This is a genomic window from Ciceribacter sp. L1K22, assembly GCF_017599385.1.
Classification (GTDB): domain Bacteria; phylum Pseudomonadota; class Alphaproteobacteria; order Rhizobiales; family Rhizobiaceae; genus Allorhizobium.
Window position 1 is genome coordinate 1 of sequence record NZ_JAGFPK010000009.1, and the last position, 41,241, is coordinate 41,241.

General features: G+C 63.4%; 25 protein-coding genes and 1 pseudogene. 18 read left to right on the forward strand and 8 right to left on the reverse strand.

Going from position 1 to position 41,241, the window contains the following annotated elements; translation table 11 throughout:
• Both J5J09_RS22415 and J5J09_RS22420 read left to right on the forward strand, forming a co-directional pair.
• Positions 1–542 (forward strand): annotated as a pseudogene (locus J5J09_RS22415) (protease); the annotation flags it as partial.
• 217 nt (positions 543–759) lie between these two features.
• Positions 760–2,988 (forward strand): calcium-binding protein, encoded by a 2,229-nt coding sequence (locus J5J09_RS22420; RefSeq protein ID WP_208554487.1) that lies wholly within the window; start codon positions 760–762, stop codon positions 2,986–2,988.
• A gap of 16 nt (positions 2,989–3,004) precedes the next feature.
• Here J5J09_RS22420 and J5J09_RS22425 read toward each other — a convergent pair whose 3' ends face one another.
• Complete coding sequence (locus J5J09_RS22425; protein ID WP_208554488.1) at positions 3,005–4,024, reverse strand: helix-turn-helix domain-containing protein; 1,020 nt, start codon at positions 4,022–4,024, stop codon at positions 3,005–3,007.
• Between the two features lie 307 nt (positions 4,025–4,331).
• Here J5J09_RS22425 and J5J09_RS22430 point away from each other — a divergent pair, with 307 nt between their 5' ends.
• The 6 genes from J5J09_RS22430 to J5J09_RS22455 all read left to right on the forward strand — a co-directional run bounded on the left by J5J09_RS22430 (position 4,332) and on the right by J5J09_RS22455 (position 17,366).
• Complete coding sequence (locus J5J09_RS22430) at positions 4,332–6,476, forward strand: calcium-binding protein (protein WP_208554489.1); 2,145 nt, start codon at positions 4,332–4,334, stop codon at positions 6,474–6,476.
• Between the two features lie 30 nt (positions 6,477–6,506).
• Positions 6,507–8,090 (forward strand): calcium-binding protein, encoded by a 1,584-nt coding sequence (locus J5J09_RS22435; protein WP_208554490.1) that lies wholly within the window; start codon positions 6,507–6,509, stop codon positions 8,088–8,090.
• A gap of 112 nt (positions 8,091–8,202) precedes the next feature.
• A complete protein-coding gene (locus tag J5J09_RS22440; protein WP_246746070.1) occupies positions 8,203–10,167 on the forward strand; it encodes a calcium-binding protein in 1,965 nt (654 codons plus the stop codon).
• Positions 10,168–10,253: 86 nt separating this feature from the next.
• Entirely contained in the window at positions 10,254–12,038 is a 1,785-nt protein-coding gene (locus J5J09_RS22445; protein WP_208554492.1) for a calcium-binding protein, read from the forward strand.
• Positions 12,039–12,092: 54 nt separating this feature from the next.
• A complete protein-coding gene (locus tag J5J09_RS22450; protein ID WP_208554493.1) occupies positions 12,093–14,702 on the forward strand; it encodes a calcium-binding protein in 2,610 nt (869 codons plus the stop codon).
• 54 nt (positions 14,703–14,756) lie between these two features.
• Positions 14,757–17,366, forward strand: coding sequence for a calcium-binding protein (locus tag J5J09_RS22455; protein ID WP_208554494.1), 2,610 nt, complete (start codon positions 14,757–14,759; stop codon positions 17,364–17,366).
• A gap of 12 nt (positions 17,367–17,378) precedes the next feature.
• Here J5J09_RS22455 and J5J09_RS22460 read toward each other — a convergent pair whose 3' ends face one another.
• Together J5J09_RS22460 and J5J09_RS22465 are read right to left on the reverse strand one after the other, a co-directional pair.
• Positions 17,379–18,269 (reverse strand): bile acid:sodium symporter family protein, encoded by an 891-nt coding sequence (locus tag J5J09_RS22460; RefSeq protein WP_208554495.1) that lies wholly within the window; start codon positions 18,267–18,269, stop codon positions 17,379–17,381.
• An 81-nt stretch (positions 18,270–18,350) separates the two neighbouring features.
• The gene (locus J5J09_RS22465) at positions 18,351–19,394 is read right to left on the reverse strand and encodes a helix-turn-helix domain-containing protein (RefSeq protein ID WP_208554496.1); all 1,044 of its coding nucleotides are present in this window, start codon (positions 19,392–19,394) and stop codon (positions 18,351–18,353) included.
• 559 nt (positions 19,395–19,953) lie between these two features.
• Here J5J09_RS22465 and J5J09_RS22470 point away from each other — a divergent pair.
• The 8 genes from J5J09_RS22470 to J5J09_RS22505 all read left to right on the forward strand — a co-directional run bounded on the left by J5J09_RS22470 (position 19,954) and on the right by J5J09_RS22505 (position 33,389).
• Entirely contained in the window at positions 19,954–22,446 is a 2,493-nt protein-coding gene (locus J5J09_RS22470) for a calcium-binding protein (protein WP_208554497.1), read from the forward strand.
• Between the two features lie 142 nt (positions 22,447–22,588).
• Entirely contained in the window at positions 22,589–24,871 is a 2,283-nt protein-coding gene (locus tag J5J09_RS22475) for a calcium-binding protein (protein ID WP_208554498.1), read from the forward strand.
• Between the two features lie 193 nt (positions 24,872–25,064).
• Positions 25,065–26,189: a helix-turn-helix transcriptional regulator gene (locus J5J09_RS23050; protein WP_208554499.1), complete on the forward strand. Its 1,125-nt coding sequence runs from the start codon at positions 25,065–25,067 to the stop codon at positions 26,187–26,189.
• Positions 26,190–26,302: 113 nt separating this feature from the next.
• A complete protein-coding gene (locus J5J09_RS22485; protein WP_208554500.1) occupies positions 26,303–28,267 on the forward strand; it encodes a type I secretion C-terminal target domain-containing protein in 1,965 nt (654 codons plus the stop codon).
• A gap of 129 nt (positions 28,268–28,396) precedes the next feature.
• Entirely contained in the window at positions 28,397–28,630 is a 234-nt protein-coding gene (locus J5J09_RS22490) for a DUF2171 domain-containing protein (RefSeq protein ID WP_208554501.1), read from the forward strand.
• A 146-nt stretch (positions 28,631–28,776) separates the two neighbouring features.
• The gene (locus J5J09_RS22495) at positions 28,777–30,180 is read left to right on the forward strand and encodes a calcium-binding protein (protein WP_208554502.1); all 1,404 of its coding nucleotides are present in this window, start codon (positions 28,777–28,779) and stop codon (positions 30,178–30,180) included.
• Between the two features lie 139 nt (positions 30,181–30,319).
• Positions 30,320–31,729, forward strand: a complete 1,410-nt coding sequence (locus tag J5J09_RS22500) for a calcium-binding protein (RefSeq protein WP_208554503.1) — start codon at positions 30,320–30,322, stop codon at positions 31,727–31,729.
• A 166-nt stretch (positions 31,730–31,895) separates the two neighbouring features.
• A complete protein-coding gene (locus J5J09_RS22505) occupies positions 31,896–33,389 on the forward strand; it encodes a calcium-binding protein (protein ID WP_208554504.1) in 1,494 nt (497 codons plus the stop codon).
• Positions 33,390–33,463: 74 nt separating this feature from the next.
• Here the strand turns inward: J5J09_RS22505 and J5J09_RS22510 are convergent, their stop codons facing one another.
• Entirely contained in the window at positions 33,464–33,979 is a 516-nt protein-coding gene (locus J5J09_RS22510) for a chemotaxis protein CheW (RefSeq protein WP_348646510.1), read from the reverse strand.
• A gap of 643 nt (positions 33,980–34,622) precedes the next feature.
• On the opposite strand from J5J09_RS22510, the gene J5J09_RS22515 reads away from it, so the two are divergent.
• On the forward strand, positions 34,623–36,977 hold the full coding sequence (locus J5J09_RS22515) for a calcium-binding protein (RefSeq protein ID WP_208554506.1): 2,355 nt from the start codon (positions 34,623–34,625) through the stop codon (positions 36,975–36,977).
• A gap of 64 nt (positions 36,978–37,041) precedes the next feature.
• Here J5J09_RS22515 and J5J09_RS22520 read toward each other — a convergent pair whose 3' ends face one another.
• From J5J09_RS22520 to J5J09_RS22535, 4 genes are all read right to left on the reverse strand, one after another.
• Entirely contained in the window at positions 37,042–38,061 is a 1,020-nt protein-coding gene (locus J5J09_RS22520) for an LLM class flavin-dependent oxidoreductase (protein ID WP_208554507.1), read from the reverse strand.
• Between the two features lie 107 nt (positions 38,062–38,168).
• Positions 38,169–39,305: an AI-2E family transporter gene (locus tag J5J09_RS22525; RefSeq protein WP_208554508.1), complete on the reverse strand. Its 1,137-nt coding sequence runs from the start codon at positions 39,303–39,305 to the stop codon at positions 38,169–38,171.
• A 97-nt stretch (positions 39,306–39,402) separates the two neighbouring features.
• A complete protein-coding gene (locus J5J09_RS22530) occupies positions 39,403–39,876 on the reverse strand; it encodes a DUF892 family protein (protein ID WP_208554509.1) in 474 nt (157 codons plus the stop codon).
• 97 nt (positions 39,877–39,973) lie between these two features.
• On the reverse strand, positions 39,974–40,516 hold the full coding sequence (locus J5J09_RS22535; protein WP_208554510.1) for a dihydrofolate reductase family protein: 543 nt from the start codon (positions 40,514–40,516) through the stop codon (positions 39,974–39,976).
• Between the two features lie 46 nt (positions 40,517–40,562).
• Here J5J09_RS22535 and J5J09_RS22540 point away from each other — a divergent pair, with 46 nt between their 5' ends.
• Positions 40,563–41,111: a TetR/AcrR family transcriptional regulator gene (locus J5J09_RS22540; protein ID WP_208554511.1), complete on the forward strand. Its 549-nt coding sequence runs from the start codon at positions 40,563–40,565 to the stop codon at positions 41,109–41,111.
• Positions 41,112–41,241 lie beyond the last annotated feature (130 nt).

Here is a 41,241-nt window from a genome sequence, read left to right on the forward strand (position 1 = left end):
CCTCGATCAGCCACACGCTGGCCGCCAATGTCGAGAACCTCATCCTTTCCGGCGCAGGCAACCTCAACGGCAACGGCAACACGCTCGCCAACGCGCTCACCGGCAACGCCGGCAACAACATCCTCAAAGGTCTGGCCGGAAACGACACCCTGCGCGGCGAGGGCGGCAACGACCAGCTCACCGGCGGGGCAGGGGCCGACAAGCTCTACGGTGGATCTGGCGCCGACCGCTTCATCTTCACTACGCTTTCCGACAGCACGGTCGCGTCTTCCGGCCGCGACATGATCTACGACTTCACCCGGTCGCAGGCCGACAAGATCGACCTCTCCGCTATCGACGCATCGACGAAATCCTCCGGAAACCAGGCCTTCACCTTCATCGGCGAGAAGACCGCCTTCACCGGCAAGGCGGGCGAACTCCGCTACATCAACTCCGGCGGCGACACTTACGTCTACGGCGACGTCAACGGCGACAAGGTCTCGGACTTCGCCATCCGCGTCGACGCCACGATCGATTTCGTGAAGGGCGACTTCATCCTCTGAGGCCGAAGGTTGTGCCGCGTCCCACCCATGCCGACGCCGGCCGAAGAATTCGGCGCTGCCACGATCAAAAATGGACGGCGACTCCCCTTTGCCGTCCCGCTAGCCTCCGCGCCAACGACAGGCCGCATCCGGGTCGTATGAGGACGCTCCTTTCCTGACATGTCCCATCCGGTCCGCCCGCCTGTCTTTCACAAAAAGCCCAGGAGGGGGAAGGATCATGACGGCAGGAGCGACCGGCGGCAGCGAGACCATCGTCAACACGACGACTGAATACGGTCAACACAGCAGCGTGATCACCATGCTCGCCGATGGCGGTTGGGTGGTGACATGGCAGGGGTCGCCTCAGAATATCAGCGGGACCAAGATCTTTTTGCAGCGTTTCGGTGCCGATGGCGCCGCGATCGGCGGGGAGGTGCAGGTCAACACCACTCTGGCGCTCTATGAGCAGGCTCCTAAGGTCACGGCCTTGGCCGAAGGCGGCTGGGTCATCGCATGGGAACACTATGACCACGAGGCCGGCGACAGCGACGTCTACCAGCAGCGTTTCGACGCGAATGGCATGGCGTTGGGCGGCGAGGTCCGCATCAATACGTCGGCTGATGGCTTTCAGGGCATTGTGTCTCTCACAGGGCTTGCGGACGGTGGCTGGATCGCGACTTGGAGTTCCGATCATGAAGGCGATGCTAATGTCTACCAGCGGCGTTTCGCCTCGGATGGTATGGCTAGCGCTATGGAAATACGTGTTGGTGGCACGAACACGGGACAGCAATACAACTCGGTGGTCGCCGCCCTGTCCGATGGAGGTTGGGTCGTAGCGTGGACCCTCCAGAACAGCGAGAGCGGCAACTATGGTATTCGTCAGTTGCGCTTTGCGGCAGATGGGACGGCGATGGGCGAAACAGAAACTATCGGCACGGATAGAGCCGGCGTTGATCCAACAGCTGCCATTGCTGGTCTGTCCGATGGCGGTTGGGTGGTAACATGGCACTCCTCCGATGATCCCTATCAAAACGAGGTCTACCAGCAACGCTTTAACGCCGATGGCAGTGCCGCCAGCGCCGAGCAACGCGTCAACACGACCACCTCAGGCGATCAGTCGTTTCCGGCGTTAACGGCGCTTGCGGACGGGGGGTGGGTGATTGTCTGGGGTTCCAGCCATAGCGGCAGCCGAAACATCTACCAGCAGCGATACGACGCCGCTGGTAATATGGTGGGAACCGAAAGCAGGTTGAATGTCGAAGGCTCTGGCGGCGGGCCGCAAGTCGCATCACTGCCCGACGGCGGCTGGGTCGTGACATGGACGACGTCGGATGGGAGCGATTCCGACATCGCCCAACGCGTCTTCGCCACCGACATCGACGGCACGGCGCGGGCCGACACGCTGGAAGGCACGGCCTTCGACGAGACTATCCGCGGCTACGGCGGCAACGACATACTCGAGGGCCAAGGCGGCAACGACATCATGCTCGGCGGCTTCGGCAACGATACCTACATCGTCGACTCGGCCGGCGACCAGGTGCAGGAAATGGCCGCCCAGGGCACGGATACCGTACGTGCTTCGATCTCCTACACCCTCGGCGGCTCGGTGGAAAACCTCGTGCTGACAGGAAGCGGAAACCTCACCGGCACCGGCAACAGCCTCGCCAACGTCATCACGGGCAACAGTGGCAACAATACCCTGAGCGGCCTTGCCGGCAACGACCGGCTCGATGGCGGTGCGGGCAATGACACGCTCGACGGCGGCGCCGGCAACGATACGCTCATCGGCGGGTCCGGCAACGATACGCTGAACGGCGGCTCGGGCGCCGACCGCATGGAAGGCGGTTCGGGCAACGATACCTACTACGTCGACAATTCCGGCGACGTTGTCGTAGAGGCGGCGAATGCCGGCACCGACACGGTCCGCTCCTCGATCAGCCACACGCTGGCCGCCAATGTCGAGAACCTCATCCTTTCCGGCTCAGGCAACCTCAACGGCAACGGCAACACGCTCGCCAACGCGCTCACCGGCAACTCCGGCAACAACATCCTCAAAGGTCTCGTCGGCGACGATACCCTGCGTGGCGAGGCCGGCAACGACCAGCTCACCGGCGGTTCTGGCGCCGACAAGCTCTACGGTGGATCGGGCGCCGACCGCTTCATCTTCACCGCGACCTCTGACTCCACCGTCTCCTCCACCAGCCGCGACATGATCTACGACTTCTCCCGCAGCCAGGGCGACAAGATCGACCTCTCGGCCATCGACGCCAGCACCAAAAGCTCCGGCAACCAGGCTTTCTCCTTCGTCGGCGAGAAGGCCTATTCCGGCAAGGCTGGCGAGCTCCGCTACGTCAACTCCGGCGGCGATACCTACGTCTACGCCGACGTCAACGGCGACAAGGCTTCCGACTTCGCCATCCGCATCGACGCAAACATCGACCTCGTGAAGGGCGATTTCATCCTCTGAGGCATGCGCACGCCGCTCAGCTCAGCCGCTCTTCCCAGGCGCGGAAGAGGTTGGCGTTTTCCGTGTCGACGACCGGCCCCGCCGGCATGTCCATGGCGCGGGTCCGGCGCGGCGCGAAGCCGAACTGGCGGCGGAAGGCGCGGCTGAAATGGGCGGCGCTGACGAAGCCGTAGGCGCGTGCCACCTCGCCGACCGAGATCGCGTCGCCGCCATTGAGCCGCGAATGGATCGTCTCCAGCCGCCGCCGCCGGATATAGGCGGTCACCCCGCCGGTATTGGCGAAGGCGCGGTAGAGATTGGATTGCGACACCGCGAGATCGGAGGCGATCTTCTTCGGCGTCAGGTCGGCGGCGGTGAGGTTCTGGTCGATATAGGCCTCTACCCGCTGGCGCAGCGGCACCGAGGGTTTCTGTGGCGGCGCCGGCGCGTCACGCTCCTTGGCGCGCAGGGCGGTCACCAGCAGGTTGACGAAGGCGGTCGTCAGGTTGGCCGCGTCGGCGGCCTGCATCTCGCCCACCTGTCGGACGAGCGACAGCAGGCAGTCGGCGACCAACCGTCCCCACGGCCCGTCGATCACCCGTCCGTGGTGATGAAAGGGCTCGTGGTTTACCGCAGTGAAGGCGCGCCGCGCCACGGTGCAGGTCACGCACTCGATGATTGAGCTTTCCGTCGTCAGCGGCCGGCGCGCGTCGAAGGCGGCAACCTCGCCCTGCCACATCTGCCGTGGCTCGCCCTGATCGTCCGTCTGGAAGGTCAGCGTGCCGGCATTGATCAGCACCACCTGCACCCAGTCGATGCCGTCGGCGCGGATCATCTCGGTCGTGCGCGAAAATTTCGTCGGATCGAGCCGCGAATGGGTGAGCACCATGTCGCCCAGCATCCAGGCGTCGACCACGGCCATGAACGGCTCCGTCGCCGCCACCGGCCGGGTGATCTTGTGGGTGGTGACGCCGCGGCTCCAGGTGGCGAACTGCTCTGCGGCGGGAAAATCTTGCGTATCGACGTGAATGGCAGGGATCGGTGTCTTGATCGTCATGGGCCGGTCGGGTCAAAGATGGGCTGGTGCTGAAATCGTCAGGGCAAGGAAAACATTCTTCCGCGTTTTTGACCAGCCACGTCACGCATTTTGACCATTCCCGCCAAAATCGCGCCTGCCGGACAATTACCTCCCAAAATTGTTGTAACCGCTTTTTTCCTTGTCTATCCATCCTGTTAGCAGGGGTGCCGACCGCTGAAAAGCAAGGTGTGTCGCCGGTCACGCGGACTTGATTGTCGCGGGACCGAACGGCGGCGCCTGTCCTTTCGCCGGCCCCTTTTCTCAACGGCGGGATGGAGGTTTCGACATGGGATCCGAGGCGACAGGCAGCGCAATCGAGCGCGTCAACACCAGCTCTGGCGGTTTTAGCCAATCGGTCACGGGCCTCGCCGACGGTGGCTGGGTCGTCGCTTGGGTTGTCGATCTGGAGGGCGGTGGAAAAGGCATATCCATGCAGCGCTATGCCGCCGACGGCAGTCGTGTCGGCGGAGTAATCGAGCTTGCCTCGGACATGACCTACGCTGTTGCTCCACGCGTCACCGCACTTGAAGACGGCGGCTGGGTTCTCAACTGGCTCGGCGATGATACCGATTTCGAATCGGGTGACATCTTCCAGCGGCGCTACGATTCCAACGGCGGGCTGGTGGGATCCCCAAGCCAGGTCAACACCTTCGAAACGACGATCTCCTACGAGCGCTCCATCGCATTGTTGTCGGATGGCGGGTGGGTCGTCACTTGGTCTGGGTTCGACATAGACCTCGATGGCAACGGCATTGTCCAGCGGCGCTACGCGGCGGATGGAACGCCGGTCGGGGGTGAGATCGTGGTCAACACCTATCATCCGGGCAGCCAGGACACTCCCTCGGTGACGGCGCTGGAGGACGGTGGCTGGCTCGTGGCCTGGACCGCCTTCGATGATCGTGCCGACGACACCGATATATACATGCAGCGCTATGCGGCCAACGGCGTGCTGGTTGGGTCCGAAACGCGCGTCAATACCGCAACTGTCGGCAGCCAGGTCGATGCGGCCGCTACGGGGCTGGAGGACGGTGGCTGGGTGGTGGTCTGGCAGGGGCTGGATAGCAATCAGCATGGCGTTTATCTTCAGCGCTATGATGCCAATGGCGATCCGGTCGGCGGCGAAGTCGCGGTCAATACCACGACGAGCGGCGCGCAGGGTTCCCCTGCCATCGTCGCCCTTGCGGATGGCGGCTTTGTCGTCGCCTGGGTTTCGCAAGGCCTAGGCGGTATCTTTAGTCTCGTCCAGCAGCGCTTCAACGCGGCCGGCAGTCGCGTCGGAGGCGAGACCGTGATCGTCGATAGCAACGTCTCGGACAAGCCATCCATCGTGGCGACGGAATACGGCTGGCTGGTGATGTGGAACGCCAGCAGCAGCGCGCCAGGGGGGCAAGGCCCCCATATCCGCCACTACGCCCTCGATCGCGTCGGCACCACCGGGGCCGACACGCTGACCGGCTCGTCCTGGGCGGAGACGCTGAAAGGCCTCGGCGGCAACGATGTGCTGAACGGCCTCGGCGGCGCCGACCGCATGGAAGGCGGTACCGGCAATGATACCTACTACGTCGACAACACAGGCGATGTCGTCGTCGAAGGCGCCAATGCCGGCGCCGATACCGTCCGCGCATCGGTCTCGCATACCCTCGCCGCCAATGTCGAGAACCTCGTTCTCACGGGCTCGGGCAACATCGCCGCGACCGGCAACACCCGCGACAACGTCATCACCGGCAATTCCGGCAACAACACGCTGCGCGGCCTTGGCGGCGCCGACACCCTGAACGGCGGCCTGGGCGCCGACCGCATGGAAGGGGGCACCGGCAACGACACCTATTACGTCGATAACTCGGGTGACCTGGTCGTCGAGGCGGCCAATGCCGGCACGGACACGGTCCGCGCTTCCCGCAGCTACACGCTCGGCAGCCATGTCGAAAACCTCGTGCTAACAGGTACAGGCAACCTCTCCGGCACCGGCAACAGCCTCGCCAACGTGATCACCGGCAATTCCGGCGCCAACGCGCTCTCCGGCCTCGCCGGCAACGACACCCTGAAAGGCGAGGCCGGCAACGACCGCCTCGCCGGCGGCACGGGCGCCGATACGCTCTATGGCGGCTCGGGCGCCGACCGTTTCGTGTTTACCGCACTCGCCGACAGCACGGTTTCCTCCACCGGCCGCGACGTGATCAAGGATTTCTCCCGCTCGCAGGGCGACCGGATCGACCTCTCGGCGATTGACGCCAGCACCAGGACCTCCGGCAACCAGGCTTTCTCCTTCATCGGCGAGAAGTCCTATTCCGGCAAGGCCGGCGAGCTCCGCTATGTCAACTCCGGCGGCGACACCTTCATCTACGCCGACGTCGACGGCGACAGGAAATCCGATTTCGCCATCCGCATCGACGCCAATATCGACCTCGTGAAGGGCGACTTCATCCTTTGATCAACAGAGACTTTGTGACGGGAGAAAATCATGACGACGACGATTACCTCCAGTTGGACCGGCACCGGCACCTTTCTCGATATCGAGGACGCAGACCAGTATGTCATCGCCGCCGGCGTCAGCATCATGTCGACATTTGGTGGAACGGCCATCTATATCGAGGCCGATAATGCGCGTCTCGATGTTGAAGGCATGGTCGTCGGCAACAATGCCATCGCCGGCCTTGAATACGGCAACGCGACGATCAATGTCGGCCCGCTCGGAGCGGCCTTGGGATCGGCGGGCGATGCCATCTCGCTGATCGACTACGGCCATGTCATCAGCAATCAAGGGCTGATCTGGGGGGCCTCGTACGGCATCAATTTCCAGCCGCTGTTTGCCGCCGGAGGTGGTGTCAATACCATCACCAATGACGGGACCATCATCGGCACCACGATCGCGATCTACTCAAGCGTCAGCGACGCCCGCATCGAGGTCACCAATACCGGGCGGATCGAGGGCGGAACCCATGCCTTGCAATCCGGCGGTGCGGCGGACCGCCTGACCAACAGCGGCACCATCAAGGGCGCGATCTCGTTCGGCAGCGGTGACGACTATTACGACGGCCGCCTCGGCACGATCGTCGGCGACGTCGAGGCCGGCGATGGCGACGACGAATTGCTCGGCGGCGCAGGCGCCGAAACCTTCTATGGCGGCGATGACAACGACATCCTGAACGGCGGCGGCGGCGCCGACACCCTCTTTGGCGGAACCGGCAACGATACCTATTTTGTCGACAATGCCGGCGACGCGGTTACGGAGAACGCGGGCGAGGGCACAGATACCGTCCGCGCGTCGATCAGTTATGTGCTGACAGCCAATGTCGAAAACCTCGTATTGACGGGCACAGCCAACATCAACGGCACCGGCAACGCGCTCGCCAACACGCTGACCGGCAATGCCGGCAACAACACGCTCGACGGGCTCGCGGGCGCCGACACCATGACCGGCGGCGCCGGCAACGACACCTATGTCGTCGACAATGCCGGCGACATCGTCGTGGAGGCCGCGAACGCCGGCAGCGACACGGTCCGCGCCGGCCGCAGCTACACCCTTGGCGCCAATGTCGAGAACCTCGTGCTGACAGGCACCGGAGGATTGACGGGCACCGGCAACAGCCTTGCCAACACCATCACCGGCAATTCCGGCGCAAACACGCTCTCCGGCCTCGCCGGCAACGACACCCTGAAAGGCGAGGCCGGCAACGACCGCCTGACCGGAGGTACTGGCGCCGACAAGCTTTACGGCGGGACGGGCGCCGATCGGTTCGTCTTCACCGCACTCTCCGACAGCACCGTCGCGTCGTCAGGCCGCGACACGATCTACGATTTCAGCCGCAGCCAAGGCGACCGGATCGACCTCTCGGCCCTCGACGCCAGCACCAAAAGCTCCGGCAACCAGGCCTTCTCCTTCATCGGCGAGAAGGCATTCACCGGCAAGGCGGGAGAGCTCCGCACCGTCAATTCCGGCGGCGACACCTTCATCTACGCTGACGTCAACGGTGACAAGACCTCCGATTTCGCGATCAGGATCGACGCCAATATCGACCTCGTGAAGGGCGATTTCATTTTGTGAGGCGGCGGATCGGGCGAGCCGGCGGTAGGCGGACCGCCGCCGGTTCGCAACCATGTGTTCGAGGGCCGCGCGGCGTGGATCGCTGCGTTCCATAGCTTCGGGAGATCGGATAATGGCACTGCAAGACTTTACCGGCAGGACTGTCGGCACTACCGCGACGGCGATCACGAGCGGCGATGATGTGATCGTCCGCTACGGCGCCGTCGTTGGCAATACGGCCACATTCAACGCCGCAGGCATCACCGCCTATGGCACGAACCACGACATCGACATCTACGGCCACGTTTTCGGCGGGACCTGGTCGATCTCACTCGGCTCGAATAGCGCGATCGCTGGTAGCAATGTGCTCACCGTTCATGCCACCGGTGTGCTGACCTCGACCGTCGAGGGCGTTCTCGTGACGTCTTCCGGCAGCCTGATCACTAACGCCGGACTGATCTCCGGCACCTACGGTATCTTTATCGCCGCAAGCGGCTCCACCACGTCGACCATCGTCAACAGCGGCTCGATCATCGGCGCAGGCGATTCGCTTTACGCAGCCATCGAGCAGTACGGATCCGAGAAGCTCGTCCTGACCAATACCGGCCTAATCGCGGGCGTAACGACGTCCTTCAATGGCTCGTTCGTCCCAAGCAATCTTGCTGTCACCGAAATCACCAACAGTGGCCGCATGATCGGCGACGTGCTGCTCGGCGGCGCCGACGATCTCTATGACGGACGGCTGGGCTCGATCCTTGGTGTCGTTTACGGCGGCAGTGGCAACGACGTGCTCCAAGGCGGCACCGGCAACGAGACGCTCGACGGCGGCGCCGACGATGACCAGTTGGAAGGCAATGCCGGAACCGACACGTTGATCGGCGGCACTGGCAATGACAGCCTCGACGGCGGCACCGGCGCCGATCGCATGGAGGGAGGCAGCGGAAACGACACCTACTACGTCGACAATACCGGCGACGTCGTGACCGAGAGCACGGGCGAGGGCACGGACACCGTCAACGCCGCGATCAGCTATGCCTTGACCGCCAATGTCGAGAATCTGGTGCTGTCGGGCACCGACGATATCGACGGCACCGGCAACGACCTCGACAACACCTTGACCGGCAATGACGGCGACAACAGCCTGTCCGGCGGCGCCGGCACCGATACGCTCTACGGCGCCGATGGCAATGACGTTCTCGATGGCGGCACCGGTGCCGACACCATGGAGGGCGGCATCGGCAACGATACCTTCCATGTCGACGACGCCGGCGATGTTGTCACCGAAAACAGCGGGGCAGGGACGGATACGGTCAATGCCTCGATCACCTACGCCCTGACGGCCAATGTCGAAAATCTCGTCCTCACAGGCACCGGCAATATCAACGGCACCGGCAACGACCTCGCTAATAGCCTGACTGGCAACGCCGGCAACAACGTCCTGAACGGGGGCACCGGCGGCGACCGGATGGAGGGAGGTCAGGGCAACGACATCTACTATGTCGACAACGTCGGCGACGTGGTGGTCGAGGCCGCGAACGCCGGCACCGATACGGTCCGCGCCAGCCGCAGCTACACGCTCGGTGCCAATGTCGAAAACCTCCTGCTCACAGGCACCGCCAACCTCTCCGGCACCGGCAACAGCCTCGCCAACGTGATCACCGGCAATTCCGGCAACAACACGCTCTCCGGCCTCGCCGGCAACGACACCCTGCGCGGCGAAGCCGGCAACGACCGCCTGACCGGCGGCACGGGCGCCGACAAGCTCTACGGCGGCACCGGCGCCGACCGCTTCGTCTTCACCGCGCTCTCCGACTCGACGGTCTCCTCCTCCGGCCGCGACACGATCTACGATTTCAGCCACAGCCAGGGCGACCGGATCGATCTCTCCGCCATCGATGCCTCGACCAGGTCTTCCGGCAACCAGGCCTTCTCCTTCATCGGCGAGAAGGCATTCACCGGCAAGGCGGGAGAGCTTCGCTACGTCAACTCCGGCGGCGACACCTTCATCTACGCGGACGTGAACGGCGACCGGAAATCGGATTTTTCGATCCGGATCGACGCAAACATCGACCTCGTGAAGGGCGATTTTGTTTTGTGAGACGGCGCCGCGGGTGCGCTCGTGATCGACTGAAAATGCCCGCGACACGGGAGCAGGTTTGAAACAACACACAAGGGAGAAAGAACATGGCGACGACGATCACCACGGACTGGAGCGGCACCGCGACGTATCTTGAGGTGCAGGACGACGAGCATTACATCCTTGCCGCAGGCGTCAGACTGGTGACCATCGATTACGCTGCAATCCAGTTCAACGGTGCACGCAGTCAATTCGATATCGAAGGACAGATTGTCGGCGCCAGTGGCATTCGGGGCGTCTGGGGAATGGTCACCGACGACTCGACCGTCAATGTCGGCGCAAGCGGGGTCGTAATGGGATTTGATCATTACGGCATCTATCTCAGCGCGGACGGACAGTCGATCACCAATGACGGCCTGATATGGGGCGGCGATGCCGGTATATCTCTGCAGCAGGTTGCTGCTTTTTCCGGCGATCCGTCACTGATCACCAACCGGGGAACCATCACCAGTCTGTACGCTGGGGTGCTGCTTGAGGGAGACACTGGCAGTACCTTCGAGATCCACAATACCGGGGTCATCGAGGGCGGTAGCTATTCGATTACATCCGTGTCCTACGGCGTGGACCGCATTATAAACAGCGGCGTCCTGAAGGGCGACGTGCGCCTTTATGATGACAATGACTATTATGATGGCCGGCTGGGAACGATTGTGGGTGTTGTCGAAGGTGGCTCTGGCGACGACGAGCTGCTGGGCGGGGCCGGTGACGAGATCTTCGACGGCGAAAATGGCAACGATATCCTGAGCGGCGGTGGCGGCAATGACACCCTGGAAGGAGGTTTCGGCGACGATGTTCTCAATGGCGGGTCCGGCAACGACACTCTGGATGGCGGTACCGGCGCCGACGTCCTCGATGGCGGAACCGGCGCTGACTTCATGGACGGCAGAGAGGGGGATGACATCTTTTATGTCGACGACGCCGGCGACGTCGTCAACGAACGCGTTGCCGACGGCACCGACACTGTCAACGCGTCCATCTCATACAACCTCACAGCCAACGTTGAAAACCTCGTCCTGACAGGTTCCGCCAACCTCAACGGAACCGGCAACGACCTCGCCAATAGCCTGACCGGCAACGCCGGCAACAACGTCCTGAACGGCGGCACCGGGGCCGACCGGATGGAGGGAGGCCAGGGCAACGACACCTATTATGTCGACAACGCCGGTGACGTGGTGGTCGAGAGCTCCAACGGCGGCATCGATACTGTGCGGGCGGCCCGCAGCTACACCCTTGGCAGCAATGTCGAAAACCTCGTTCTGACAGGCACCGGCAACCTCTCCGGCACCGGCAACAGCCTCGCGAACAGCATCACGGGCAATTCCGGCAACAACACGCTGAACGGCAGTTCCGGTAATGACACGCTGTCGGGCGGCTCGGGCAATGACCGTCTCCTCGGCGGCTCCGGCAACGACGTCCTGAACGGCGGATCCGGCAACGACCGGATGGAGGGCAGTTCCGGCAACGACCGCCTGACCGGCAATTCCGGCGCCGACATTCTCTTCGGTGGCTCGGGCGCCGACCGCTTCATCTTCAAGGCGCTCTCCGACTCGACCGTCTCCTCGTCGGGCCGCGATGTCATCGAGGATTTCTCCCGCAGCCAGGGCGACAGGATCGACCTTTCGGCGATAGACGCCTCGACGAAATCCTCCGGCAACCAGGCCTTCTCCTTCATCGGCGAGAAGGCCTTTACCGGCAAGGCCGGCGAACTGCGCTACGTCAACTCCGGCGGCGACACCTTCATCTATGGCGATGTGAATGGCGACAAGACCTCGGATTTTTCGATCCGCATCGACGCCAACATCGACTTGGTGAAGGGCGATTTCATTTTGTGAGACGGCGCCGCCAGGGGTACCGGCCGGCAGATTTTTCCAGAAAGGATGTTGTTGATGACAATTCAGGCGACGGCAGGTTCTGAGTTCACGGCGGAGGACATCGCCTCCGGATCGAGTGGCATCCATTCCATCACGGCGCTCGCGGATGGCGGCTGGGTGATCACGTCGTCCGGTGTGGGCCCAAATGGTATCTCGAACGCGGTTTATCAGCAGCGCTTCGCGTCGGATGGCACGACGATTGGCAACCCGACGGTGGTCAATACCGATACGAGCTATGACGTAGCCGAGTCGGCCGTCGCCGCCCTTGCCGATGGCGGCTGGGTGGTGACGTGGACATACCAAACCGGCGGCAGCGACTACATAGGCCATCAGCGCTATGCGAGCGACGGCAGCACCGTGGGCGGGCAGGGCGCTTTTCGCAGCGACTGGCCTTTGGTCGCCTCGCCGGCGATCGTCTCGCTGCCAGACGGCAAATGGGTGATCTCCTGGCAAAGCTACTTGGCCGACGGCGATGGGCTGGGAATCAGCCAGCGACTGTTCGATGAAAATGGACAGCTGATCCTCGGGTGGATCGTCAATTTCAGTACTTACGGCAATCAGGCACATCCGGACATGATTGCGCTTGCCAACGGCGGCTGGCTCGTTGTCTGGACTAATTCCGGTCAAACCTTCAATCGCGGCCTCTATTGCCAGCGTTTCGCGGCGGATGGCTCGATCATCAATCTTGAGAGCACCATCCCTTATTCCGCCAACGGCGACGAGACGCCCGTGGCAGCCGCCCTTGCCGACGGGGGCTGGCTTATCGTCTGGATGGGCGGCGCCGACGAGCACGACATATGGATGCAGCGTTTCGCCGCCGACGGCAGTCTTTTGGGCTCCGAGACGCTCGTCAATACCACCACCGTAAATGCCCAATGGTCGCCGGATGTCGCCGGGCTCGCCGATGGCGGCTGGGTGGTCGTCTGGCAATCGGCCGATCCAAGCGGCGCTGGCATCTACATGCAGCGCTACGCCGCCGACGGAACGGCGGTCGGCGGCGAAACGCTGGTCAATTCCACAACGGTCGGCAACCAGATCGAGCCCGTCGTCACCGCGCTTGCCAATGGCGGCTGGGTGGTGAGCTGGGCCTCGGAGGGTGACATCGTGCATCGCTGGTACGCTCCCGACATCGACGGCACCGCCGCTGACGATACGATCTCCGGCACCAGCCTCGGCGAGTTGATGCGCGGTCTCGCCGGCGACGACGTCTACCAGGTGAACAGCATCTATGATGTCGTCGAGGAGGACGCCAATGACGGCACGGATACCGTCCGCGCCTCCGTCACCTTCACCCTCGGCGACAATGTCGAACACCTCGTGCTGACCGGCTCGGCCAACATCGACGCCACCGGCAACGATCTCGACAACCGCCTGACCGGCAATACCGGTGACAACCTGCTGCGCGGCATGGCCGGCGACGACACGCTCGACGGAAAGGCCGGCGCCGACACGATGGAGGGCGGCGCCGGCAACGACACCTATTATGTCGATGATGTCGGCGATGTCGTGCGCGAAACCGCCTCCGCCGGCAGCGACACGGTCCGCGCGGCGCTGAGCTATGCGCTCTCGGCCCATGTCGAGAACCTCGTCCTTACAGGCACCGCCAACATCGACGCCACCGGCAACGGGCTTGCCAACAGGCTCACCGGCAATTCCGGCGACAACGTTTTGAACGGGGGCTCCGGCGCCGACACCATGATCGGTGGCACGGGCGACGACACCTATTACGTCGACAATGCAGGCGACGTCGTCACCGAGCGATCGGGCGGGGGAACCGACACCGTCCATGCGTCCGTCTCTCACACCCTCTCCGCCTATGTCGAAAACCTCATCCTCCTCGGATCTGCCAGCATCAACGGCACCGGCAACAGCCTTGCGAATACGATCCTCGGCAATGCCGGCAACAACGTCCTGAACGGGGGCTCCGGCGCCGACAGCCTCATCGGCGGCGCCGGCAATGACACCTACTATATCGACAACGTCGGCGATGTGGTGCTGGAAGCCGCGAACGGCGGCACGGACACGGTCCGCGCCAGCCGCAGCTACACCCTCGGCAGCAACGTCGAAAACCTGATCCTGACAGGCACCGGAAACCTCTCCGCCACCGGCAACAGCCTGGCCAACAGCATCACGGGCAGTTCCGGCAACAACACGCTCTCCGGCCTCGCCGGCAACGACACCTTGCGCGGCAGCAACGGCAATGACAGCCTTCTCGGTGGCACCGGCAACGATCGCCTCGAAGGCGGTTCCGGCAACGACCGCCTGACCGGCGGCACGGGCGCCGACAAGCTCTACGGCGGCACCGGCGCCGACCGCTTCATCTTCACCGCGCTCTCCCACTCGACAGTCTCCTCCTCCGGCCGCGACACGATCTACGATTTCAGCCGCGGCCAGGGCGACAGGATCGACCTCTCCGCCATCGATGCCTCGACGAAGAGCTCCGGCAACCAGGCCTTCTCCTTCATCGGCGAGAAGGCATTCACCGGCAAGGCCGGCGAGCTTCGCACCGTCAATTCCGGCGGTGACACCTTCATCTATGGCGACGTTAACGGCGACAAGAGCTCGGATTTCGCGATCAGGATCGACGCCAACATCGATCTCGTGAAGGGCGATTTCATTTTGTGAGGCGGCGGCGAAAGGGGCGCCAGCCGGCAGGTTTTCCAGAAAAGGATGTTGTTGATGACAATTCAGGCGACGGCAGGTTCTGAAACCCAGGTAACTGGCGGCGGCACAGGCAACTTCCGCGACATCACGATGCTTTCGGATGGCGGGTGGCTCTTCACTTATAATAGCGGCTATGACATCTATCAGCAACGCTTCGGCGCCGACGGAGCCGCGATCTCCGGAGCGCAGCTCGTCAACGCGACAACCCAATCCTCCCAAGACGAACCGTCCGTTGCCATGCTCGACGACGGGGGATGGATCGTAACGTGGATGTCGATGCATCTGAACACGCCGGATGTATTTCAGCAGCGGTTTGCGTCCGACGGAACGCCGGTGGGAGGAGAGGTTCTCGTCAACACCAGAACGGTGAACAACCAACAGTTTTCGACCGTCGCGGGGCTCGCTGATGGAGGCTGGATCGTCACATGGAGCGACTTTGGCCAAGATGGCGCCGGCTATGGCATCTACCAGCAGCGATTTGACCTGAACGGTGTTGCAGTCGGCTCCGAAACCCGCGTTAACACCGCCACCGGCGCAAACGAGTTATTGCAGCATGTGGCCGGCCTGCGGTCTGGCGGCTGGGTTGTTGTGTGGTTCTCCGACAATCAGGATGGCGGCGGCTATGGCGTCTACCTCCAGCGCTTTTCCGCCGATGGATCGCCGGTGGGCGTCGAGGAATTGGTCAACAAGATCGAGACGGGCGACCAGTACATGCCCCGTGTCACCGCGCTCGTCGGTGGAGGCTTCCTGGTGACCTGGCAATCGAACGGGCAGGACGGCAGCGGCCTCGGCGTCTATATGCGGCGTTTCGGTGCCGACGGCAGCTTCCTCGGCTTGGAGGAGCGCGTCAACACCACGGTTGCTGGCGCTCAGGAATATCCCGATGTCGCCGGCCTTGCCGACGGCGGCTGGGTCGTCGTCTGGCAGTCCCAGGATGCGAGCGGCGCGGACATCTACCTGCAGCGCTACGCCGCCGATGGCACGGCGATCGGCGGCGAAACGCTCGTCAATGATGCCGTCGCGACCACAACTCCCCATCCCAAAGTGACGGCGCTCGCCAACGGAGGCTGGGTTGTCAGTTGGAAATCCCTCTCCGGCCTCGTAACCCGCTGGTACGCTCCCGACATCGACGGCACCGCCGCTGACGATACGATCTCCGGCACCGTCCTCGGCGAATTGATGCGCGGTCTGGCCGGCGACGACGTCTACCAGGTGAACAGCATCTATGATGTCGTCGAGGAGGACGCCAATGACGGCACAGATACCGTCCGCGCCTCGGTCTCCTTCACCCTCGGCGACAATGTCGAACACCTCGTGCTGACCGGCTCGGCGAACATCGATGCCACCGGCAACGATCTCGACAACCGCCTGACCGGCAATACCGGCGACAACCTGCTGCGCGGCATGGCCGGCGACGACACGCTCGACGGACAGGCCGGCGCCGACACGATGGAGGGCGGCACCGGCAACGACACCTATTATGTCGACGATGTCGGCGACATCGTGCGCGAAACCGCCTCCGCCGGCACCGACACGGTCCGCGCGGCGCTGAGCTATGCGCTCTCGGCCCATGTCGAGAACCTCGTTCTCACTGGCACCGCCAACATCGACGCCACCGGCAACGGGCTTGCCAACAGGCTCACCGGCAATTCCGGCGACAACGTTTTGAACGGCGCCGCCGGCGCCGACACCATGATCGGTGGCGCGGGCGACGACACCTATTACGTCGACAATGCAGGCGACGTCGTCACCGAGCGATCGGGCGGGGGACACGATACCGTCGACGCTTCGGTCTCCCATACGCTCGCCGCCTATGTCGAGGATCTCGTGCTGATCGGCTCCGCCAGCATCAACGGCACCGGAAACGGGCTTGCCAATATGATCGTCGGCAATGCCGGCAACAACGTGCTGAACGGCGGTGGCGGCGCCGACACGATGTTGGGCCGCACCGGCAACGACACCTACTATGTCGACAACGCGGGCGACATCGTCGTTGAAGCGGCAAACGCCGGCACCGATACGGTGCGCGCCAGCCGCAGCTATACCCTCGGCAGCAATGTCGAAAACCTCGTGCTGACAGGCACCGGCAACCTCTCCGGCACCGGCAACAGCCTCGCCAATGTGATCACCGGCAACACCGGCAACAACACGCTGTCCGGCGGCTCCGGCAACGACACCCTGCGCGGCAGCAACGGCAATGACAGCCTTCTCGGTGGCACCGGCAACGATCGCCTCGAAGGCGGTTCCGGCAACGACCGGCTCACCGGCGGCGCCGGCTCCGACAAGCTCTACGGCGGCACCGGCGCCGATCGGTTCGTCTTCACGTCTCTCTCCGACAGCACGGTGGCCTCCTCCGGCCGCGACACGATCTATGATTTCAGCCGCAGCCAAGGCGACAGGATCGACCTCTCAGCCCTCGACGCCAGCACGAAATCCTCCGGCAATCAGGCCTTCACCTTCATCGGCGAGAAGACCGCGTTTACCGGCAAGGCGGGAGAGCTCCGCTACATCAACTCCGGCGGCGACACTTACGTCTACGGCGACGTCAACGGCGACAGGAAATCCGACTTCGCCATCAAGATCGACGCAAACATCGACCTCGTGAAGGGCGATTTCATTTTGTAGGTGGAAAATCCGTCAGGCAACGCCATCAGGCGCGGTCGCCGGTAAGCTGGAAGACCGGCTCCGTCGCCACAGCACGAAGGGCATGGTCAAAATCCAGGCGGTGATCGAGTAGATGACCGAGGGCAGAGTCGGGTCGGGCAGGCCGGTGCTTGTCGCAGCCACCGCCAGACCGACGGCGATGCCAAGCGCACCGTTCTGGGTGCCCGTTTCGATGGCGATCGCCGTCATGTCCCGCGCGGGCAGGCGGGCGAGAGAGGCCGTCAGGCAGCCGACAGCCAGAAGCGTGGCGTTGAGCGCGATGAGCACGGGCCACAGCGCGCCGATATTGTCGGCGAAGGCCTGCCAGTTGGCGATGACAGCCGCGACGATGGTCACTAGGAACAGCCACATCGAAAACCGCGCGATCGCCGCGGAGCTTTTTGCGACGAAGCGGGGAAAATACCGGCGCACGAGAACGCCGAGGCCGACCGGGGCCGCCGTCAGCACGAAGACCGTGAGACCAAGCCCGGTCACATCGAGCGCCGGCGCCTCTCCGCCGCGAAAATACCCGACGGCAAAGGCCACCACCAGCGGCAGGGTCAGCGTCGCGGCGAGCGAGATCACCGCCGTCAGCGAGATGGAGAGCGCCACATTGCCGCCGGCCAGCCGTGTCGCCGAGTTCGACAGCACGCCGCCGGGGCTGGCGGCCAGGATCATCAGCCCGACCGCCAGTTCCGGCGGCAGGGAAAACAGCATTGCCAGCACGAAGGCGGCAAGCGGCACCACCAGCATCTGGTTGAAGGCGCCGAGCGCGAACGCCTTCGGACGAAGAGCCACCTCGGCGAAATCTCGCGGCCCGAGCTCCAGGCCGAGCGAAAACATGATGATGATCAGGATGAGCGGCAATACGATTTCGATAAGCATGTCGAACCTTGGCAAACGGGCGTCGGCGCTCCCGATGAACGGCGCCGGCAGAAAAAAACGGGTCGGTCAGGCGGCCGACGCTCAGGCCGGCTCGGTGCGCAACAGCCAGTCCACGAAGGTGCCGGTGTCGGCGCTGGCCGGTGCCGTGCCGCTTCGCGCCGCCGCGCGCGCCTCTGTGGGACTGAAGCCGTATCGGGCGTGGAACTGCCGATAGAAGGACGAGAGGTTGGTAAAGCCGTATTCGTAGGCGATCGAGCTGACCAGCCGGCCGTCCGACGTCTTCGAGAGCGCGGCATAGCAGGCCGCGAGACGGCGATTGCGGATATAGGTCGCGACGCCACCCTGTTCCGCGAAGAGATAATAGAGCTGGCGGCGCGACACGCCGATCGTGGCGCAGATATGGTCGGCGCTCAGGTCGGGCGAGCGGAGATTGGCGTTGATGTGGCGACGCGCCCGGTCGAACTGCACGGCTGCGATCGGCGCCTGCGCGCTTTCGAGCGTCGCCGGCGTGCCGGCGATCATCGCCCGCATCAACTGCCCGAACGCATCGCCGACGGCCGAGGCCTCGCCGACCGTCAGATGGTTGGCGCGGTTGGCGATCGATACCAGGAAATCGCGCAGGATCTGCGACATCGGCCCCTGCACCAGTTGATGCGCGGCGCGGTCCAGCTGGTCGGCGATGTCCCAGAAGTCGTCGCGGGTGAAGAATACGCCGCTGTAATTGGTTTTGTCCATCACGCCGGAAAAGGGGCTGGCATAGGAGTGCAGGATCAGCTGGCCGGCCGGCACCTTGAACTCGCTGTCCCGGCTTTCGTAGCCCACCGGCCCCTGCGTCACCACGCTGATGCACCAGTGGTCGAAGCCGGATCGCCGGACGATATCGTGCGTGTAGCGGAAGTTCATCGGCGAGAGCTCGAACGAGGTCAGTTGCAGCGAGCCGAGGCGATAGGAGTCGGCGCTGGCGCGAAAGCCCTGCGATGGCGGCGTGATCGCCTCCAGGTCGCACATCGAGGACGTGAACTCGCACCAGGCGTCGAACTGCTCCTCCTGCCGTATGCTTTCGGTCGAAAACCTGAGGTTCGGTATCCGCGTCCGGTCGCCGGCCAGGCTGTCATGTAGGCTCATTTGCAGTCGCTCGCTTGAAATTCTTTTATGAGGTGATTTTCGTATCAAATATCGAAACCGGTGCCGTTCTGGTGCCCCGGTCGGAGGGCCATGCACGCAAACCGCGTCGCAGCGCCGCAAATGCATTCCACGGCGTATCGTTCGGAAAATAGCCGTCGCTGCACAAAACGCAATGACTTGTGCACGCACCGCGATTTGCAGGGCCGCGCCCAATTTTTTTCCAAGTGGTAAAAGTTCACCGTTTTGTGCTCCGGCCGCTACCGGCTGATCCCGGCTGCGGTTCTCCTACGATTTCACAAGGGGCGCGGCATGTGATGCGCGGCACAGCAAGTACGGCCGCCGATCTGGCAAGGGGGGGGCGATTGAACGCGACCGCGCCGCCGCCCGGAATGAAAAGATGTCGAAGACACCGACACCGCCTGCGCGCGGCGGTGATGAAACAGCAGGGCTGTGCCTCAAGGCACGGCGATCGCGCCCGGCGGAACCGCATGAGGCGGCATGTACGAACCCGCCGGGCGCGACACGACGACCGTTTTGAACGATGTGAAGGACCAATGAGATGAGCTCGAACGCAACCGGAACCAACGAAATCGTTGTCAGCACGACAACCGCGAGCGGGATGAACGACCCGACCGTCACCTTGCTACCGGCTGGCGGCTGGATCGCCATCTGGTCGGCGACTGACGACGCCGATAACACCCATGTATTTATGCAGCGCTTCGACGCAGCGGGAGATCCCGTGGGCGCCGAAATCCCGGTGGGTGATCCTGACGTGGAGCATTTTAAGCCGACGGTGGTCGCTCTTGCGGACGGCGGCTTTATCGTGACGAGCGACGGGGGCCCGATCGTCCAGCAGCGTTTCGACGCCGATGGCAATACGGTCGGCGCGGAAACGCAGGTCAATACGACCGGGGGCGATGTGCGTCTTGTCAAAAGCGTGGCTCTTTCCGACGGCGGCTGGGTCACGACCTGGCAAGCGGGTTCCGGCAATGAGGACGTGTTGCAGCAGCGTTTCGACGCCGACGGCAATACGGTCGGCGCGGAAACGCAGGTCAATACGACGACGTCGGGTCGGCATGTCTTCCCCGACTTGGTGGCCCTTTCCGACGGCGGCTGGGTTGTTACATGGTTTGTCGTCGACGGGAATATATTCCTGCAGCGGTTCGACGCCAATGGGGATAAGGTCGACGGCGAGACGCGGGTCAATTCGACGAGCGCGGGAACGCAGCGATTTCCGGCCGTTGCCGCGCTTTCGGATGGTGGCTGGGTGGTGACCTGGGAGTCGCCCGATGCCGACCAGACCGGCATTTTCCAGCAGCGCTACGACAGCGACGGCGACGCCGTCGGCGGGGAGACGCAGGTCAATGCGACCAGCACCAGTTTCCAGAGCGATGCGGACGTCGTCGCGCTTTCAGATGGCGGCTGGGTGGTGACGTGGCAGTCCTTTGGCCAGGATGGCGACAGCTACGGCATTTATCAACAGCGCTACGATAGCGACGGCAATGCGGTCGGAACCGAGACGCTCGTCAATGTGACGACGGAAGGCTACCAGGATAGTGCTTCCGTGACCGCCCTGCCCAATGGCGGCTGGATCGTCAGCTGGGTATCGGAGGACCCGGTTACCTCTAAGCCAGTCGTCCACCAGCGCATCTTCGCCTCGGATGTCGAAGGCACCTCGGGCAATGACACCCTGACGGGCACGGTGTTTGACGAAACGCTGATCGGCGGCGCCGGCAACGACACCTACTATGTCGATAATGCCGGCGACGTGGTGGTCGAGGAGGCGGATGCCGGCACGGACACGGTGCGCGCCAACCGCAGCTATGTCCTCGGCGCCAATGTCGAAAACCTCGTGCTGACAGGCACCGGCAATACCAGCGGCACCGGCAACAGCCTGGACAACGTCATGACAGGCAACAGCGGCAACAACACGCTGAACGGTGAGGCAGGCAATGACACGCTCAAGGGCGGTTCCGGCAACGACACGCTGAATGGCGGTTCTGGCGCCGACCGCATGGAAGGCGGCTCCGGCAACGACACCTATTATGTCGACAATGCCGGAGACGTGGTGGTCGAGAGCTGGGGCGGCGGCACCGACACCGTGCGCGCAAGCCGCAGCTACACGCTCGGCAGCAATGTCGAGAACCTGGTGCTGACGGGCACGGGCAATACCAGCGGCACCGGCAACAGCCTGAACAACACGATCACCGGCAACAGCGGCAACAACACGCTGAATGGCAGCTCCGGCAATGACAGCCTGAGCGGCGGTGCGGGCAATGACCGCCTGATCGGCGGTTCCGGCAACGACACGCTGAACGGCGGCACCGGCGCCGACCGCATGGAAGGCGGCTCGGGCAACGACACCTACTATGTCGATCATTCCGGCGACGTCGTGGTCGAGAGCTCGGGCGGCGGCACGGATACGGTGCGGGCCAGCCGCAGCTATACGCTGGGCAGCAATCTGGAAAAGCTCGTGCTGACAGGCACGGGCAATACCAGCGGCGCCGGCAATTCGCTCTCCAACACGATCGGTGGCAATTCCGGCAACAACACGCTGAACGGCTACAGCGGCAATGACAGTTTGAGCGGCGGGGCCGGAAACGACAGCCTGTACGGCGGTTCCGGCAATGACAGCCTTCTCGGCGGTTCCGGTAACGACCGGATGAAGGGCGGCTCGGGCAATGATAAGCTGACCGGCAGTTCCGGCGCTGATGTGCTTTTCGGTGACTCGGGCGCCGATCGCTTCATCTTCAAGTCCCTGTCGGACAGCACGGTCTCGTCGTCCGGCCGCGACACGATCGAGGATTTTTCGCGCAGCCAGGGCGACCGGATCGACCTCTCGGCGATCGACGCCTCGACCAAATCCTCCGGCAACCAGGCCTTCTCCTTCGTCGGCGAGAAGTCCTATTCCGGCAAGGCCGGCGAGCTTCGCTACGTCAACAAGGACGGCGACACCTTCATCTACGGCGACGTCAACGGCGACAGGAAATCCGATTTCTCGATCAAGATCGACGCCAATATCGACCTCGTGAAGGGCGATTTCATTTTGTGAGCGGGCCGGGGACAGGGGACGTCGTGGGCGCTATCCGCGACGCTCTCCGGAAACGATGCCCGGACCACGATTACCGCAAACGTCAATGTCTCATCGGTGACGCCCATGTCGCGCCGCCGCGAACAACATAGAGGGAAAGCAGATGAGCTCGAACGCCACCGCACAGACCGAAACAACCGTCTACACAGGGGATAACGGAACCGTCAGAGATGCCGGTATCGCAACGTTTGCCGATGGTGGTTGGCTCACGACATGGCGCGCACGGACAAGCGATGACGACGATGCACCGATGATTGTCCTCCAGCAGCGGTTCGATGCCGCCGGCAATACCGTAGGCGAAACGGTCACTGTTTTTGAAGCTCCCGGCAGCGCGTATGGTCCCGCTGTTGCCACTCTCGATGATGGCGGATGGGTGACCGTGATGAGGACTGGCGGCGAGGACGGATTCGGTATCTACCAGTTCGTTTTCGATTCGAACGGCAATGCGGTCGGTTCGCCCGAGCGTCTCGACATGACCAACAAGTCGGGGTCAGATCCGCAGATCACGACGCTCGCGGATGGCGGCTGGGTCGTTGCCTGGGGCGGCAGCGGTAGCAACACGGCTGTCTATCAGCAGCGGTTCGATGCCGATGGCGACAAGGTCGGCGGCGAGACGGCGGCCAGCCCCGCCAATGTCTCTTACCCGAGCACTGACGCTGTGATCGCCCTGCCGGATGGCGGCTGGATCACCTTCTGGATGTTTTATAACGACAGCACGGCGCGTGACGTGTTCATGCAGAGGTTCGATGCGGACGGCTCTCCGACCGGTCTCATGTCGATGGTCAACACGACCATTCAGGACAATCAGGCTAGCCATGATGCAGCCGTTCTCGCCGATGGCGGCTGGATCGTCACCTGGAACTCCGGGGACCAGGATGGAGACAGCGATGGGGTCTATCAGCAACGCTATGATGCCAACGGAAACAAGGTCGGCGGTGAAAGCAGGGTGAACACCACGACCGAGGGCAGCCAGAAGGAACCCTCGGTCGCCGCGCTCGATGACGGCGGCTGGGTCGTCGTCTGGCAGTCCTTTGGCGACAGTCAGCGCGGCATCTATCAGCAACGCTACGACAGTGACGGCAATCCGGTTGGCGGCGAGGAATTCGTTGCGACGACCGAGGAGGCCTATGGCTATTTCCCCAAAGTCGAGGCCCTGCCGGGCGGGAATTGGGTCGTGACCTGGGCCGCCTTAAATGGATTCGAAATCAGAGCCGTCCACCAGCGCGTCTTCGCCTCGGATATCGAAGGCACTTCGGGCAATGATGTGCTGACCGGCACGGCGTTCAACGAGACGCTGACCGGCGGTGACGGCAATGACAGGCTCGATGGCAAGGCCGGGGCGGATCGCATGGAAGGCGGCTCTGGCAACGACACCTATTATGTCGATAATGCCGGCGACGTGGTGGTCGAGAGCTCGAACGGCGGCACCGACACCGTGCGGGCAAGCCGCAGCTATACCCTCGGCGCCAATGTCGAAAACCTCGTGTTGACAGGGACCGGCAATACCAGCGGCACCGGCAACAGCCTCAACAACACGATCACCGGCAACAGCGGCAACAACACGCTGAACGGCAGCTCCGGCAATGACAGCCTGAGCGGCGGTGCGGGCAATGACCGCCTGATCGGCGGCTCCGGCAACGACACGCTGAACGGCGGCACCGGCGCCGACCGCATGGAAGGCGGCTCCGGCAACGACACCTACTATGTCGACAATTCCGGTGACGTGGTTGTCGAAAGCTCGGGCGGCGGCACCGACACGGTGCGGGCAAGCCGCAGCTATACGCTGGGCAGCAATCTGGAAAAGCTCGTGCTGACAGGCACGGGCAATACCAGCGGTGCCGGCAATTCGCTCTCCAACACGATCGGCGGCAATTCCGGCAACAACACGCTGAACGGCTACAGCGGCAATGACAGTTTGAGCGGCGGCGCCGGCAACGACAGCCTGTACGGCGGCTCCGGCAATGACAGCCTTCTCGGCGGCTCCGGCAACGACCGGATGAAGGGCGGCTCGGGCAATGACAAGCTGACCGGCAGTTCCGGCGCCGACGTGCTTTTCGGTGACTCGGGCGCCGACCGCTTCATCTTCAAGTCCCTGTCGGACAGCACGGTCTCATCGTCCGGCCGCGACACGATCGAGGATTTTTCCCGCAGCCAGGGCGACAAGATCGACCTCTCGGCCATCGACGCCTCGACGAAATCCTCCGGCAACCAGGCCTTCTCCTTCATCGGCGAGAAGTCCTATTCGGGCAAGGCGGGTGAGCTTCGCTACGTCAACAAGAACGGCGACACCTTCATCTACGGCGACGTCAACGGCGACAGGAAATCCGACTTCTCGATCAAGATCGACGCCAATATCGACCTCGTGAAGGGCGATTTCATTCTGTAGCCATAAACGGTGGACCGGGCGCCAAGGCGCGCCCGGCAGTCCTGCCAGCCCCCGGGCGCCGCAAGCCCGCAGTATGCTTCAGAACGCCCGTCATCTCTGTTATTGTTCTGCGACATGTCCCGCCCGAAGGACGGGGAACAAGCCTTGCACTTTGTGAATTGTGCGGCAAACGAGATCGGTTGCGGGGTTTTCCGTGGAGCATCGGGAGCGGGATGTCAGGGAGCGCATCTATGATGCGGTGTTCGAACCCGATCTGTGGCTTGACATTCTGACCGCCACAGAGGCGCTGTCCGGGGCGGCCAGCAGTTCGCTGATCGTTTTCGATGCCACCAATCCGCTGCGGTTCGTTTCCACTCCGCGTTCACGACCGCTGATGGAGCGGTTCGTGGGCGAGGGGCTGTGGCGCGACAATCGCCGCATGCTGCATTATCAGGCCAATCCCATCACCGGCTTTGTCCGCGCCGACGAGTATTTCGGCGCGGGCTTGCTGGCCGCCGATGCCCCCCACCGGCTGTGGGCGGAGCATGGTCTCGGCGCCCAGGTCGGCACGATCATCGCCATGCCGACCGGCCAGGTCGTGGCGCTCGCCTTCGAGCGATGGCTGGCCGATGGCCCGTTCCCCGCGGGCGCGCTCGCGACCTTCCAGCGCCTCTATGCCGATTTCGCCCGGGCCTGCCTGATCGGCACGCGCATGGCGACCGTGAAGGAGCGGGAACGGCTCGATGCGCTGACGACACTCGGCATCCCGGCCGCCATCCTGGGCGCCGGCGGCCGCCTGCGGGCCGCGAACGCCGATTTCGAGGCCCTGCGCAGCCTGTTCGTGCCGCTTGCCTATGACGGACTGGCGATCAATGACCGCGCGGTGGATACGATCTACCGCGCCTCGCTGCAGGATCTTCTGGCCGCAGGCGGCGGCGACGGGACTCCCACGCCGACGGTCCGCTCGATCGCCGTGCCGGTGGCGGACGACCGTCCCCCCATGCTGGTTCATCTGATGCCGCTCGGGCGGGTGGGGCTGGATCTCTTTTCGTCCGGCCGCGTGCTCGTCGCCGTCTCGCCGCTTTCGGCGTCAGGACTGGTGCCGTCACCGACGCTGCTGTCTGGCCTGTTCGACCTCACACCGGCCGAGGCCCGTCTTGCCCGTTTCCTGGCGGGCGGTGGGTCGGTCAAGGCGGCCGCCGCATCCTTCGCGGTCACGGAAAAGACCGCCCGTACCTATCTGGAGCGCATCTTCCGCAAGACCGGCGCCACCAGCCAGGCGCAACTGGTCGCGCTGTTGAACAGTGGACCGGCCTCCGGCATTTCCACGCCGGACTGAAAATCCGTGAAGCGCAATTTTCTGTCCGCCGGTCGGCATATGCCGACTGCCGCCGCTCCCGTTTCTTCCTAGCTTGCCCGGCATCAGGCCAACGATGAGCGGGAGAAACAGCTTTGTCCGCCAATGCGACCGGAAATGCCATCACACGCGTCAACATCTACACGACGAATGATCAGGACAACGCGGCAATCACGCTCAGACCGAATGGCGGCTGGGTCGTGGTCTGGGAGTCCGACGGGCAGGACGGAAGCCTCAATGGAATCTATCAGCGGATCTACAATCCGGATGGTTCCGCCGCAGGCGGTGAAACGCGGGTCAACGGAGCGACGCTCTTCAATCAGCTTGCGCCCGAGGTTCGGGTTCTTGCCGATGGCGGCTGGGTGGTCGTCTGGCAAGGTCTCGACCCCGCGCTTGATACCTTCGGCATCTGGCAGCAGCGCTACAATGCCGACGGTTCGCCCAAAGGATCGGAAACCCTGGTCAACGTCTACACGCCCGAGAGCCAGACGAGCCCGTCGCTGGCGGGACTCGTCGACGGTGGCTGGGTGGTCACATGGCAGTCCTACGGGCAGGACGGCAGCAATGAAGGCATCTACCAGCAGCGCTACGGGGCCGATGGCGCGCGCGTCGGCGCGGAAACGCGGGTCAATACGTATACGATGCAAAACCAGAGATATTGCGAAGTGACGGCGTTGGCCGACGGTGGCTGGCTGGTGACGTGGCAATCCTTTGGCCAGGACGGGAGTTCCGATGGCATCTATCAGCAGCGCTTCGATGCTTCGGGCGCAAGGTCTGGCGCGGAGACGCTTGTCAACACGCGGACGCAATCCGCGCAGGCGGATAGTCAGGTAACCACCCTTGCCGATGGTGGCTGGGTGGTCACTTGGAGCTCGACTGGAGCGATACTCAGCGAGACCACGATCGTCCAGCAACGTTTCACGGCGGATGGCGGTCGCTATGGCGGGGAAGTTTTGGTCAGTGAGCTCGATACCTCCTCAACTGGGTCTGATGTCGCGAGTCTCGCCGATGGCGGCTGGGTCGTCGTCTGGTCGTCCAGCGGCGACATACATATACAGCGGTACAACGCCGACGGCTCTGCTGCCGGTGCGGAAACCCGCGTCAACGACGTCACCGCCGGTACTCAGCGCGAGGCTTTGGTTGTCGGATTGCCCGATGGCAGCTGGGTCGTCAGCTGGTCGAGCCAGGGTGAGGACGGATCGGGTTACGGGGTCTACCAGCGCCGGTATGCCGTCGACGTGACCGGCAGCAACCGCTCCGAGACGCTCACCGGCACGGCTTTCAACGAAACCCTGCGCGGTTACGGCGGCAACGACATGCTGGACGGCAAGGGCGGCAGCGACCTGATGCAAGGCGGCACCGGCAACGACACCTATATCGTCAACTCGACGGGCGACAAGGTCCAGGAATTCGTCGCCCAGGGGACCGATACCGTCAAGGCGTCGATCTCTTACACCCTGTCCGCCACGCTCGAAAATCTCGTGCTCACCGGCTCTGGCAATCTGAGCGGCACCGGCAACAGCGGCAACAACACGATAACGGGCAATACGGGCGCCAACACGCTGAACGGCGGCGCCGGCAACGACACGCTGAGCGGCGGTTCAGGCAACGACCGTCTCCTCGGTGGCTCGGGCAACGACACGCTGAACGGCGGTTCCGGCAACGACCGGATGGAAGCAAGCTCCGGCAACGACCGCCTGACCGGCAATTCCGGCGCCGACATCCTCTATGGCAGCACGGGCGCGGACCGCTTCATCTACAGGTCGCTCTCGGACTCGACCGTCTCCTCCTCCGGCCGCGACACGATCGAGGATTTTTCGCGCAGCCAGGGCGACAAGATCGACCTCTCGGCCATCGACGCCTCGACCAAATCCTCCGGCAACCAGGCCTTCACCTTCATCGGCGAGAAGGCCTATTCCGGCAAGGCGGGCGAACTGCGCTACGTCAACTCCGGCGGCGACACCTTCCTCTATGGCGACGTCAACGGCGACAGGAAATCCGACTTCTCGATCAAAATCGACGCCAATATCGACCTCGTGAAGGGCGATTTCATCCTCTGACGACAGGCAGCACTGTAGGGGCGAGCGAGGGCGGTGCTTTCCGGCGCCGTTTCTCCGTTCGCCGCCGGACAGGAACCCATTCCCGTGTCCGCCGTTCTTCTCCCGCCATATCACACGCGGGAGAAGGCCATGTTATCGGCGGAGCGGATCAGGATACGCATGAAGGTCGTCGGCGCCGATGGCCTGCCCGTCGGCACCGTCGACCGGATCGAGGGCGATAATCGCATCCGGCTGATGCGCGCCGACAGCCCCGACGATCGCGACCATGCCATCCCGGTGAACTGGGTCGACCATGTCGACGAGCACATCCATCTGTCGCTGACCGCCGGCGAGGCCCAGCAGCGCTGGGAAACGGTGCTCTGACAGCGCCCGCGCGCTGCGGCTCGCTCCTAAGCACGTGAAAAAAAGTGAAGCTCGTCCGGCAGGGCCAACAACCGACTTCACTCGCGTTTGACGCGAACCTGTGGTTTAATTCCCGTCAGTGATAATCAGTGACAGGGGACATGACCATGGCATTGCAGATCATTGGCGCGAATACCATCGGCACCGGCGTGCGCGCCGCTCTCGGAACCACGGACAGCGTGTATGTCGCAAGCGGCATCGTCGTCGGCTCGACCAACGATATCGCCGTACTGGGCATCGGCAGCGGCCACCGCGCTGACATCTACGGCGAGGTGATCGGCGACGACGCTGCGATCGTGCTGGGAGACGACGCGTCCGTCGACTCTGGACAAAGGGTCGAAGTGTACTCCGGCGCCATCGTCCATGGCGTTGACGCCGCAATACGGATCTTCAGCCGGAACTCCAGCATCGACAATGCGGGAACGATCAGTGGCGGCAACTACGGCATGTGGATCAGCGGAATAGGCACGTCATCGACCACGACCGTCACCAATACGGGGACGATCGAGGCGGCATACGGGATTGTGCGATATTCGTCGGACGAAAAACTGGTGTTCGTCAACAGCGGCCGGATCGAAGCGTCTCCCGTCGCCTATTATTCGATTATCTCGACTTCTGTCGACGAGATCACCAATACGGGCACGATCCGAGGCCACATTGTCCTGGATGGCGGCAACGATCTCTATGACGGCCGCTCGGGGCGGCTGACCGGCGATGTCTATGGCGGCGACGGCAATGACCGCCTCTATGGCGGCGTCGACAATGACAACTTCCTCGGCGAGGCCGGAAACGACACGCTGCGCGGCTATGCCGGCAATGACCGGCTCAATGGCGGCGCTGGCGCCGACCGCATGGAAGGCGGCACCGGCAACGACACCTACACGGTGGACAATGCCGGCGACCTGGTGGTCGAACTCTCCGGCCAGGGCACTGATACCGTTCAGGCCTCGCGCAGCTATACGCTCACCAACCACGTCGAGAACCTGATCCTCACCGGCACCGGCAATTTCTCCGGCACCGGCAACAGCCTCGCCAACGCGATAACAGGCAACAGCGGCCACAACACGCTGAAGGGCCTTTCGGGCAACGACACGCTGAAAGGGGCGGCAGGCAACGACCGGCTCGAAGGCGGCTCCGGCGCGGACAAACTCGTCGGCGGCACAGGCACCGACAAGCTCTACGGCGGAACGAGCGCCGACCAGTTCATCTTCACGAGCCTCGGCGACAGCACGGTTGCCTCGGCCGGGCGGGACACGATTTACGACTTCTCCCGGTCCCAGAAGGACAAGATCCACCTGTCGTCCATCGATGCCGACAGCACCGCCTCCGGCAACCAGGCCTTCACCTTCATCGGCAAGGCTGCGTTTTCCCGCGACGAGGGAGAGCTCCGCTACAAGTTCTCCGGCTCCAACACGATCGTCGAGGGCGATGTCGACGGCAACGGCACCGCCGACTTCGCCATCCTGCTCGCCGGCCGTATCGATCTGGTGAAGGGCGATTTCGTGCTCTGAGAGGCAACAGCGCCCCCGAGTACAGACACACGCGCCGCAGCCGATTGTGCTCCCCGACAGACTCCCGCATGCCGCGACTTCATGCTTAACTTAACGTTAACTGTATGAGGCCGCGGCCGAAAAAAGGGGAGTATAGATCATGGCATTGCAGATTTTCGGGAGTAACAGCATCGGCACCGGCATCCGGGCGGACCTTACCACAACGGACAGCATTTTTGTCATGGCAGGCGTCACCGTCGGTTCGACGAACAGCACCGCGATCTCGGGCACAGGTAGCTTCCAGCGCGCGAACATTTACGGCAATGTCGTGGCCGCCGACACCGCGATCGAGATGGGTAACGACTATGCGGCCGACAATGGTGAGGAGGTTGTCATTCACTCGGGAGCGCTCGTTCACGGCGACTTTATCGGTGTCTATATAGGGGCATACGGTACGACCATCACCAATGCTGGCACGATCTCCAGCCTCACATATGGCATAGCGGCCGGAGGAAACAATAACAGCGCGACATCCACCATTACAAACACTGGGTCGATCACAGTTGACGGCGTTTACGCGCTATACCGTCTAGGCGGTTCGACCGAAAAACTGGTAGTCAACAACAGCGGGTCCATCACGGGGACCTACGCATTTTACGGCAATTTCGCCACGGCCGTCGACGAGATCACGAACACGGGCCGGATGAATGGAACAATCGACCTCTTCGGAGGAGACGATCTCTACGATGGGCGCTCTGGCCGACTGACCGGCGCCGTCTATGGCGGCGACGGCGCCGACCGGATCTATGGCGGGATCGACAACGACACCTTCTATGGTGGCAACGATGCCGACACGCTGAAGGGGTATGCCGGCAACGACACGCTCGATGGCGGAGCGGGCGCCGACCGCATGGAGGGCGGTGCGGGCAACGACAAGTTCTATGTCGACGATGCCGGCGACGTGGTGGTCGAGGCCTCCGGCCAGGGCACAGACACGGTGGAATCCACGATCGCCTACACACTCGGAGCCAATGTCGAGAACCTGATCCTCGCTGGCGCCAGCAATATCAACGGCACCGGCAACAGCCTCGCCAATACCATCACCGGCAACACCGGCAACAACACCCTGAAGGGCCTCTCCGGCAACGACACGCTTCTCGGCGGCACCGGCAATGATCAGTTGGAAGGCGGAACGGGCACCGACAAACTCACCGGCGGCACCGGCGCTGACAAGCTCTACGGCGGAACGAGCGCCGACCAGTTCATCTTCACCGCCGTCGGTGACAGCACCGTTGCCTCCTCCGGCCGCGACACGATCTTCGACTTCAGCCATTCCCAGGGCGACAAGATCCACCTTTCCGCCATCGACGCCCAGACCGGTACCGGCGGCAACCAGGCGTTTTCCTTCATCGGCAAATCGGCCTTCTCCGGCGACGAGGGAGAGCTCCGCTACAAGTTCGCCGGCGCCAACACCGTCGTCGAGGGCGATATCGACGGCAACGGCACCGCCGATTTCGCCATCCTGCTGTCAGGGAAGATCACCTTGGTGAAGGGTGATTTCGTGCTGTAGCGCCCGCAACCGTCCGACGGCCCGACGCGGCATATCTCACGGCTAAAAGTTATGCGCGTCCGCTAACTGTTATGCCGACCCTGCCGTTTCGGCCTCCGGCCCTCCCGTCCGCCACGTAACTGTGTTTTGCCTCCCGCCGCACTTCAGTGAAAGGGAGCATACGCACATGGCACTGCAGATATTCGCCGACAACTCGGTCGGCACGACCACGAGAGCAAACCTGGGGACGTCGGGCTCGGCCATCGTCATGCCCGGCGTCACGCTCGGTTCGACCGGCACCAACATGAGCGACAGCGCGATCTTCGGCACCGGCTCCTATCATCTGGTCGAACTCTACGGCAATGTCGTCGGTGCCTATGCCGGTATTTTCCTCGGGGATTCGCAGGCGCTGGACTATGCGAACAAGGTGAATGTCCACGAAAGCTCGCTCGTCTACGGCGGCTATGCCGGTATATTCATGACAGGCACCCGCTCGACCGTGACCAACGCAGGAACGATCCGCGCCGAAACTATAGGCGTCGCCTTCGGTGGCGAGAACGGTTCGACCTATTCCACATTGACCAATACCGGGAAAATCCAGACCGACAACGTTGGTATTTTCCGGGCCATCGACAGCACCGAAAAGCTGGTGATCGCCAACAGCGGCGTGATCGAGGCCGACTTCGCCTTGTGGGGCAACAACACCACGGCGATCGAGGAGATCACCAACACGGGCCGCATCATCGGGCATCTCGACTTTTCCTATGGCAACGACCTCTATGACGGCCGCTCCGGCACCATCGCTGGCGAGGTCTATGGCGGCGGCGGCAATGACCGCCTCTATGGCGGGGCCGGCGGTGAGACCTTTTATGGCGGTGCGGACAACGACACGCTGCGCGGCTATGCCGGCAACGACATCCTCGACGGTGGCAGCGGCGCCGACCGGATGGAGGGCGGCACCGGCAACGACCGGTTTTACGTCAACGACGTCGGCGATATCGTTGTCGAACTGTCCGGCCAGGGCACCGACACAGTTGAAGCGTCGATCAGCTATACGCTCGGCGCCAACGTTGAAAACCTGAAACTCATCCCGCGTCTTGTCGACCTTGCCGGCCCCGACGATATCGACGGCACCGGCAACTCGCTGGCAAACACCATCACCGGCACTGTTGGCAACAACACGCTGAACGGTGCGGCCGGCAACGACACATTGAACGGCAGCGCCGGCAATGACCGCCTGATTGGCGGTTCCGGCAATGACAATCTTCTGGGCGGTTCGGGCAACGACCGGCTCGAGGGTGGCTCCGGCGACGACAGGCTGACGGGCAATTCCGGTTCCGATCTGCTCTACGGCGGCACCGGCGCCGACCGCTTCGTCTTCACCTCGCTCTCCGACTCGACGGTTTCCTCGTCCGGCCGCGACATGATCTATGATTTTGCACGCGCCGACGGCGACCGCATCGATCTCTCCGCCATCGACGCCTCGACCAAGTCTTCCGGCAACCAGGCCTTCTCCTTCATCGGCGAGAAGTCTTATTCCGGCAAGGCCGGCGAGCTGCGTTACGTCAACTCCGGCGGCGATACCTATGTCTACGGCGACGTCAACGGCGACAAGAAATCCGACTTCGCGATCCGGATCGATGCCAATATCGACCTCGTGAAGGGCGATTTTATCTTGTAGTGCACGGAAAAAGGGGCCGGGAGCGATATCGCACCCGACCCCTGGATCGTCCGTTTTGCGTTCGAGGTGTCGCCTCAGAACTCCTGCCAGCCGTCGGCCCCGCCACCACCACCGCCGCCGCCGCCGATGGCGTAGCTGTTGCCGGAGGCGAAGAGTTCCTCAAGGTTCAGGAAGCAGATCATGTTGCCCTGGTGGGCAAGCAGGCCCTCGGTGAAATTGGTCGCCTGACCGGCGCTCTGCGGCACCGGCTGCAGGCTGTCGGCCGGCACCGTCAGGATGTCCGACACGCCCTCGACGAGAAGGCCGAGCGTCATGTCGTTGACATCGGTGACGATGATGGCGCTGCGTTCGCTGGCCTGCGTGCCCGACATGCCGAGCTTGACCGAGAGATCGATGATCGGGATCACCTTGCCGCGCAGGTTGATGACACCAAGCATCTCGTAGGGCGAATGCGGGATCGGGGTCGCCGGCGCCCAGCCGCGGATTTCGCGGATCGACCGCGTCTTCACGCAGAACGACTGGTCGTTGATCTTGAAGGCGATGATTTCGAGGAACTGCGGCGTGGAGGCTGTGGCTGCTGCGGTCGACACGTTGGGCTCTCGCGGGTTTGGTGTGGCTTTATATGTCACTAATACATGCGAAGCTGGAGCAGGGCTGGCGAAAGGCCAGCCCGGCGCGCCAATACCCCTTTTTCGTCTGCCCGGGGCGGTAGCGCACATCGACGACGGGCGGCTTTGACACACCCGTCTTTCGTCCGGGAGCGTCGCTTTGCCGGACAAATCACATTTGTCCCCAAAAGTGGCCGATGCCGCATTTTCAAGCGCGCGCGTGGCATCCCGCTGCCAGCCGTCGGGCGCTTCGCGTGGATGAGGCCCCGTTGGCAGGAGAGGCCAGCATCCTGATTTTCATCTATTCTTTGGAATTATTGGCGTTGTGCTGTCTATATTTGGGAGTGAAACTGAATTTTTGTCTTTTCTAAAACAAAAATCACATTGTTATGCTTCATAAGCAGATTAAGACGTAATCCTCGATGCAATCATTGCTTTGGATAAAATGTCGGATTTCGATTCCAGCTATTTTTACTTTTTGTGTCCTAGTAATGGCCCCGATCGCTCAAGGACATGCATGATGCATGGTCAGGACGCCGGCGCGGCCTGATATTCGTGGCAGCAGCTTTTTCGAATGCCCGTCGATCATGCCCAGGAACAGGACGTCAGAAAAGGGAGATCCTGCATGTCGATCGGAGCCACAGCCGCGGCGGAGACACGAGTCAATTCCACCACCACCGGTGAACAATACGGTGCCACCGTCACGGCGCTTTCGGGCGGCGGCTGGGTGGTGACCTGGACGTCCGACGGGCAGGACGGGTCCGACACCGGCATCTACCAGCAGCGCTACACCGCAGCGGGCGTGGCCACCGGCGGGGAAGTGCTTGTCAATTCGACCACGACCGGCGCCCAGAGCAGCGCCACCGTCACCGCGCTGACCGATGGCGGCTGGGTGACCTCCTGGGTTTCCGATGGTCAGGACGGCGATGGCAGCGGCATCTTTCAACAGCGCTACAATTCCTCCGGCGTCGCCGTGGACAGCGAAGAGCAGGTCAACACCGAGACAGCAGGCACGCAGGCCGCACCCGCGATCGCGGCGCTTGCCGATGGCGGCTGGGTCGTCACTTGGCACACCTATGACCAGGACGGCGACGGCTACGGCATCTTCCAGCAGGCCTACAATGCCGACGGCAGTCTCCAGGGCGCCGAAGTCCAGGTCAACACGACCTCGGCCGGCTGGCAGATGAACCCGGTCGTCACGGCGCTTGAGGATGGTGGCTGGGTCGTGGCCTGGAGCACCAACCAGGACGGGATCGACTACGACGTCTACCAGCAGCGCTTCAATGCGGACGGCACCGAATACGGCTCCGAGACGCGCGTCAACACCACCCTGTCGAGCGCCCAGACGGTCCGGGCGGTGACGGGGCTTGCCGACGGCGGCTGGGTCGTAACGTGGAGCTCCGACACCCAGGACGGCGACGACTACGGCATCTATCAGCAGCGTTACGCGGCCAATGGCTCCCTCGTCGGCTCCGAGACCCGGATCAACACCACCACCGCGAACGGCCAGATCGATCCCTCCGTCGCGGGGCTTGCCGATGGCGGCTGGGTGGTGACCTGGACCTCCTGGGAGCAGGACGGCTCGGGCCAGGGCATCTATATGCAGCGCTACAGCGCCAACGGCGTGGCGATCGGTACAGAAACGCTGGTCAACGTGACGACGGCGGACGAACAGTTCAAAAGCTGGGTCACGGCGCTGCCGAACGGCAGCTGGATTGTCACCTGGAGCTCGGCGGGCCAGGACGGCGACGGCTCCGGCGTCTACCAGCGCTATTACGCCGCGGACATCAAGGGAACGAGCGCCGCCAACACCCTGACGGGAACGGCCTTCGCCGAGACCATCTACGGCTATGCCGGCGACGATACGCTGAACGGTGGGGCTGGCGCCGACATCCTGATCGGCGGCACCGGAAACGACAAATACTATGTCGACAACACGAATGACGTCGTCACCGAAGCCGCCAGCCAGGGCACCGATACGGTCAGCGCGTCTGTCAGTTTCACGCTCGGCGCCAATATCGAGAAGCTCGTCCTGACGGGCACCTCCAAACTATCGGGCACGGGCAATTCGCTCAACAATACCCTGACGGGCAATAGCGCCAATAACTACCTGCGCGGCATGGCCGGCAACGACGTGCTGGATGGCAAGGCCGGCGCCGACACGATGTGGGGCGGAACGGGCAACGACACCTATTATGTCGATAACGGGAGCGATACGGTGGCCGAAGCCTCGGGCGAAGGCACCGACACCGTGCGGGCAAGTCGCAGCTATAGGCTGACCGCCAATGTCGAGAACCTGGTGCTGACGGGCACCGACGATATCGACGGCACCGGCAACGTCCTCAACAACGTCATAACCGGCAACAGCGGCGACAACACGCTGGACGGCGGCGGTACCGGCAATGACACGCTGTCGGGCGGCGCGGGCAATGACCAACTGCTCGGAGGCTTCGGCAACGACACCCTGCTGGGCGGAACCGGCAATGACAGACTGTCGGGTAAGAACGGTGCCGACACGTTGAAAGGCGGCAGCGGGAACGATTGGCTCTTCGGCGACATAATCAGCATCTATGCCGGCAGTAACGATAAGCTCTATGGCGACGCGGGCAACGATCGGCTCTACGGCTACCATGGTGCCGACGCTCTCCACGGAGGGACCGGGCAGGATGTCTTCGTCTATTCCTCTACCGCTGACTCGACGGTTGACGCCAAAGGCCGCGACACGATCTACGACTTCAAGCACTCCGAAGGCGACTTGATCGATCTGGAGAGAATTGATGCCAATACAAAGGCATATGAAAACCAGACATTCTCCTTCATCGGCGAGAAGTCCTTTTCCGGCAGGGCGGGCGAGCTTCGCTACGTCCACAAGAGCGGCGACACATTCGTCTATGCTGATGACGACGGCGACAAGAAGGCCGACTTCTCGATCAAGCTCGAAGGTACCATCGACCTCGTGAAGGGCGATTTCGTCCTGTGATATTGAGAAGGGCCGGAGGCGTTCCCGCCTCCGGCCCTTTCCAGCTAACCCGCAGGTTCAGCCCTCAGCGCCAGCCGAGCGCCGGCGCCACGTGTTTCAGGATCGCCTCGATCACATGGGCGTTGTAGGCAACGCCGAGCTGGTTCGGCACGGTCAGGAGCAGCGTGTCGGCCTCGGCGATCGCCTCGTCGCCGCGCAGCTCCTCGATCAGCCGGTCGGGTTCGGCGGCATAAGAGCGGCCGAAGATCGCGCGGGTGTTCTCGTCGATATAGCCGATCGAATCCTGGTCCTTCGACTGCCCGAAATAGGCGCGGTCCATGTCGCTGACGATCGCGAAGATCGAGCGGCTGACGGAGACGCGGGGCGTCCGCGTATGACCGGCTTCCGCCCAGGCCTCGCGATAGGCGCGGATCTGCTTCGCCTGCTGCACGTGGAAGGGTTCGCCCGTCTCGTCGTCCTTGAGAGTCGAGGACTGCAGGTTCATGCCCATCTTCGCCGCCCAGCGGGCCGTGGCATCCGAGCCGGAACCCCACCAGATGCGCTCGCGCAACCCGTCCGAATGCGGTTCGAGGCGCAGCGGGCCGGGCGGGTTCGGAAACATCGGCCGCGGGTTCGGCCTTGCGAAGCCTTCGCCCTTCAGGACGTCGAGGAACACCTCGGCATGGCGCCTGCCCATGTCGGCATCGCTCTGGCCTTCCTCCGGCGCGTAGCCGAAGTAGCGCCAGCCGTCGATCACCTGTTCCGGCGAGCCGCGCGAGAGCCCGAGCTGCAGCCGCCCCTTCGAGATCAGGTCCGCCGCACCCGCGTCTTCGGCCATGTAGAGCGGGTTTTCGTAGCGCATGTCGATCACAGCCGTGCCGATCTCGATGGTCGAGGTCTTGGCCCCGACGGCCGAGAGCAGCGGGAAGGGCGAGGCGAGCTGGCGGGCGAAATGATGCACCCGGAAATAGGCCCCGTCCGCTCCCAGCTCCTCGGCCGCGACCGCAAGGTCGATCGACTGCAGCAGAGCATCGCCCGCCGAACGCGTGCCCGACTGGGGCGAGGGCGACCAGTGGCCAAAGGAGAGAAAGCCTATCTTTTTCATGGGATATCACCGCGACAAGGTTTCAGGGCGTGCCGTTGCGGCACTTCGTAGCCGCGATATAGGCAATCGCGGTCCGCCCCACAACGCGCCGGCGATGAACGCAGTGTCTATGGCGTCCCGCGTGCTTCCTGCCGCTCCTCCGCGCTCGGTGCCGGTTGCTGGGCGGCGAGGAAGTTGCCGAAGGCGGCAAGGCTGTCGAAGTGGTCGCAGATCACCTTGATGACGACGAGGATCGGCACGGCCAGCAGCGCGCCGATGAAGCCCCAGATCCACGACCAGAACGAGATCGAGATGAACACCGCGACGGTGTTGAGCTCCAGTCGCCGGCCGAGCAGCAGCGGCGTGACGAACTGGCCCTCGATGACATTGCAACAGAGCACGAAGGCAGGACCGGCGAGGCCGAAGAGCAGGCTGTCATAGGTGGCGAAAGAGATCATCGCGACGAGCACGATGTTGATCAGCGCGCCGACATAGGGAAGGTAGTTGAGGAGTGCCGCCGCCACGCCCCAGACGAAGGCGTTCGGTATCCCGATCAGCCAGAGGCCGAGGCCGACCACCACGCCGAGCCCGATATTGATCAGCGTGATGGTGAAGAGATAGCGGGAAACCACCTGTTCCACGGTGTAGGCGGCGCGCAGCACGCGTTTCTTGTCGCTGAGCCGCGGCACGCTCTGGACGATCTTCTCGTAGAACAGCGGTCCCGAGGCGAGCAGGAAAAGCGACAGCACGAAGGTGATGGCGAGCGTCGTGACGATCGAGAGCGCGGTGCCGGCCGCGATCGACAGGATGCCGGGCTGTGCCACCACCACCTTCTGCACGCCCCGTTCGCTGATCGCCTCCGTCGCCTTGTCGATCTCCTGGGTGGCCTGCACCGCCTGCTCGACCGTCGCCTGCAGCGTGTGGATCTTGACCTTCAGCCGCTCGGTGATACGGGGCGCGTCGGCGAGAAGCTCCGACACCGGCCCGCTGACGAGATAGCCCATGACCGTGATGGAGGCGGTGATCGAAATCACAAGTACCGTGGCCGAAAGCGCCGGCGGAATGGCGTATGTCCCGAGAAAGCGGACGATCGGTGTCAGCGTCAGCGAAATCAGGAAGGACAGCACGATGGGAGTGAGAAATTCCCGCCCGAGGTAAAGTCCGTAGACGATCAGAAGCAGGAGAATGAAGCCGATGTATTTCTGCAGCCGCGATGTGCCCTGCGGCGCGGGCGTTTCGGTGGCCGGTGCGGGCTCGGATGTCATTCGCTGGGCTCCCTCTGGGCCCGGACGGTGACCGACCGCCCACCCCGACGGCACGGGGGCCGGCGGGGTGGGAGCGGCGACGCCGGACGTGCTCCGGCTACTTCTTGTTGATGTCGTTGACAGCGAGCGATGTCAGCTTGGAGTTCGCCGCCTTCTCCTGGTCGAGGATTTCGGAGAGCAGGACGTGAGCCTCCTCGTTGCCGAGCACCTTTGCCCATTCGCGCAGCGAACCGTAGCGGGCGATCTCGTAGTGCTCGACAGCCTGGGCCGCCGCCAGCAGGCCGGCGTTGAGCGCGACACCTTCGGCCTCCTCGGCGATGCCTTCGGTTTCCTTGATCAGCCCCTCGGTGGCGTCGCACTTGGCGCCCTCGGGCTTCACGTTGATCGTGGCGAAGACCTTTTCCAGAATCTTGACCTGGTCCTTGGTCTCCTTCAGATGCCCCTCGATCGCATCCTTGAGCTTCTTGTCCTTCGCCGCGCTCGCCACCTTCGGCATGGCCTTGGTCAGCGCGTTTTCGGCCCAGTAGACATCCTTCAGCGTATGTTCGAACAGTTCGGAAAGCGTCTTCATCGTAACTCCCTCGGTTTGAGTGCAGCACAAACGATCCGACAGTCGTTTTGTTCCTGAGTTGCAACCGGAAAGCGCAGATTGACGCCCCGGCCGCCTGTCATCCGGACCCTTCCGGGGCGAAGCTGTAGTGCAGCCGCACGCAGCCCCGGTCGAGCACCTTGGCGCTCAAGAGCGTCGGGCTGGCGCGAAAGCCGGTCAGCGGAAAGAGCGGGCGCCCGCCGCCCAGCATTTCCGGGATCACGTAGATCTCGATCTCGTCCAGGGCCCCGCGCTCGAGAAAGGCCATCTGCAAGGCCCCGCCGCCCAGCATCCAGACATCGCCGTCATCGAGCCCGCGCAGCTCGCCGATCAGCGCGTCGACATCGCTTCGCGTTTCGAGCGGACCCTTCGGGTCTTCGATCGGCCGCGAGGTAACGACGATGCAGCGCTGCGCGCCATAGGGCCAGGGGGAGGGGTCGCGGGCGAGGAAATCATAGGTGCCGCGCCCCATCACGACGGTGCGGATACGCTCGATGAACAGGCGATAGTCATGCTCGCCGAGATCCATGCCGTCATATTGGAACAGCCAGTCGAGAGTGTCGTCCTCCGTGGCGATTAGCCCGTCGAGACTGGCGGCGATATATCCGAGAATGCGGGCCATCATGGCGCTCCCTTGATTCATAAACGAATGTACGTTTATATATTTCATGGCCAGACACAAGACGATATCCGACGAGACGCTGCTCGACCTGCTGCTCGAGACGATCATGGAGACCGGCCCCGCCGGGCTCACCTTCTCCCGCGCCGCCAAAGCCGGCGGGCTCGCCCCCGCCACGCTGGTGCAGCGCTACGGTGACCGCGAGGCGCTGGTGGAAGCGATCCTGCTGCGCGCCTGGGACCGGCTGGACGAAGAGACCGAGCGGGCGGATGCGGAAGAAGCCGAGACCGGCCAGGGTGCCATCGACCTGCTGCTGCGCCTGATGCCGCCCGAACAGGCCGAGCGCGACACCACCGACGGCCTGCTGCTGCTGCGCGAGGATATCCGCAATCCGAAACTGCGCGCCCGCGGCGCTGCCTGGGGCCACCGCCTCGCCGAAGCCCTCGGCCGCCGGCTGTCAGCGGACCCGCAGGAGGGCCGCCGCCTCGGCTGGCAGATGGCAAGCCTCTGGCAGGGCGCCTACACCTGGTGGGCGTTTACCCGCGAGGAACCCGCCGACGGCGCGATCCGCCGGGTGCTGGAAGAGTGGATCGGATAGGACCGGCCGGTTGTCGCCCCCCGCGACGACGCCCGCACCCGCCCTCAGAATGCGATCCTGACCTTTGCGGTTGCGGTGTGCTCGCGGGCGGTGTCGCCGAAGCGGCCGTTGTAGCCGATGCCGAGGGTGG

Excerpts from the sequence above, each read along its gene's own strand:
- J5J09_RS22420 (WP_208554487.1), top strand. The coding sequence starts at position 760 with ATGACGGCAGGAGCGACCGGCGGCAGCGAGACCATCGTCAACACGACG.
- J5J09_RS22425 (WP_208554488.1), bottom strand. The coding sequence starts at position 4,024 with ATGACGATCAAGACACCGATCCCTGCCATTCACGTCGATACGCAAGAT.
- J5J09_RS22430 (WP_208554489.1), top strand. The coding sequence starts at position 4,332 with ATGGGATCCGAGGCGACAGGCAGCGCAATCGAGCGCGTCAACACCAGC.
- J5J09_RS22435 (WP_208554490.1), top strand. The coding sequence starts at position 6,507 with ATGACGACGACGATTACCTCCAGTTGGACCGGCACCGGCACCTTTCTC.
- J5J09_RS22440 (WP_246746070.1), top strand. The coding sequence starts at position 8,203 with ATGGCACTGCAAGACTTTACCGGCAGGACTGTCGGCACTACCGCGACG.
- J5J09_RS22445 (WP_208554492.1), top strand. The coding sequence starts at position 10,254 with ATGGCGACGACGATCACCACGGACTGGAGCGGCACCGCGACGTATCTT.
- J5J09_RS22450 (WP_208554493.1), top strand. The coding sequence starts at position 12,093 with ATGACAATTCAGGCGACGGCAGGTTCTGAGTTCACGGCGGAGGACATC.
- J5J09_RS22455 (WP_208554494.1), top strand. The coding sequence starts at position 14,757 with ATGACAATTCAGGCGACGGCAGGTTCTGAAACCCAGGTAACTGGCGGC.
- J5J09_RS22460 (WP_208554495.1), bottom strand. The coding sequence starts at position 18,269 with ATGCTTATCGAAATCGTATTGCCGCTCATCCTGATCATCATCATGTTT.
- J5J09_RS22465 (WP_208554496.1), bottom strand. The coding sequence starts at position 19,394 with ATGAGCCTACATGACAGCCTGGCCGGCGACCGGACGCGGATACCGAAC.
- J5J09_RS22470 (WP_208554497.1), top strand. The coding sequence starts at position 19,954 with ATGAGCTCGAACGCAACCGGAACCAACGAAATCGTTGTCAGCACGACA.
- J5J09_RS22475 (WP_208554498.1), top strand. The coding sequence starts at position 22,589 with ATGAGCTCGAACGCCACCGCACAGACCGAAACAACCGTCTACACAGGG.
- J5J09_RS22490 (WP_208554501.1), top strand. The coding sequence starts at position 28,397 with ATGTTATCGGCGGAGCGGATCAGGATACGCATGAAGGTCGTCGGCGCC.
- J5J09_RS22495 (WP_208554502.1), top strand. The coding sequence starts at position 28,777 with ATGGCATTGCAGATCATTGGCGCGAATACCATCGGCACCGGCGTGCGC.
- J5J09_RS22500 (WP_208554503.1), top strand. The coding sequence starts at position 30,320 with ATGGCATTGCAGATTTTCGGGAGTAACAGCATCGGCACCGGCATCCGG.
- J5J09_RS22505 (WP_208554504.1), top strand. The coding sequence starts at position 31,896 with ATGGCACTGCAGATATTCGCCGACAACTCGGTCGGCACGACCACGAGA.
- J5J09_RS22515 (WP_208554506.1), top strand. The coding sequence starts at position 34,623 with ATGTCGATCGGAGCCACAGCCGCGGCGGAGACACGAGTCAATTCCACC.
- J5J09_RS22520 (WP_208554507.1), bottom strand. The coding sequence starts at position 38,061 with ATGAAAAAGATAGGCTTTCTCTCCTTTGGCCACTGGTCGCCCTCGCCC.
- J5J09_RS22525 (WP_208554508.1), bottom strand. The coding sequence starts at position 39,305 with ATGACATCCGAGCCCGCACCGGCCACCGAAACGCCCGCGCCGCAGGGC.
- J5J09_RS22530 (WP_208554509.1), bottom strand. The coding sequence starts at position 39,876 with ATGAAGACGCTTTCCGAACTGTTCGAACATACGCTGAAGGATGTCTAC.
- J5J09_RS22535 (WP_208554510.1), bottom strand. The coding sequence starts at position 40,516 with ATGGCCCGCATTCTCGGATATATCGCCGCCAGTCTCGACGGGCTAATC.
- J5J09_RS22540 (WP_208554511.1), top strand. The coding sequence starts at position 40,563 with ATGGCCAGACACAAGACGATATCCGACGAGACGCTGCTCGACCTGCTG.